44 protein-coding genes and 1 pseudogene are annotated in these 46,598 nt (G+C 67.3%); 22 read left to right on the top strand and 23 right to left on the bottom strand.

Translation table 11 applies throughout. From position 1 onward, the window contains the following. Together GS4_RS23675 and GS4_RS23670 are read left to right on the top strand one after the other, a co-directional pair. On the top strand, window positions 1-590 hold a 590-nt coding region (locus GS4_RS23675), incomplete at its 5' end, for an MspA family porin (RefSeq protein ID WP_007625389.1). Window positions 591-666: 76 nt separating this feature from the next. Then, entirely contained in the window at window positions 667-1,341 is a 675-nt protein-coding gene (locus tag GS4_RS23670; RefSeq protein WP_007625385.1) for an MspA family porin, read from the top strand. 151 nt (window positions 1,342-1,492) lie between these two features. Here GS4_RS23670 and GS4_RS23665 read toward each other — a convergent pair whose 3' ends face one another. Further along, window positions 1,493-2,512, bottom strand: a complete 1,020-nt coding sequence (locus GS4_RS23665) for a LysR family transcriptional regulator (RefSeq protein WP_007625377.1) — start codon at window positions 2,510-2,512, stop codon at window positions 1,493-1,495. A gap of 97 nt (window positions 2,513-2,609) precedes the next feature. Between GS4_RS23665 and GS4_RS23660 the strand changes: the two genes are divergently transcribed. After that, window positions 2,610-2,960, top strand: coding sequence for a CBU_0592 family membrane protein (locus GS4_RS23660; protein WP_007625375.1), 351 nt, complete (start codon window positions 2,610-2,612; stop codon window positions 2,958-2,960). Between the two features lie 183 nt (window positions 2,961-3,143). On the opposite strand, the pseudogene GS4_RS23655 reads toward GS4_RS23660, so the two are convergent. Together GS4_RS23655 and GS4_RS23650 are read right to left on the bottom strand one after the other, a co-directional pair. Next, window positions 3,144-3,686: pseudogene (locus GS4_RS23655) on the bottom strand (DUF8017 domain-containing protein); the annotation flags it as partial. Between the two features lie 498 nt (window positions 3,687-4,184). After that, window positions 4,185-4,799, bottom strand: a complete 615-nt coding sequence (locus GS4_RS23650; RefSeq protein ID WP_007625373.1) for a TetR/AcrR family transcriptional regulator — start codon at window positions 4,797-4,799, stop codon at window positions 4,185-4,187. 204 nt (window positions 4,800-5,003) lie between these two features. Here GS4_RS23650 and GS4_RS25745 point away from each other — a divergent pair, with 204 nt between their 5' ends. Continuing rightward, window positions 5,004-5,234, top strand: coding sequence for a hypothetical protein (locus GS4_RS25745; protein ID WP_157226749.1), 231 nt, complete (start codon window positions 5,004-5,006; stop codon window positions 5,232-5,234). A 134-nt stretch (window positions 5,235-5,368) separates the two neighbouring features. Next, the gene (locus GS4_RS23640) at window positions 5,369-5,983 is read left to right on the top strand and encodes an LGFP repeat-containing protein (RefSeq protein ID WP_007625371.1); all 615 of its coding nucleotides are present in this window, start codon (window positions 5,369-5,371) and stop codon (window positions 5,981-5,983) included. Between the two features lie 68 nt (window positions 5,984-6,051). Here the strand turns inward: GS4_RS23640 and GS4_RS23635 are convergent, their stop codons facing one another. Both GS4_RS23635 and GS4_RS24995 read right to left on the bottom strand, forming a co-directional pair. Beyond that, window positions 6,052-10,383, bottom strand: coding sequence for a non-ribosomal peptide synthetase (locus GS4_RS23635; RefSeq protein WP_281169238.1), 4,332 nt, complete (start codon window positions 10,381-10,383; stop codon window positions 6,052-6,054). Between the two features lie 189 nt (window positions 10,384-10,572). Next, window positions 10,573-10,932, bottom strand: coding sequence for an excalibur calcium-binding domain-containing protein (locus GS4_RS24995; RefSeq protein ID WP_007625369.1), 360 nt, complete (start codon window positions 10,930-10,932; stop codon window positions 10,573-10,575). Window positions 10,933-11,113: 181 nt separating this feature from the next. On the opposite strand from GS4_RS24995, the gene GS4_RS23625 reads away from it, so the two are divergent. The 3 genes from GS4_RS23625 (at window position 11,114) to GS4_RS23615 (ending at window position 12,666) form a co-directional block, all read left to right on the top strand. Next, window positions 11,114-11,875 (top strand): AzlC family ABC transporter permease, encoded by a 762-nt coding sequence (locus GS4_RS23625; RefSeq protein ID WP_007625368.1) that lies wholly within the window; start codon window positions 11,114-11,116, stop codon window positions 11,873-11,875. Then, a complete protein-coding gene (locus tag GS4_RS23620; RefSeq protein ID WP_007625367.1) occupies window positions 11,872-12,183 on the top strand; it encodes an AzlD domain-containing protein in 312 nt (103 codons plus the stop codon). Before GS4_RS23625 ends, GS4_RS23620 begins: the two co-directional genes overlap by 4 nt. 120 nt (window positions 12,184-12,303) lie before the next feature. Continuing rightward, a complete protein-coding gene (locus GS4_RS23615) occupies window positions 12,304-12,666 on the top strand; it encodes a cupin domain-containing protein (protein WP_007625366.1) in 363 nt (120 codons plus the stop codon). Here the strand turns inward: GS4_RS23615 and GS4_RS23610 are convergent. Both GS4_RS23610 and GS4_RS24990 read right to left on the bottom strand, forming a co-directional pair. Then, window positions 12,641-13,138, bottom strand: a complete 498-nt coding sequence (locus tag GS4_RS23610; protein WP_040511695.1) for a nuclear transport factor 2 family protein — start codon at window positions 13,136-13,138, stop codon at window positions 12,641-12,643. The genes GS4_RS23615 and GS4_RS23610 overlap by 26 nt on opposite strands. Continuing rightward, a complete protein-coding gene (locus tag GS4_RS24990; protein ID WP_007625363.1) occupies window positions 13,135-14,025 on the bottom strand; it encodes an SDR family oxidoreductase in 891 nt (296 codons plus the stop codon). Before GS4_RS24990 ends, GS4_RS23610 begins: the two co-directional genes overlap by 4 nt. A gap of 184 nt (window positions 14,026-14,209) precedes the next feature. Here GS4_RS24990 and GS4_RS23600 point away from each other — a divergent pair, with 184 nt between their 5' ends. Further along, complete coding sequence (locus tag GS4_RS23600; RefSeq protein ID WP_007625361.1) at window positions 14,210-14,884, top strand: winged helix-turn-helix transcriptional regulator; 675 nt, start codon at window positions 14,210-14,212, stop codon at window positions 14,882-14,884. An 11-nt stretch (window positions 14,885-14,895) separates the two neighbouring features. On the opposite strand, the gene GS4_RS23595 is transcribed toward GS4_RS23600, so the two are convergent. Beyond that, window positions 14,896-15,861 carry a helix-turn-helix domain-containing protein gene (locus GS4_RS23595; RefSeq protein ID WP_007625358.1) on the bottom strand — a complete coding sequence of 322 codons (966 nt, stop codon included), beginning with the start codon at window positions 15,859-15,861 and terminating at the stop codon, window positions 14,896-14,898. A gap of 593 nt (window positions 15,862-16,454) precedes the next feature. Between GS4_RS23595 and GS4_RS23590 the strand changes: the two genes are divergently transcribed. The 3 genes from GS4_RS23590 to GS4_RS23580 are packed head-to-tail and all read left to right on the top strand — an operon-like array spanning window position 16,455 to window position 18,034. Further along, a complete protein-coding gene (locus tag GS4_RS23590; RefSeq protein ID WP_007625357.1) occupies window positions 16,455-16,733 on the top strand; it encodes a DUF3072 domain-containing protein in 279 nt (92 codons plus the stop codon). Between the two features lie 18 nt (window positions 16,734-16,751). Continuing rightward, window positions 16,752-17,150 (top strand): hypothetical protein, encoded by a 399-nt coding sequence (locus tag GS4_RS23585; protein WP_007625348.1) that lies wholly within the window; start codon window positions 16,752-16,754, stop codon window positions 17,148-17,150. Window positions 17,151-17,191: 41 nt separating this feature from the next. After that, window positions 17,192-18,034 carry an alpha/beta hydrolase gene (locus GS4_RS23580; protein WP_007625346.1) on the top strand — a complete coding sequence of 281 codons (843 nt, stop codon included), beginning with the start codon at window positions 17,192-17,194 and terminating at the stop codon, window positions 18,032-18,034. Window positions 18,035-18,074: 40 nt separating this feature from the next. On the opposite strand, the gene GS4_RS23575 is transcribed toward GS4_RS23580, so the two are convergent. After that, window positions 18,075-19,622 (bottom strand): alpha/beta hydrolase, encoded by a 1,548-nt coding sequence (locus GS4_RS23575; RefSeq protein WP_007625344.1) that lies wholly within the window; start codon window positions 19,620-19,622, stop codon window positions 18,075-18,077. Between the two features lie 165 nt (window positions 19,623-19,787). Between GS4_RS23575 and GS4_RS23570 the strand changes: the two genes are divergently transcribed. Then, complete coding sequence (locus GS4_RS23570) at window positions 19,788-20,366, top strand: type 1 glutamine amidotransferase domain-containing protein (RefSeq protein ID WP_007625342.1); 579 nt, start codon at window positions 19,788-19,790, stop codon at window positions 20,364-20,366. Between the two features lie 39 nt (window positions 20,367-20,405). Here GS4_RS23570 and GS4_RS23565 read toward each other — a convergent pair whose 3' ends face one another. Beyond that, the gene (locus tag GS4_RS23565) at window positions 20,406-21,638 is read right to left on the bottom strand and encodes an SAM-dependent methyltransferase (RefSeq protein WP_007625340.1); all 1,233 of its coding nucleotides are present in this window, start codon (window positions 21,636-21,638) and stop codon (window positions 20,406-20,408) included. A 176-nt stretch (window positions 21,639-21,814) separates the two neighbouring features. Here GS4_RS23565 and GS4_RS23560 point away from each other — a divergent pair, with 176 nt between their 5' ends. Continuing rightward, window positions 21,815-23,104 carry a lipase family protein gene (locus tag GS4_RS23560; RefSeq protein WP_007625338.1) on the top strand — a complete coding sequence of 430 codons (1,290 nt, stop codon included), beginning with the start codon at window positions 21,815-21,817 and terminating at the stop codon, window positions 23,102-23,104. 13 nt (window positions 23,105-23,117) lie between these two features. Here the strand turns inward: GS4_RS23560 and GS4_RS23555 are convergent, their stop codons facing one another. The 7 genes from GS4_RS23555 to GS4_RS23525 all read right to left on the bottom strand — a co-directional run bounded on the left by GS4_RS23555 (window position 23,118) and on the right by GS4_RS23525 (window position 31,313). Then, a complete protein-coding gene (locus tag GS4_RS23555; RefSeq protein WP_007625336.1) occupies window positions 23,118-24,542 on the bottom strand; it encodes an aldehyde dehydrogenase family protein in 1,425 nt (474 codons plus the stop codon). A 422-nt stretch (window positions 24,543-24,964) separates the two neighbouring features. Further along, window positions 24,965-25,564, bottom strand: a complete 600-nt coding sequence (wrbA, locus tag GS4_RS23550; RefSeq protein WP_007625334.1) for an NAD(P)H:quinone oxidoreductase — start codon at window positions 25,562-25,564, stop codon at window positions 24,965-24,967. Between the two features lie 120 nt (window positions 25,565-25,684). Beyond that, window positions 25,685-28,024 (bottom strand): MMPL family transporter, encoded by a 2,340-nt coding sequence (locus GS4_RS23545; protein ID WP_007625332.1) that lies wholly within the window; start codon window positions 28,022-28,024, stop codon window positions 25,685-25,687. 94 nt (window positions 28,025-28,118) lie between these two features. After that, complete coding sequence (locus GS4_RS23540; protein ID WP_157226747.1) at window positions 28,119-28,736, bottom strand: TetR/AcrR family transcriptional regulator; 618 nt, start codon at window positions 28,734-28,736, stop codon at window positions 28,119-28,121. A gap of 183 nt (window positions 28,737-28,919) precedes the next feature. Further along, window positions 28,920-29,606, bottom strand: coding sequence for an MspA family porin (locus tag GS4_RS23535; protein ID WP_007625328.1), 687 nt, complete (start codon window positions 29,604-29,606; stop codon window positions 28,920-28,922). Window positions 29,607-29,647: 41 nt separating this feature from the next. Continuing rightward, complete coding sequence (locus GS4_RS23530) at window positions 29,648-30,334, bottom strand: MspA family porin (RefSeq protein ID WP_007625326.1); 687 nt, start codon at window positions 30,332-30,334, stop codon at window positions 29,648-29,650. A 205-nt stretch (window positions 30,335-30,539) separates the two neighbouring features. Then, window positions 30,540-31,313, bottom strand: coding sequence for a MerR family transcriptional regulator (locus GS4_RS23525; protein ID WP_007625324.1), 774 nt, complete (start codon window positions 31,311-31,313; stop codon window positions 30,540-30,542). Between the two features lie 61 nt (window positions 31,314-31,374). Between GS4_RS23525 and GS4_RS23520 the strand changes: the two genes are divergently transcribed. Further along, entirely contained in the window at window positions 31,375-31,857 is a 483-nt protein-coding gene (locus GS4_RS23520; RefSeq protein ID WP_007625322.1) for a DUF6194 family protein, read from the top strand. 184 nt (window positions 31,858-32,041) lie between these two features. Then, window positions 32,042-32,701 carry a hypothetical protein gene (locus GS4_RS23515; protein WP_169331500.1) on the top strand — a complete coding sequence of 220 codons (660 nt, stop codon included), beginning with the start codon at window positions 32,042-32,044 and terminating at the stop codon, window positions 32,699-32,701. Between the two features lie 19 nt (window positions 32,702-32,720). On the opposite strand, the gene GS4_RS23510 is transcribed toward GS4_RS23515, so the two are convergent. Further along, entirely contained in the window at window positions 32,721-34,655 is a 1,935-nt protein-coding gene (locus tag GS4_RS23510) for a sigma-70 family RNA polymerase sigma factor (protein WP_007625318.1), read from the bottom strand. A 296-nt stretch (window positions 34,656-34,951) separates the two neighbouring features. Here GS4_RS23510 and GS4_RS23505 point away from each other — a divergent pair, with 296 nt between their 5' ends. Then, entirely contained in the window at window positions 34,952-36,757 is a 1,806-nt protein-coding gene (locus GS4_RS23505; RefSeq protein ID WP_007625316.1) for an ABC transporter transmembrane domain-containing protein, read from the top strand. Next, window positions 36,754-38,625, top strand: coding sequence for an ABC transporter ATP-binding protein (locus tag GS4_RS23500; protein WP_007625314.1), 1,872 nt, complete (start codon window positions 36,754-36,756; stop codon window positions 38,623-38,625). The genes GS4_RS23505 and GS4_RS23500 overlap by 4 nt, the downstream gene beginning before the upstream one ends. Here GS4_RS23500 and GS4_RS23495 read toward each other — a convergent pair. Beyond that, window positions 38,591-39,217, bottom strand: a complete 627-nt coding sequence (locus tag GS4_RS23495) for a TetR/AcrR family transcriptional regulator (RefSeq protein ID WP_007625313.1) — start codon at window positions 39,215-39,217, stop codon at window positions 38,591-38,593. The genes GS4_RS23500 and GS4_RS23495 overlap by 35 nt on opposite strands. Before the next feature lie 126 nt (window positions 39,218-39,343). Here GS4_RS23495 and GS4_RS23490 point away from each other — a divergent pair, with 126 nt between their 5' ends. Further along, on the top strand, window positions 39,344-40,393 hold the full coding sequence (locus tag GS4_RS23490; protein ID WP_007625310.1) for a Rieske 2Fe-2S domain-containing protein: 1,050 nt from the start codon (window positions 39,344-39,346) through the stop codon (window positions 40,391-40,393). A 16-nt stretch (window positions 40,394-40,409) separates the two neighbouring features. Next, entirely contained in the window at window positions 40,410-41,495 is a 1,086-nt protein-coding gene (locus GS4_RS23485) for an NAD(P)H-dependent amine dehydrogenase family protein (RefSeq protein WP_007625308.1), read from the top strand. Here GS4_RS23485 and GS4_RS23480 read toward each other — a convergent pair whose 3' ends face one another. The 3 genes from GS4_RS23480 to GS4_RS23470 all read right to left on the bottom strand — a co-directional run bounded on the left by GS4_RS23480 (window position 41,496) and on the right by GS4_RS23470 (window position 44,356). Then, a complete protein-coding gene (locus GS4_RS23480) occupies window positions 41,496-42,743 on the bottom strand; it encodes an acid phosphatase (RefSeq protein ID WP_007625307.1) in 1,248 nt (415 codons plus the stop codon). It abuts the gene before it with no gap. Window positions 42,744-42,900: 157 nt separating this feature from the next. After that, a complete protein-coding gene (locus tag GS4_RS23475; RefSeq protein WP_157226745.1) occupies window positions 42,901-43,233 on the bottom strand; it encodes a TetR-like C-terminal domain-containing protein in 333 nt (110 codons plus the stop codon). Window positions 43,234-43,501: 268 nt separating this feature from the next. Then, a complete protein-coding gene (locus GS4_RS23470) occupies window positions 43,502-44,356 on the bottom strand; it encodes an alpha/beta fold hydrolase (RefSeq protein WP_007625303.1) in 855 nt (284 codons plus the stop codon). A gap of 130 nt (window positions 44,357-44,486) precedes the next feature. Here GS4_RS23470 and GS4_RS23465 point away from each other — a divergent pair, with 130 nt between their 5' ends. After that, on the top strand, window positions 44,487-45,077 hold the full coding sequence (locus GS4_RS23465; RefSeq protein ID WP_007625301.1) for a TetR/AcrR family transcriptional regulator: 591 nt from the start codon (window positions 44,487-44,489) through the stop codon (window positions 45,075-45,077). Here the strand turns inward: GS4_RS23465 and GS4_RS23460 are convergent. Then, a complete protein-coding gene (locus GS4_RS23460; protein WP_007625299.1) occupies window positions 45,067-45,264 on the bottom strand; it encodes a hypothetical protein in 198 nt (65 codons plus the stop codon). The genes GS4_RS23465 and GS4_RS23460 overlap by 11 nt on opposite strands. A gap of 56 nt (window positions 45,265-45,320) precedes the next feature. On the opposite strand from GS4_RS23460, the gene GS4_RS23455 reads away from it, so the two are divergent. Continuing rightward, complete coding sequence (locus tag GS4_RS23455; RefSeq protein WP_007625297.1) at window positions 45,321-46,574, top strand: MFS transporter; 1,254 nt, start codon at window positions 45,321-45,323, stop codon at window positions 46,572-46,574. The last annotated feature ends 24 nt before the right edge of the window (window positions 46,575-46,598 follow it).

The following is a 46,598-nucleotide window of genomic DNA, read 5'->3' as shown; positions in this document are numbered from 1 at the left end:
TCGCCGCGGTTGCTGTGGTGGGCCTGGCCAGCATGGGTGCGGGTGGAGCGGCGGCTGCCAAGCTGCCCAACGGTTACAAGAAGGCGGTCAGCATCGACGGTTTGGTCGCGCAGACCTGGCGCACTGGTGAGTCGGCGCTGCCGGCTCCGTCGGTTGCCGCTAATGGTGCGGGGCGTTCGGCTGTTGCCTCGGGTACCTGGACGTCGAAGCTGAGCAAGGGTACCGGCAACATCGAGGTCGGTTACTTGGTCGGTTGCCAGATCGATATCACCGGTTTCGAGGGCAGCTTTACCGGTGCGCTCGACTTCATCGCCGGTTCGGCCGATGGTTCGGCGTCGGTGAGCATCCCGCTGAAGCCGGGACAGGTTGCCTACGCGAAGCTGACTGACAAGGACATCAAGAAGGGCATCGCGAGCATCCAGTCGGAGCGCTTCGAGATCGATGTGCAGCAGTGTGGTGGATACGCCTCGGCTCGTTCGGTGGCCAAGGTCGTTGCTGCTGAGGGCTTCAACACCGATGACGGCACCGTCAATGGTGAGGGCGGCTATGTGCAGTCGACCCTGTATGGCAAGCCCTTCAGTCTGAACTGAGTGCAGAGCTCAGAAACTGATCCTTTCTCGACTCCATCTGCATTCAGCGCAGATTGATATTCCACTAAGGGGAATCATGAAGAAGATCTTCACGCGTCGCGTGGCAGCTGCGGCGGGTCTCGCCGGTGCCGCGGTGATGGGTTTGACCGCCCTCGGTGCCGGTGGCGCCGTGGCCGGCCCGCTGCCCGGCGGCTATGTCGTCAAGACGTTGGTCGACGGCACGCCGGTCCAGGTTCGCTTGTACGACGAGTTCGCCAACATCCAGAAGGCCGTCACCAACATCCAGACCAGCCGTGAGGTGTGGACCTCGGGCAAGATCCGCGTCACCGTCGGCGGCGAGGCCGAAGGTGCGGCGATCAAGGCCGGGTACCTGGTCGGTTGCCAGGTCGACTTCGGTGCCAGCGCCAAGGGGAGTGGCGGAGTCACCGGCCTTGCACCGGACCCCAACGGCGGCGTGTACGGCACTCCTGAGGCTGGTGCAGGGGGCGGGTTCACCCTGGCTCCGGGCCAGGCCAAGTACGTGCCGGTCATCCAGACCACCTCAGGTGACAGCACCGCCTACAAAAGCTACAAAGTGACCGGATACACCTTCAAGGGTCGCACCGGTGGCGTGACCTACAGCCAGGAGAAGTTCGGCGTCGACGGTTGCGCCGGCTACGCCCAGGCGAAGGCCAGAGTTCAGGTAGCGGTCAAGACAGACGCCGTGACGGGTGTCATCACGCTGTACGGCAAGCCCTTCAGCATCGGCTGATCAGTTCTGCCGGCACGTCGTCCACCGGGCGCGCTCGGCGGGAGTACGGCTGCGCTCCCCGGAATGCCAACACCGCGCTGATGCGACAGCCGAGAGGCTGGTCGGCGCATGTCGTCTCTTCCACGGTGCCCGACCAGTTGCCGGCCGACCATCAGCTCTTCGAATGTGATTCGGGCATTCTTCCGTCGGACTGGCCGACAGGAGAACGGTGCTCGTGAACTGATGCGCCTGGAGAGTGGGTCCCGCTGACGTTGGGCGTCTCCGCCAGCGCCCGGCGCGAGATGGCATCCCTGAGCATGCCGCCGACCACGCCGAGTACGCGTTCGGCCCGATCGTTCTTCGGAAGGCTGCGGAGAACGACTCTGCGCGTGCCCAATCCGGGAACGTCGAGTGTCTCGACCCCGGCGTGCGTGACCCAGCGGAGGGCGAGTTCGGGCATCACGGCCATGCCCTCGCCCGCTGCGATCAATGCCAACGCGGTCTGGATCGTGTAGTACGCATGCACGGTCATCTGGTCCGAACCGAGGACCGTGCGCAGACGTGCGGCGGCACGTGTTCCCGCGGCAACGGGTAGTTCGCCGAGCAGCGGGAGGTTCTGACGGACGAGGTCGGAGAGGTCGGAATACAGCGTCCCTGCCGGGATCACGAGCTTCCACGGATCGTCGAGCAAGGGTTGCTCGACCATTCCCCTCGGCATGGGTGAGCTCTCCTCGTCGGTGTCGAGTTCGAACACCGCGATGTCGAGCTCGCCGGATCGCAGCGCCCGCATCAGGTTGTCCTGGTAGGACTCGATGATCCGGAAGTCGACCTCGGGCAACGCCGTTCGCCATTCCGGCAGCATCGGTGCGACGATCACGGACAGGAAGCTCTGGAAGCCGCCGATGCGAACGGGGCCGGTGAGCTCGGCCTCGCCGTGCTCGAGCCTCGACTGGACGGCCGACAGTGTTCGTTCGATCTCCTGTGCCGCCTCGGCCAGCGCGAGTCCCTCCGGGGTCAGCACCGACCCCTCCGGAGTCCGGATCAGCAAGGTGTGACCGGTTTCTCGAGCGAGTCGACTCAGCTGCTGAGAAACCGCCGACGGTGTGACCCTGAGCTCGTCGGCCGCGGCCAGGACGCCACCGGCGCGTGCGACGGCCAGGAGATACCGCAGTCTGCTCGGATCCACTCGCATTCACGAATGCTAACTGCCGGGTGTAGCAGGTTTCAATTGTTCTAAAACGCGTCGACTGCCACGATGAGCGGGAACTCTTCGGAAGGAGGCGAGCGCCGTGCTCACCGCGATCATCGGATGGCTGGGAACCCTGGGCACATTCGTCTCGTATGCGTTGGTGTCACGTGGCCATCTGGCGGTGAGTTCGCTCCGATACGCGTCGCTGAACACCGCCGGCGGACTCCTCGGTGGATCGGCCGCCGCGCTGTACGGCGCGTGGCCGAGCGCAGCAGCGAACTTCGCCTGGGCCGCAGTCGGCATCCATGCCGTGTCGCTGTACTTCCAGCGGCAGCGGAACGCACGCATCGCTCCGGCTGTCGTGGAGCGTGCCGACACATCGTCGGTGTCGGGGCAGTGGGCTCCGCAACCGGACGACGGTGCGACCGCCCTCTGTGCCGTCCGCGCCTGAAGGCGAAACCTGGTCGTTGTCACCGAGGTCCCGGCGTTAACCCGGCCGGTCAACACCTCGTCGATCGAGTTGCACCGGCGGCTCGCGTTCAGCGTGGCCGGGCCGGTGACCGACCGACCTGAACCACGTCGAGTGGAGTTCGGAAGAACACTCGGTCGGACGCCGACTGCAACGCAGATCGCGTCAGTCGATCGGGCGCAGGCTGGTGACCATCTGGTTGATCAGGCGACGATTGCCGGCGTCGGGAACGCCCTGCGGCAGCGAGATCACGAACAGGGTCACCCCTGGCTGACCGGGCACCGTGGTGGCGACGATGCTGTGTAACGCCGACTCGCCCACACACTTCGACGCTTCGATGTCGCGCGCAGTCGCGACAACGTGAAGTGCGGCTCGTCCACCGATCGAGAGTTTCTGGGGTCGGCCGGACGAGACGGACGGCGAATGCCTTGATTCCGACGTGTAGATGGCGCCGACGAGGGCCAGTTCGTCCCGGAGCGCTTTGTTGATGTCACCTGTTTTCGTGTTACCTGGTGTGCCTGCAGTCCCCGCCCAGTCGTCCGGGCACTGAGTTGTCTCGTGTGTGGCCGCACCGCTCATCGTCCGGACGGGACAGCAGCCGAACGGGCCATCCTGGCACGGGGCCTCCCACCCGACCACAGTCGAACAGCTGGCCACGGTCCAGGATGGCGGCACGTCGTATGCGAGACCTCGTTTGCTTGCCACCGTCTGCCAACCTGTGGGGTTTCAGGGCCAGGTGTGGCGCGAGGGCACCCGTCTTCGGTAGCTGGGCTCGTAGTGGTCGAGGGCTCGGGCTGGGGAGATGCGAGTCCGACCTGGTCCGTGCGATCGGTCGTCCACATGTGGATGGCGATGACGCCGGCACCGACCAGCGTCGCAGAGATGACGACCGCGGTGATCGCCAGCATCGCGACCAGGGATGATCCGCTGCCCTGTCTACTGCGAGACGCCCTGCGTTCCGCGGGATGATTGGATCGCTGCCGGCCGGGTGGAATCTCGTTGACTCTTCGACCGAATCCGGAATCGATGATGCCCCCCAAACCACTGACTGCCGACGGTGGGAGAAAATATCACCGTTGATGGAGTCGGCGATCAAGCCACTCGCCCAATGTCATCCGAACAGATGAGGTGTGGGCCGCGCTCGTTCGGTCCTGCGGCGTTGCCGAGGTACTGGAGGGAGTATGCGCACCCGCCGAAGTGGATGCCTCAATCACGGTCGAGACGCAGGGTCCTCCGCCAGATGGTGGCAATCGCATCGACGATAGCGTCGACCTCAGCGTCGGAGCTGTCGGGGTGCAACGTCAGCAAGACGTGCACGTTCATCGTGACCAGTGCTGTCGCAACCGCATCGGGGTCGTCCAAATCAGGCGCCGTGTCACCGACGATCGCGGTGGCGACATCGGTCATCGGCTGGACGAATGCAGATCGCACCGAGTCGAGATCCGGTGAGGTGACGCTCGAGGCCAGGATCGCCCGCAGGATGGGGCTGTGCCTGCGATACATGTGCGCGGCGGCGGCGAGTGCGGCCAGGCCCGCGCCGACAGGATCGTCAGAACTCGACCATCGGGCGAGCGCGGCGTCGGCCTCGACGCGAATCGGTCGGACGAGCGCCTGTAGCAGCTCTGCTCGATCTGCGAAGTACACGTAGAACGATTTGCGGGAGAGTGTCGTGTGCTGCATCAGAGTGGCGACGGTGAGGTGCTCGATCGACCCGGTCGCGAGGAGAAGCCTGGCCGCAGTGAGTATCTCCTCCTGCGCTTCGGCCGGCGTGCGCCGGCGTCGCGGCTGCTTCCCGGCGGCGGCTCTGGCTATTTCTGCCACCGTGGCAGTATAGTTTGTCGTTAATGCCACGGTGGCAGTAACGAAGGGGTCACCATGACGGGGTGGACGTTCTCGCGAGTGTTCTGTGTGGTCTTGGCAGCCGTTCTCGGAGTGCGGTCTCTCTCGACCCTGATCGCGGGTGCCGACTTCGGTGTCCCCGGAGCCGGCTGGCGATCGGTGTGGCAGTTGATCATGCTGGCAATCTTGGCCATCGGAATCGTCAACGCGCGCTGGACCACCCGCGTCATGGTCGCGGTCGCGGCGGTGTATCTGATGGCGACCATCTCCGAGGTGGTTGACACGACGACCTTGGTCGGCATCGTTCCGGTCGACATGCGCGACCGATACCTTCACCCACTGTTCGCGGTAGTGGCGGCGGCCTGCGCGGTGATCGATCGGGTAAGGCGACATGTCGCCGCGCCGAGCGTGCGGTAGACGCCTCGCTGACTTCACGCCATCGAACAGAACGTTGCAAACGACACATCAGACGATTACGGTTCTTCCCGGGTAGGTGATTGATAGACACCCGCGTTCAGTGAGTGCCCAAGCGACACCGAAGGGGAATCTCCATGAATCAGAAGACCATCGCGCGTGCGGCCGGTATCGCCGCTGCGGCGTCCATCGCGCTGCTCGGCGTGGCCGGATGCAGCAGTGACGACAGCGACTCGGCGTCGGCGTCGTCGTCGGCAGCAGCGTCCACCGAGGCGGGCGCCTCTGCATCGTCCGGTGCCGCCGACAGTGGCCAGACCGTCGAGCTCACCGCCGCAGACGGCACCAAGGTGACGCTGACCGGCGCGATCGCGCAGAAGTTCGAGTCGGCCACCGACAAGCAGAAGACCGACCTCGGCGTGCCGAAGACCGGTGCCGACGCTTCGGGGACGGGTGAGAACGGAGTCTCGTTCCAGCAGTTCGACGGCGGCGTCATCACGTACAAGGAGGGGTCGCCCGCCTACATCACCTGGGGCAAGATCCGCGACGCCTGGAACGTGCCGCGCGACGAGTCGGGTAAGCCCGCCGCCGACGGCAAGGGCGGTTCGCAGGGGCCGCTCGGTACGGCCACCAGCGACGAGACCGACGAGGGCAACCTGAAGGTGTCGACGTTCGAGAACGGCAAGATCACCTGGGATTCCGCGACCGACAAGGTCGAGGTCACCGTCAAGGGCGAGGTCGTCCCGACCTCGTAGGCGCCGCCGATCTCAGAGAACGCCCCGTCTGCGAGACCATCGCGGGTGGGGCGTTCTCGCGTCCGTACTCACGCGTCCAGACTGCCCAGATCGTCGATCTGTGCCAGCAGATCGATCATGATCGCGCTGACCGTCGATCGGTCGAACACCGCAGTCGCGTAGAGGGACTCGAGGTATCCCGGACGTCCGGACTCCGGGGCGACGACGGACACATGCAGATCGGTCTTGGCGTGTGTCACCGGTAGTGGGGTCAGCTCGACGCCGAGTCGACTGGCGACCATATCCATCTGCCGGTCGACGGTGAGCATCACCTGGAACAGCGGGTCCGGGGGGCCTGTGGATGCTCGGAGTTCTCGCGCGAGGTCGCGCAAGGAAAGGTGGGCGTGCCCGAAGGCCCGCCCCTCGGCAGCAGCGATGTTCGCGATCGTCTCGCCGATGTCGGCGTCGACCTCACACACGACCGGGACCGTCTGCACGAACATACCGACGGTATCCGTGTGACCGCCGATGTCCCGACCGGACATCAGCGCACCGATGGGGATGCGGCGAGTGTCGGCTCTCGCCGACGCCACATGGGCCACCACGGCTCGAAGGACCGTCAGTTCCGAGACGCAGTGAGCGCGAGCGGCATCTTCGACCGCGGACCACCGGCGAGCCGACAAGCTCTCGCGGAGTCGGTCGGCCCGTGGCTCCCATGTCTTGGGGCGTGGCCGGTCACCGATCTCGATCATCGCTGCGGTGCCATCGAGTTCGGCGTGCCAGAACGCGACATCCACGTCCCGCAGGTCCGCGGACTGCGCTGAAGCCGGGTGTGCGTGATCGACGAAATGTCCACGGGACTCGTGTGATCGCGCCAACAGGGACCGGATGAGAATGTCGAGAGACGCGCCGTCGACGGCGACATGGTGAAACGCGATCGCGATGTGTGTCTGTTCTCCGGAGTACGCGACCCCGATCCGAAACGGGTAATGGAGAACGAGGTCGATCGGACGGTGCAGAAAGGAGACGGACCAATCGGGGGCGTCCGCGTCGAGTACCTCGACCGACCAGCGGCGTCCGTCGGGAGCGGGGTCCACCGTGAAGACGTCGCCGCCGAACGTCGAACGGAGGATCTCATGTTCTTCGAGCAATGTTCTCATCCGATCGCGGATCACGTCGGACGAGATCGGCGCGTCGATGGTCAGGACAAACGGAATGAGATTATCGATACCGGTGTCGGGCAAAGAGATCGATCGCTGCGACGGCGCAAGGGGATGCTGACCAGGTGCCTGATCGCACGGTGGCGCGGTCGTGGCTCCGCAGGACATGGGGTGGGCGTCGAGACGTCGAGCGATCTCACGAGGGGTGGCGGCGTCGAAGATGTCGCGCACCTGGAGTCGGTCGTCCCCGGTGGTGTTCAATTCTGCCGCAAGCTGCGTCGCCACCAGCGAGTCGCCGCCGAGGTCGAAGAAGTCCGCGTCGATGCCGATCGTCTGCTGGGTGTCGAGTGCCCGGCCGAGTGCGGAAACCACGAGCGACTGTGTCGGATTCTCCGGCGGCGTGGCATCCACGGGCGCGGGTGGCGGCGGAGCAGGAAGGCGCGCGTGATCGATCTTGTTGTTGACGGTCATCGGAAGCGAAGCAAGAACCGAGATGGTCGCCGGGATGAGGTGCGTCGGGGCAACGCCCTGCAGTGCCGTACGGATCGTGGCGACCGAGACATCCGCGTCGGTGGGCACCACGTACGCGTGTAACCGCACCGAGGTCTCCCATGTTTCGGCAGTCGATGTCGCGTCCGCGATCATGTTCAGACTCGTCAGGGCTGCGTCGAGGTCACCGAGCTCGATCCGGACCCCGCGCACCTTGACCTGTCGATCGTTGCGGCCGAGGAAGATCAGGGCGTCGTCCTCCGCGACCCGGATGCGGTCACCCGTGCGGTACAGCCGCTCACCGCGCCGCCCGAAAGGATCGGCGACGAAATGGGCCGCGGTGGCCGCGGTTGCATGGATGTAGCCGAGCCCGAGCGCCGGGCCGGCGATGTACAACTCGCCCTCACCGCCGAGCGGTACAGCGCGCAGCCGACGATCGAGGACATGGACCCGAACACCACTCATCGGCCGGCCGAGTGGAATCGACACCGTTGCACCGAAGGCATCTCCGTCAGCCGTGTCCGCCGAACCAGAGATCGGTTCGGTGAGCAAGACGCTGCACGTGGCCTCGGTCGGCCCGTACGCACAGCGAACCGTGCGCCCGGCGTCTGCCCACCGACGAATCAACGGAGCGGGACACCGGTCGCCGCCGATGATCAGATGGGTGAGTGTCGGCGCGGCAGCGATGGGGATCGTTGCCAGCACCGCGGGTGTCGTCAACAGGTGCGTCGTGCCCAGCGAGGTCAGGGTGGTCGCCAGCTCGTCGCCACTGCGGCAGTCGTCCGGTGTCACGGCCAACGGAACGCCTCGGTGCGCAGCCGCCACCATCTCGACGATCGCGGTGTCGAAACCGGGTGAGGCGGCATGGGCGATGACATCGCCTGTGTCGATGTCGTATTCGGAGTCGATGGTGCCGATCAGGTCCGCGAGGCCGCGGTGGGGAATCGTCACCCCCTTCGGCGTGCCGGTGGTTCCGGATGTGTAGATGAGGAACGCCGCCATGTCGGCGTCGACCGGCACCGGGCCGCGTGTGGTGAGAACCGACTCCGCGACACTCGGCTCGTCGATGGTCAGGTGAGCGGCGCCAGGTGTGTCGCCGCCGAACGCGGTCGTGGCATCGCAGATCACGACGGTGGGCTGACAATCGCGCAGGATCGTCTGCCGACGTCGGAGGGGGTGTGCCGGGTCGACCGGCACGACGCACCCACCGGCCCAGGCCACTGCCCACGTGGCGAGGACACTCTGGGATCCACGGCCCAGGACGACCGCGACGCGGTCGCCGGGACAGACCCCGAGATCGACCAGCCGGGAACCGATCCGGGCTGCACGGTCGGCGACCTCGGAGTACGTGATCGAGCCTGCCACGGTGCGAATCGCCTCGCGCCCACTGCCCGAGTCGAACAGGATCTGTCCCAGAGTCGTGGTGACGCCGACCGCCGGGCGGGAGATGGGTGGATGACTCCGGGTGTCGAGATCGCGGAGCACGGTCTCGGGCGTCGCGTCGGACAGCGCCTCGAATGTCGACCGGAGTCCCTCCAGCAGATCGAGACTCGATCGTCTCGAGTGGCCGTTGGGGTTGGTCTCCAGGTCCAGCCGGCGGCTCGCCCTGCTCTCGGGATAGAAGTTGATGTTGACATCGGAAACCGGTCCGGTCGATATCACGCGGTATGTGGTGCGTACCGACGACGACAGCTCCACCGGTGGAAACGGGGCGATGTTCACGACCGGACCTCTGTGCGACAACGGATTCGGCGACGACCTGCGGTCGTGCGGCATGTCCTCGTATCGGAAGCTCTGATGCCGGAGCGCCGCCGACGCGCGTGCGGCAACGGTGGCCAGCAGCTCACCCACGGTCCCGTCCCCGTCGACCGGGATGGTCACGGGCAAGAGGTTGGACATCGTTCCACCCGCGCGGCGAAGAGCGACCGTGGTGCGTGCGGACGTCGCGATGGTGAGTGGGATGTCGCTTCGATCTCGGAGGCGCGCAAGGTGGAGCGCGACGGCCGCGAGCACGATGGCTGTCGACGGGACGCCGACCGCCGCAGCCAGTGTCACCATTCGTTCGTGGAGCGCCGCGGGTATCGACGATCCCACCCGGTGAGCGCGGGCGGACGGCAGGCACGGTCCGGTACCGAAGTGCACTGGGGGAGCAGCGGCTTCGCTCTCGGACGTCCAGTGATCGCGGTCCCGATCGTGCCGCGGCGAGCTCCGATAGCGGCGCTCCGATTCCAGTATCGACTGCGCGAGACACCTCGGGTCGCCCGCAGTCTCGTTTCGTGGGCAGAGGGTGCCATGGGACGCGAGAGTCCGGTACCGGTGCACGATGTCGCCGATCATCGTCGATGCGGAGTAGCCGTCCAGCGCGATGTGATGGGCGCGGGAGTAGATGATCGATCGACGGTTGTCGAGCGCGATGAGTGTCGATCGTTGGAGGGGGTGATGCTCACCGAGGAGGAAGGGCGTAGCGGCGTCGGCATCCATCCAGTCCATCGCTGCGGCATACGGATCGGGATGTGCCCGGAGATCGAGGTGCGTGACCGGGTCGAGAGCGGGTCGGCAACTGAATTCCATCCTTGGTTCGCCGGTCGAGTCGACTCGGACCGTGGCGAAGCCGAGCCCGCTGCCGTGCACGACATCCCGGATCGACTGGGAGAGCGCGCCCACATCGATCTCACCGTCGAGCTCGATGAATTGCGCGATGGCCATCGGGATGTCGGTGCCCAGCGCTTGCTGGGCCGACCACAATGCCCGTTGTGCCCGATTCAACGGGATCGACTGCCGTGCAGGACCGTGCTCGCGAACGATGCCGATGGTCAGCGCGTGCCTGCCTTTCGCCGGCCCCCGCCTTCTACTGTCTTCCTACCCACCCCGCTTGTCCAGAGACCCGCGTGAAGAATCCGCGGTCGTGACGAGGGGATGCTCGGACATCCAGTGCTGAACGTCGGCGACTCGTGCCCCCGATCAGGGCAGCTGCACCGAGCCCCAGGTCTGAGGGCGCTTCTGCGGTGCAGGTGTGGCTTTCTTCTTCGGCGCGACATGCGCTTTGGGTGCTTTCTTGTGCGGCACCGCGGCCTCGGGCTCTGACCCGTTCTCGCAGGCGATGCCGTTGCCGTTGCGATCGAGCGCGGTCCGATACCCCTCCTGGCCGCGTTTGATCGGCGTCACGCCGGCGTATTTGGCTTCACCGCAGTTCCGGTAGTACGCGCCCGCCGGTGCGGCGGTGACCGCCGACGCCGACGGGACGGTCGCCGACAACCCCCCGAGCACGGCGCCGACGGCCAGAGCGCCTGCGGCCGCGATCGTCCTGTTTCTTCCGTTCATGCGGGCAAGTATCGCCTGCGGGGTAACCGGTCCTCCACACCGGGCGCCGTCACCATCTCGTTGCGTTTGATGTGGTTCACCGGACGTTTATCGATTGGAGGGGTGTCTGTCCCCGACCTACTATCAGCCGGTGAGAGGTGTTGCACGGCTGAGATCGGGATGGGCGAGGCTTCCCCGAGGTGTGGCCGAGTCCGTCCCGGTGTCCCTGGCGACCATCGCCATCGGCATCACCTTCGGGGTCGTGGCGGCCCCGGTGATCGGGACGGGGCAGGCGATCGTCATGTCGGCGATCGTGTGGGCCGGGGGTGCGCAGTTCGCGGCGATCGGCGTGGTCGCTGCGGGCGGTACCCCTGTCCTCGCGGCGATGGCGGGAGCCAGCGCGAATGCTCGCTTCCTACCGATGGGTTTCGCCATCGCGCCGTCTGCATCCCGATCCTTCTTCCGGCGACTGGGGACGGGTGCGGTGCTCACCGACGCGACTTTCATCCTCGCCCGACGCGACGGGGGTGCGCGGTTCGACCGGTCCACCCTCGTCTGGGGAGCGCCGTTGCAGTACGCCGCGTGGGTCGGCGCGACGGCGATCGGTGCGGTCGGGGCGTCGGCGCTCGACGGACCCGAACGGCTCGGTCTGGATGCGTTCATCCCGGTCTTCTTCCTCGGCTTGCTGGTGCCGGAGGTGTTCCGACGGGCCGCGAACGGGCGTCGGTACCGACTGACCAAGGTCTTTCCGCGCCCGGCGATCGCCGCGTCTCTGGCAGCGGCGGTCACGCTGGGTCTGACCCCCTTCGTGCCGCCGGGCATCCCGGTGCTCGGCGGAGCCATGGTCGCGTTGATCGGGCTGTGGCCACCGCGGCGGAGATCGGCCATCACGGACGAAGCGGCCGTCAGGCGCGACGGTGCGGCATCCGAGGACCCGCGACCGGACGAGGAGGTGAGCGCATGACCGTCTGGATCCTGATCGCGGTGCTCGCAGCGTCGACACTCGGCATGAAGATGATCGGTCCTGCGCTGGCGGGCAACTGGGAGCCTCCGCCCGCCGCGCTCCGAGTCATCAGCCTCCTCGGTCCTGCATTGATGGCTGCGCTGGTGGTCTCGAACACTTTTGTCGACGGACGCATGGTGGTCCTCGACGTCCGTGCAGCCGGCCTGCTGGTCGGTCTGGTCGCACTGCTGGTGCGGCTGCCGATGATCGTCGCGGCCCTGATGGCGGCTGTTGCGTGCGCCGGAGTTCGTCTGCTCATCGGCATCTGACGGGCATCTGACGGCGTCTGCCCCGGAGACCGTGTCGGGCGCAGGCTCGACCCACGGTACTGTACGTGTGTACGGTTGAGGTGACAGCTGACTGCCGGATGTGTCGACCATGGGGGAGCAATGACCGTCGACGTGATCGATCTCCGATCCAAACTCGCTCAGTTCGCCGACCATTGGGCACCGCGGCGCGTCGCACGACTCAACGATTACGACGTGAAGGTCGTCCGGATCCTCGGCGACTTCGTGTGGCACTCGCATGAGGACACCGACGAGCTGTTCCTCGTCGTGAGCGGTGATCTGACGATCGATTTCCGCGACCATCGGATCGTCGTCGGTCCCGGTCAGCTCTGCATCGTGCCGCGCGGCGTCGAGCACCGTCCGCGCGCCGACGCAGAGGTGACGGCCCTGTTGATCGAACCGTCGGGAGTGGTCAACACCGGCGACGCGGGCGGCGAGCTCACCTCGGTGACTCAGGACCTCTGATCGCACGTCGGATTCTTCTCCGCATCCGGTGGCGGGCGATGGCCGTTGCGATCCGAGGGGATGTGGCCGCCAGGCGCAGGCGAGCCGCGAGTTGATCGGACGCGCGGACGTCGAGATGTCCGTACATCCGGTGCCCGACGACCAGGCCGTCGGCGAGCGTCCAGATCTCCACGCCGATCTGGCTGTCACGCCCGCCGAAACCGCCGGTCCACGAGAGCACGATGGTGTCGGCGGTGGCGGACTCGACCTGTTTGTGGACCGTCAGAGCTCGGGATCGCCAGAGTGTCGCCAGTTCGTCCGCGGCAGCGCTGATCTCGGAGATGCCACGGTGTGTCTCGGCCATGCCGTCGAAGACCCACTCCGCCGTGGCGTCTGCATCGTAGAGTGCCACCCACTCGTCGATCAGCGCGTTGTTGGTGATGCGCTCCGCTGCTCGCGCGAACTCGGTCGCGAAGACGTGGGGATCACTCATGCCGCAACCGCTTCGGGCAGCGCGGCCTGCAACGCGGTGTCGAGATCGAGAGGCGTGACGTCGGCGAAGGGGGCGGCCAGCGACGGATCGACCAGATAGTCGAAGTTGTTGATGCTGGCCAGATGTCGACTGAAATGGAACGAGTCGTCGGTGAATCGTGAGGTGAGGAAGGCGTCCACCGTCACGCTGCTCACAGGTAGACCGATGATCGGCACACGCCTCCCGAGTACGCGCATGACTGCTCGGATCAGTTCTTCGTGAGTCGGTTCGGCTGATGCCGGCACGTCGGCGATTCGTCCCAGCGGTCGGTCGCCGACTCCGGCGCGGACAAGGCACGTGGTGGTCGTCTCCGAGTCGACCACCGCCATCCGGTGTCGACGCCAGGGCCCCATCGGGATGATCGGTGCGCGCTGGACCAGTTGGACGTACGGGCGCATCCCACGGGATCGATCGCCGAGGACCATGCCTGCACGGACAGCGGTCATCCCGGGAAGGCGTTCGGTGAGAACGTCTTCGACGACGCGACGGTTCCGCTGGTAGCGGGGCTCAGCGACGCCGTCGGGTGCGGGCAGAGTGGTGAAGAAGATCCCACGTCGCACTCCGGCCGTGGCTGCAGCCTCAGCGAAATTGCGTGCAGCCACCAGATCGTGGTCATCCTGTGCGGCCGAGTCGAGGGAGTGGACGAAGTAGTACGCGACGTCGATGTCGGCGGTGGCCTCGGCGAGTCCGGCGCCGGTGACGGCATCACCGACGACGACCTCGGCCAAGCAGTCCGGTGCGCGTCCTGGATCACGGACCAGACCGCGCACGTGATGGCCCGCGGCGCTCAGTCGCCGGGCGACAGCTGCCCCGTTGTGGCCGCTGGCGCCGACGATGAGGACTCTCATCGCGCGCGCCAGAAGTCGGCGAACGCTTCGATGAACGGATGTCGGGTGGTCATGTCGTCCCCCTGAGTGGTGTGCACGGGCGCATCGTTGCTGCGTGTCGATGGTTACATAAAATATAGAAGTGGGCAATGCAAAATAATGATCAGACGCTCTGGGTAGTTATCGGCGTGGGTAGCATCGGGGAATGACCCGGCGAAGCTACAACCAGTTCTGCGGACTCGCAGGAGCCCTCGACGTGGTCGGCGAGCGCTGGACCCTATTGATCGTCCGCGACTTGATCGCGGGGCCGAAGCGGTACTCGGACCTGGCCGCGTCACTCGACGGGATCGGGACGAGCCTCCTCGCCGCGCGACTGAAGCAACTGGAGTCCGATCACGTGATCGTCCGGCGCGACCTGCCGCCACCGGCGGCGTCGACGGTCTACGAACTCACCGATGCGGGTTGGGAACTGGCCGACGCCGTGGTGCCGCTGGCGATGTGGGGAGCCCGACATGGTCTGGACGAGAACCGCGTGCCCGGGCAAGGATTCCGGCCCGAGTGGAGTCTGGCCGTCCTCGCCAGGTCGCTGGGAAGCGCCGCGGGGGACGGTGATCCGGTGACCGCGATCGAGTTCACCATCGACGACGAGTCCGCCGTGGTCACGATCGACGGCCCTCGCTCGTCGGTGACACCTGGCCGTGCGGTCGGTGCCGTCGATGCATCGGTCGTGATCGATTCGGCGACACTGGCTTCGGTGGTGGCCGGCCGCGTCGATCTGGGGGATGCACTCACCCGGGGCGGGATCGAGGTCACCGGTGACGACGCCGTGCTCGGCAGGCTGGCATCGGTACTGTCGGCGAGTCGGGCGCCGGTTGATTGACTCCGCACGCCTCAGTCGGTGCGGAACGACGCGCGGTACTCCCGCGGTGTCGTGCGCATGATGCGCGTGAAGTGGTGTCGGTAGGTGATCACCGACGGGAACCCGACTTGCCGCCCCACCTCCTCGATCGACTCGCTGCCGTCCTCCAGTAGCGCCAGACTGGCGCCGATCCGTTGTGCGATCAACCATTTGATCGGTGTGGTGCCGGTGTGCGCAGTGAATCGGCGGAGGTAGCTGCGTCGGGACAGGTGGACGTGGTCGGCCATCTCGTCGAGGGTGAGCGGACGGTCGATGTTGGCCAGTGCCCAGGCCATGCTCGTTCCGATCGTGCCCTCGTCATCGGCAGGCCCGGATGGTGTCTCGACATACTGCGCCTGCCCGCCGGAGCGGTGCGGTGCGATGACGAGTCGGCGCGCGACGTCGTTGGCGACCTGCGGTCCGTGATCACGCCGGATGAGGTGGACGCAGAGGTCGAGCCCCGCGGCACAGCCGGCGCTGGTCAGGATCTGCCCTTCGTCGACGTACAGGGCCGATCGGTCGACCTCTACATCGGGGAACCGATCGACGAGGTCGTCGGCGTAGATCCAATGGGTGGTGGCGCGGCGACCGTCGAGCACGCCCGCGGCCGCCAGAACGAAAGCACCCGAACAGATCGAGACGAGTCGCGCACCGCGGATCGCCGCCGATCGAATCGACTCCACCACTGCTTCCGACGGTCGGGCGGTGACATCGTGCACGCTCGGCACGATGACCGTGTCGGCGGAGGCGATGGACTCGAGGCCGTGGGCGACGGTCAGGGTGGCGCCGCCGACGACCGGTACCGATGGCTGCTCGGCGCACATCTGGACCTCGTACCAGGGGCGTGGAACTCCTGCAGAGAAGCGATCGGAGAGTTCGGTCATGCCGAAGATCTCGGCGGCGATGCCCGCTTCGAATCCGGTCATGCCCTCGTACGCGAGAATGGCGACGCGATGCATGTCACTATCTTATCGATACGCGGCATTCGTGCCACTGTTGATCGTCATCGCGTCGACGGACCATCGATGCATGAACACGATCACCCGCTCGAGAATCACCGACGCTGTACGTGAGTCACCGATCGCGCGTCTCCTGGTGGACGTAATGTCCGGCGTCGACGCCGGACATGCGATCGCTCATGGGGCCTCGCCGTCGACGGTGGCGCAACGCCGACCGGCTCCGCCGTCGGCAGTGGCGCAACGCCGACCGGCCCCGCCGTCGACGGTGGGTAACGCCGACCGGCCCCGCCGGAAATCGATCCGGCAGGGCTGGTCTGGACGTCGCGGAGCTAGCTGCTCCCGAACACCGGGAACGGGAAGAAGCGCGCCTGCGGACGCGGTCGGGGACGCGCCTGCGGCTGCGGGCGACGGTTGTTGCGCGGCTGGGGATTGTGCGGCATCTGTTCCACCTTCGGTGTCGTCGTGATCGGGCCGGATGACCCGACCTCGTCGAAGGTAGGAGGGCGACCTTGCGGGTCGGCCCGGATCGACTGTCATCCCGCTGTGAACCGGGGTCGGGTGTGAAACCGGCGCGAGGTGGGTAAGAACCAACCATGACCACATCGAACACAGATTCGAACGACAGCGACCGTTCCGATGCAGATCAGAACGCGCCCGAGACCCAGGGTGAGGTCCTGGGCGCGGGAGCCGGGAACACGACCGAGAAGGACCCCGACGACTGGGTGACCGGCGACGAGCCGATGACCGGAGCGCAGCGTAGTTACCTCGACACGTTGGCACGCGAGGCCGGTGAGACGTTGGCGGCAGACATCACCAAGGCCGAGGCATCCGAGGAGATCGATCGACTGCAAGGCAAGACGGGCCGCGGCTGACCGTGCCATCCTCGGTGGATGGCCGACAAGGGGACCGACGCCGCTGATCGACCGCCGGAACGGCAACGTATCCGAAAGCTCGCGCAGGCGGCACTGAACGCCGACGTCACGGTCGAGCAGGTCGACACCATCCTGGCCGGGATGGGCGGTGCGCTGACCGATCTCGATCGCACCCTCGGCGATCTCGACTCCACCATCGACACCTTCGATGCGACCCTCACCCGGCTGTCGACGACCCTCGATCGGGTCGACGCCACCGCCGAGCGCATGGCCGGGGTGGTGGAGCGACTCGAGCGCGTCGTCGGCCGGGTCGAGCGGCTGGTCGGGATCGGGGAGACCGCGATGCGGCCGCTCGGGGCGATCGAGTCGGCCGGACGTGGGGTCGCCGGGCTCATCGGCTTCCGTTCAGGACGCTGATCCTGGACTCCCGGGCACCGGCTCGGTGGAGAATGTCGGTCATGGCAACGCAGGAGCGGGAGTTCATCGGCCGGCACGGTCAGCGGATCGTCTACGACGTCCACGAACCGCAAGGGAGTCCGCGGGGCGTCGTGATCGTGGCCCACGGCCTCGGCGAACACGGTGGGCGTTACGGTCACGTCGCCGACCGACTCGTCGGAGCCGGGTACCGGGTGGCGATCCCGGACCATCTCGGGCACGGCAGGTCGGGCGGAAAGCGATTACGGGTCAACGGATTCGACGACTTCACTGGCGACCTGGAGCAGGTGCGAGCCGCGGTCGTCGTGGACGGCACCCCGACGTTCCTCCTGGGCCACAGCATGGGTGGCGCCATCGCGCTCGACTACGCCCTCGATCACCAGGATGTGCTCGACGGATTGGTGCTCTCGGCGGCGGCGGTCGTGCCCGGCGACGATCTGTCGGCAGCCGCGATCCGGTTCGCGAAGATCGCGGGGAAGATCGCCCCCGGCCTGCCGACGACGGCGGTGAACGCGGCCAGCATCTCCCGCGATCCGGACGTGGTCGCCGCGTATGACGCCGACCCCCTCGTCAGTCGCGGTCGGATCCCGGCGGGACTCGGAGCCGCGATGTTGAATGCGATGGCCGGGTTTCCGGATCGGTTGCCGTCTCTGCGGATTCCGACGCTGGTACTGCACGGGAGCGCCGACCTGCTCACCGATCCGCGCGGCAGCGAACTCGTCGCCCGGCTGGCCGCGTCCGACGATCTCACCCACACCGTCTACGACGGTCTGTATCACGAGATCTTCAACGAGCCCGAAAAGGAGACAGTGCTCGATGAGCTCGTCGAGTGGCTGCAGACGCGGACGCCGGCCGCGACGGGATGAATCCGTCGGGCCGGCGTCGGCGGGCGAAGCGGTAGAACTGTCAGCGGCTGGACGGCGGGGCGAAGGACGGGAGTCCGGAGCCCGGGTTCGCCGGAGCGGCGGAGCTGGACGCGGGCGCCTCGCTCGTCGGTGTCGCGCTCTGCGGTGCGGCCGCTCCCGGGGCAGCCTCGGATGCCGGCGCGGCCGGGACGTCGGCCGCGACCGGAGCGGTCGGTGCCGGGGCGAAGCTCGGTGCCGTCGCGGACTGCGATGCGTCGGTCGACCCGATCACGCCCGAGCTCGGCGCACCTGACTCGGCCGAGCTCGAGGCGCTCGCCGATGTCGCGCCGGAGAAGTCCACCGGCAGCACCGGGGACGCTGCCGCGGCCTGGACCGCGGCCGCGGTGGCCTTCGCCGCACCGTCGGGCGATGCGGTGCCGTTGGCGGCGACCAACTGTGTCTTCGTGGTCACCGGCGGATTCTTGCGCAGCGCGTCCAGAACCTCCTGGCGACCGTCGCGGAGCCCGCGTCCCCAGTTCTCCCAGGTGTGGCCGCCGTAGTTGGGGAGCACCACCACGTTGGCGCCGCTCTGCTTGGCCTGCAACTGCATCAGCACGGTCGACACCGCCGACAGGACCTCCAGCGCGATCGCGCTGATCTGGTCCCGCGGTGCCAGCTTGGCCATCTCGCTCGGCGTCAGGAATCCGTTGCCGGACGAGATGATCAGGACCTGACCGTTCTGCTTCAGCTTGTCGACGTTCTTCGACGGATCGTTCTCGGTCCACCGGGCACTGCCGGGCGCACCCCACATGTTGACGATGCCGTTGGTGTAGTTGGACACCAGCGTCTGCGACGCGAACACACCGAGCGCGCCGATCGGGTTGTCGGTCTGGTAGTAGCCCGACATCGCCTGTACGACCTTGAACTGCTCGGGATGCCGCTCGGCCAGGGTGACCGCGGGACCCGCCGACATCGACAATCCGACGATCGCGTTGTTCGACGGACTGACGCCGAAGTTCTTCGCGAGGTAGGCGGGGAGCTCGTCGGTCAGGAACGTCTCCTGCTTGATGGTCGTGTTCTTGGCGCCGGCACCGCCATCCCAGTCGGTGTAGAACGACGACGATCCGCCGACCGGCATCACCAACGTGGTGTCGGTGCTGCCGTCGTACACCTGGGCGGCCTTGACGTCGGTGGTCCACGCCGAGCGGTCGTCGCGCGCCCGCATGCCGTCGAGCAGATACACGCCCTTGTCACTGCCGTTCGACGCGCGGATCTGGACGATGACGAACTTCTGCTGGGACGCCGACCACACCTTGCAGTTCTGGACGTAGTACTTGGATGCGTCCCACGAGCACCCGTCGCGGAGGACCTCCGGGTGACCGGCGAGTGCGGACGCGGTGTTGCTCGTCGAGAACAGCGCGTTGGCACCGAAGAGCACCAGGCTGAGGACGGCGACCACGGCACCGATCAGAATCATGCGCGGACGTCGGCGGGCCGCGCGCGGTGCACGATCGGTCACCGCCTCGGACGCCTCGTCATGGATGGTCCACTCCGACGTGGGGTCGTCGGAGGATGCGGCCGAGCCGCCGGGATGAGCTGAGGTGGACATAACGCGGGCGTTCTCCTGATCTGCGTGCCCCGACCGCGCGCAGAAGAGCGCGCTATCAGTGATGTCGTCCACCGTGCGCCGCGCGTTACCGACCGCCGGCGCAGTTTGTCCGACGCCGTCACGGGTACTCGTGAGACGCAGCCGATCGAAAGGATTCTGAGTCTCATGGCTGAAGAACTTCGCAACGTCAGTGTCGCCTTCCTGGTCGCACCCGAAGGCATCGAACAGGTCGAGTTGACCGAGCCGTGGAAGTCGGTGGAAGCGGTCGGCGGCACGCCGTCGCTGGTCTCGACCGACAGTGGAACCGTGCAGGCGTTCAACCACCTCGACAAGGCCGACACCTTCCCGGTTGACGCCACGGTCGACAGCGTCAGTGCCGACGACTTCGATGCACTCGTCCTACCCGGCGGCGTCGCCAACCCCGACTTCCTGCGCACCGTCGACGACGCAGTCGGATTCGTGCGCGGTTTCTTCGACCAGGGCAAGCCGGTGGCCGCGATCTGCCACGCTCCGTGGACGCTGATCGAGGCGGATGTGGTCCGCGGCCGGGCCATCACGTCGTGGCCGAGCCTGCAGACCGACCTGAACAACGCTGGTGCGTCGTGGACGGATCAGGCCGTCGTCGAATGCGACCACGGACCCAACACACTGATCACCAGCCGTAAGCCCGACGATCTGTCGGCGTTCAACGCGGCGATCGTCGGCGTGTTCGCCAGAGAGGCCCAGAAGTCCGCAGCCGGCTGAGCCGAGGAGCCCGCGAACGCCCCCGGAGACGTGTGAGCGTCACCAGGGGCGCGTCGCGGTGATCTGGTCGACCCCCATCCGGCCGTCGCGGAACGCCATCCGGCCACCGACGAGATAGATCCGCCACACCCGCGCGACCTCGTCGCCGACCATGGCCACTGCCTCGGCCCAGTTCTTCTCGAAGGTGTCGTACCAGGCGTCGACGGTGCGGACGTAGTGCTCGCGCATCGCCTGGACGCCCTGCACCTCGAGCCCGGCACCCTCGAGCAAGCCCATCGTGTCGCCGACCGGCCGCATGTACATGTCCGGTGCGATGTAGGCCTCGATGAACGGTCCGCCGCCGGGGTGGTTGGCCGCCGGACGCGACATCTGCTGGATGCAGACCCGGCCACCGGGGACCACCTTGTCGTGCAACACCCGGGCATAGGTCGGGTAGTTGCGCTGGCCGACGTGTTCGCCCATCTCCAGCGATGCGACGGCATCGAACGGACGGTCGGGGATCTCGCGGTAGTCCTGCACGCGGATCTCGACCAGGTCGCCGAGGTCGCGCTCGGCGATGCGGGCGTCGATGAACTTCTTCTGCTCCTGCGCGATCGTCACGCCGACGACCTTCGCGCCGTAATGCTCTGCCGCATACAGGCTCAACGAGCCCCAACCGCAGCCGATGTCGAGGAATCGGAGTCCCTTCGCACGATCGAGGCCGACCTTGCGGCACACCAGGTCGAGTTTGGCCGCCTGGGCGTCCTCGATGGACTGGTGTGGATCGGAATCGTCCCAGAGCGCGCTCGAGTAGGCCATGTGGTCGTCGAGGATCAGTCGGTAGAAGTCATTGGACAGGTCGTAGTGATGGCTGATCACTGCGCGGTCGCGTCCCAGCGAGTGGAGTCGTCCCCGGATCACGGCCTGCGACGCCGGATTCGGCTTCGGGAGGCCGAGCACGCCGTACCGGCGTGCGAGGCGGACGGTGTCCCACAGGAGTCGGGGACCGGGACGCACACCGGAGAGCCCGCGGCGGGCCGCGACCTCCCAGACGTGGGTCAGTGCATCGTCCAGATCGCCGATCACATCGAGTTCGCCGGTGACGAAGGCCTGCGCGGCGCCCAGCTCGCCCGGATGCCAGAGCAGGCGGCGCAACGCATCTGGGCTGTACAGGACGACATGCGGAGCGTCGTCGGGGCCGGCCGTGCTGCCGTCCCATGCGGTCAGATGCACCGGGAGTGTGCCCCCGGTGTATCGCGCGGCGACGTCGGCCAACTCGTCGGCGACTGCCATGTTCGGTCCTCTCGCAGAGTTCACTTGCTCTGTTCACATCCGGATCGCGCCGGACGTGAGATCATTTCGCAACGGTAGATGTGCGCCCGCTCGGGTCGCACGCTTCGTGTGGTGTTCGCTACCGCGCCCGTGCCGGATGGGGTCCGCGGCATCGCAGTGGAGAGAGGCTGACCACAGTGCGCATCGGGTCGGGCAGTTCGGCAGCGGGGCAGGGACGGTTCGGTCGCGTCGTCCGACGCGCGACGGTGGCGATCGGTGGCGTCGTCATGGTTGTCGCGGCCACGGCGATACCGGCAGGAGCCGCACCGTCGGTCGGGAGCCGGCCGGCCGCCGTGCCGGCGCCGGTTCCGTCGGCCGACCCGTTCTATCAGGCCCCACCCGGTCTGGCCTCCGCCCGACCCGGTCAGGTGCTGCGTACCCGTCCGGTCCGGTTCGTGGCACAGGGCGTGACGACGCCGATCGTCGCCACCCAGGCCGCCTACCGCAGCACGGGTGAACAAGGTCAACCGATCCTCGGCGTGACCACCGTGCTCCGCCCGCTCGCCGGACCGACGACGCGCATCGTCTCGTTCCACATGGCCTACGACGGTTTGGGTTCGCAATGCGACCCGTCTTACACCCTGCAGGGGTTCGCGCCCAGCAAGACGGCGCAGATCGAGCAGACCGTCATCGCCGGCTATCTCGCGTCCGGTCACACGGTGCTGGTGCCCGACTACGAGGGCACGCGCTCGGAATGGACCATCGGACGTCAGTCCGGGACTCTCGCGCTCGACGGGATCCGGGCCGGCGAGAAGGTGTTGCGTGCGCCCACGTCGACGCCCGTGGGGCTGATCGGTTACTCGGGCGGATCGGTGCCCACCAACTCGGCGGCCGAGCTCGCACCGAGCTACGCGCCCGAACTGGCCATCGTGGGTGCGGCGGGTGGTGGCCTACCGGTGAACCTCGCCCACAACCTGCCGTACGTCAGCGGTAGCAAGGACTGGGCCGGGGTGATGCCGGCGATCGTCGTCGCCTATCAGCGCGCCTACGGCATCGCACCGGCGAGCACCCTGTCTCCGCGGGGCGCCGGCATCGTGAACACCGTGCAGAGCCAGTGCATCGCGGCTTTCGCGTCGAAGTACCCCGGTCTCACCAACGGCGCGCTCGTCCGTTCGCCCTACCGCGGCCTGCTCGACGTGCCCGGTGTCTCGTCGGCCATCGCCCGCAACGTGATGGGCACCTTCGGCACGCCGCGGATCCCGATGCTGCTCGGCGTCGGTCAGAAGGATGCCGTCGGTGACGGCGTGATGGTGGCGGCCGATGTCGCCGACCTCGCCAAGCGGTACTGCGCACGCGGGGTGCGGGCACAGTTCAACCGCTACGTCGGAGACAGCCACGGCGACGCGTTCATCCCGTTCCAGCGCGACGCGGCGGTGTTCCTCGCGGCGAGTTTCGCCGGTCGGAGCACCGCCACGTGCGCGAGCTGAGTGCGGTCGCTGCTCAGGCGTCGTAGCCGAGCAGCGACTTCACCTCGAGGAACTCGTCGAAGGCGTAGTCGCCCCATTCACGACCGTTGCCGCTCTGCTTGTATCCGCCGAACGGTGCAACCGGGTCGAGCTGCGCGCCGTTCAGCGAGATCGATCCGGCCCGGATCCGGGACCCGACCTTGCGGACGGCGTCGGTGTCCCGACCCGAGACGTAGCCTGCCAGACCGTATTCGGTGTCGTTCGCGATCGTGATGGCGTCGTCGAGCGAGTCGTAGCCGATGACGACCAGCACCGGGCCGAAGACCTCGGTTCGGGCGATCTCCATGTCGTTGGTGACGTCGGAGAACACGGTCGGACGGACGTAGTAGCCGGTGGGCAGGTCGTCGGGACGACCCGGCCCGCCGAACACGACCGTTGCGCCGTCGTCGACGGCCCGGCTGATCAGGCCCTGGATCTTGTCGAACTGTGCTTCGGAGACGACCGGGCCGAGTCGGACCTCGCCGGTCGGGTCGCCGACGGTGAGCGACGGCTCCACCGAACGGGCGGCCTCGGCTGCCTCGGCGAGGCGTGCGGTCGGCACCAGCATCCGGGTGGGGGCGTTACACGACTGACCCGAGTTGACCATCACATTCGCGACCCCGGCCGCGACGTTGGCGGCGAGATCTTCGTCGTCGAGGATGATGTTGGGGCTCTTGCCACCCAGTTCCTGGGCGACCCGCTTGACCGACGGTGCCGCGTTCTTGGCGACCTCGATACCGGCGCGGGTGCTGCCCGTGAACGACACCATGTCGACGTCGGGGTGTGCGGCGAGTGCGGTCCCCACACCGGGGCCGTCGCCGTTGACGAGGTTGAACACACCTGCGGGAACGCCTGCGGTGTCGAAGATCTCGGCGACGATCGCAGCGCTGAACGGTGCCACCTCGGAGGGCTTGAGCACCATCGTGCATCCGGTGGCCAAGGCCGGAGCGACCTTGCACATCACCTGGTTGAGCGGCCAGTTCCACGGCGTGATGAACCCGCAGACGCCGATCGGCTCCTTGACGATGCGTGAGGTGCCGCGGTCCTCTTCGAACGAGAACGTCGGGAGTTGCGCGGCAGCGGTCATCAAGTGGGCCAGACCGATCGGTACCTGCACGCTGTTGGCCAGGCCGTCCGGCGCGCCCATCTCCTCGGTGACCGCGGCGGCGAGGTCGCCCATACGCTTCTGGTATTCGGCCACAACGGCATTGAGGACTTCGACCCGCTCGTCGACGCTGGTCAGCGACCACGTCACGAAGGCCTTGCGGGCGGCCTCGACCGCCGCGTCGACATCGGCGGCCGAACCCAGCGCGACATGTCCGGCGGCCTTCTCGGTCGCTGGGTTGATGACGTCGATGAGGTTCAGTTCGGCGGGTTCCACCCATCGCCCGTCGATGTAGAACTTCGTGATCTCGCGCATGCTCGGCCTCCTGCGTCGGCGCGGTAAATGTGTGACGCACACAACACTAGACCGCGGGGCCGGATGGCTGCCACCGTATCAGGAAACGATCGTGTTCAGAATGGGCTCGGTCTTCCGGATGAGGCCCCGACTACGACGATGGCCGCCACCCGAGTGGGCGGCGGCGATCGTTGTCACGTCGGCTCAGTGTGCGCCGACGACCTGTGCTGGTGGACGGTGGTCGTGGATACGGTCATCGGAGTCGCTCCCTTCGTTCGTCGTGATTCGTTCGCGGTGCGATCGTGCATGGTGCGGATCGTGCTGCGTACAGCTCTGCCCAGCGGACCATCTCCGGAAACGTCACACCCGCAACCGGGTGGCGCCATGACAGTGGAAACCTCCGTTGCGCAGCGGTTTCCGCGAGGGTTGTGAACCCGGTCATGTCATGCGGTGAGCTTGTCGGCGAAACGCACCACGCGGCGTGCCAGATGATCGAGTGCGGCGATGGTGTCGTCGGAGAGTTCGTCGCTGTTCTGAGGGCCGGTCACGTGGCCGACCCCGTACGGATTGCCGTCGGCGAACTTCACCGGGTCGGTGTAGCCCGGCGGGACGATGATGCCGCCGAAGTGCATGAGTGTGGTGTAGAGCGCCAGCAACGTCGACTCCTGGCCTCCGTGCAGGGTGTTGCTCGAGGTGTAGGCGGCGTAGATCTTGTCGGCGAGTTTCCCGTCGGCCCACAGCCCGCCGAGGCTGTCGATGAAGGTCTGGAACGACGCGGTGGTCGCGCCGAAGCGGGTGGGAGAACCGAAGATCACTGCATCCGCCCACACGATGTCGTCGCCCGACGCGGCCGGAAGGTCTTTCGTCGCCTCGTAGTTCGCCGACCATGCGGGGTTCTCGGCGAAATCCTCCGGGGCCCGGGTCTCCGCGATGTGCCGCACCCTGACCTCGGCGCCCGCCTCGGTGGCGGCACGTTCGAGCTCGCGGGCGATGGACGTGCCGTGCCCGGTCGCGGAGTAGTAGATGATGGCCAGCTTCGACATCGGTTCCCTTCCGTCAGCGTGCAGTGGAGGCAGGTGTACCCCATTGTCGAGGGACTCGAAACGGACCGCGGCCCGCGAGTCGGAGGACTCGCGGGCCGCGGGGTTGTCGGACGGCGGGGGTCAGACCCGTACCGTGCGATCGGAGTCGTCGTCGGACGGCGTCTCCGACTGCTCGGTCCCGAGCAGCTTCTCGCCCTCGATGTCGATGCGCGGCAGGATCTTGTCCAGCCACTTCGGCAGCGCCCACGCCCGATCGCCGAGGAGTGCGAGCACCGCGGGGATCAGGGTCATACGCACCAGGAAGGCGTCGAAGAAGACCGCGGCGGCCAATGCGAATCCCATCGCCCGGATGAAGGCGAGGTCCTGCAGCATGAACGCGGCGAACACCGAGATCATGATGGCCGCGGCTGCGGCGACGACCCGTCCGCTGTGGGTGAAGCCGGTGAGGATCGCCGTCCGTGCATCGCTGCCGTGCACGTACGCCTCACGCATTCGACTCACCAGGAACACCTGATAGTCCATCGCCAGTCCGAAGACGATGCCCACCAACATGATCGGGAAGAAGCTGACCAGCGGCTGCGGGTCGAACAGGCCGAACAGGCCGTCGGAGAACAGTGCAACCGTCACGCCGAAGGTCGCACCGACACTCAGCAGGAAGCCGAGCGCTGCCGTCAGCGGCACCCAGATCGAGCGGAACACGATGGTCAGCAAGATGAATGCCAAGCCGACCACGATGATCACGTAGGGCAGCAGTGACGAACTCAATCGATCGGAGATGTCGATCTCGATCGCCGTCTGACCGGTGACCCCGATGGAGAGACCTCGCTCGGAGACCGCGGGCGAGAGGTCACGCAGCGCGGTGACGAGGTCGTGCGTCGACTGTTCGGTCGAGGCCGCGTCGGGGATCACCGAGATGATCGCGGTGTCGCGGGCCTGGTTCAGACCGTCGGCGCCGATGGTCGCACCGGCGACATGGTCGAGTCCCCGGACCTGTCCGGCCAACTGATCGAAGGCGGCGAGTCGGTCGGCCTGGTCGGCGATGCCCCGACCGTCGACCACGACGACCAGTGGTCCGTTGTAGCCCGGACCGAAGCCCTCGGCGATCTGCTCGTACGCCTGTCGCTGTGGGGTACCCGGGTCGGAGGTGCCGTCGTTGGGCAGCGCGAGCTTGAGCCCGACCAAAGGCACTGCGAGCACGGCCAACAGCACGAAGACGCCGATCGCGAAGATCGCGGGCCGACGGGTCACGGTCTCGATCCACCGGCGGCCGTTGCTGCGACGCTCCGTCTCGTGCGGCTCCGTGTCCGGCGCGTTGAGGAACGTCAGGCGCCCGGCGAAAGCCTTGCGGCCGAACAGACCGAGGATCGCGGGCAGCAACGTGAGCGCGACCAGGACCGCGACGAGGACCGTCCCGGCCGCCGAGATGCCCATCGCGGTGAGGAACGGGATGTTGACCACCGACAGCGCGGCCAGGGCGATGAACACGGTCAGACCCGCGAACACCACAGCCGAACCGGCGGTGCCGACGGCACGTCCGGCCGCCTCGGCCCTATCCGTGGTGCGCAAGAGTTCGTGCCGGTATCGAGAGAGGATGAAGAGCGCGTAGTCGATGCCGACCGCCAGGCCGATCATCGTCGCCAGGATGGGTGTCTCCTGACTGAGGTCGAAGAAGTACGACGCCGCGCTGACGCCCAGCAGTCCGACGCCGACGCCGACGACCGCGGTGATCAGCGGCATGCCCCACGCGATGAGAGACGCGAATGTCAGGATCAGTACCAGCGCACCGAAGATGAGGCCGATGACCTCCGAGGTGCCCTCGATCGACGGCTGCGGCAGCGCTGTTCCCGTCATTGACACCTTCAGACCGGCGGCACGCGCATCCTCGGCGGCCCTGTCGATCTGGTCGTGGGTACTGGCCGGGACGTCGGCGTAACTCTTCAGGTCGAAGGCGGCGCCAAGCTGGGCGACGGTGGCGTCGCCGTTGATCGGCGACGTCAGCTGCGCATCACGTTCGGCCTCCTCGGCGGCGGTGCCGAAGGCCTGCTCGTGGAATGCGACTGTCTGCTGACGTGCGGGGCCGGGGCGACTCTCGGTGCCGTACACCGTGAACGGGTTGACCACCGCGTCGGCCTGGACGCCGTCGAACTTCTTGATGTCGTCGACGAGTCCGTCGATGGCCCGTTGGTTGCGCGACTCGGTGAGCGGCGATCCGTCGGCGGCGCTGACCACGTAGGTGACGCTGACACCCTCGCCGAACTTCGGCTTGTCGGGGAAGCGTTCGACCATCGTGTTCTGGGCCTTCTCCGACGGGATGCCCGGGATCGAGAAGGTGGTGCTGGCCGGCTGGGCCATGGTGCTCGCCGCGGCGGCGAAGCCGACGAGCACCAGAACCCAGACGGCGATGGTGGCGAACCGGTGCTGGTAGCACCAGTGTCCGATCCGATAGAGGCGTTCGGCCATGGGGTGTGCTCCTCGTCGGTTGTGAGGGTCGTGCCGGGGTGATCGTTCGGTGCGGGGGGATCGTGTGCGGGTGATCGGTGTGTGGGAGGGGATGTCAGGAGTCGAGGACGGACTCGCCCATGCCGACAGCCGCCTGGCGGAAGGCCTCGGACAGGATCGGGCCCACCGCGGGACGGGGTTCGGGAAGGTCGCTCCAGTACTCGAGCGCGACGCGGGCGATGGTCAGCGAGGTGTCGACGGCCAGGCGGGCATAGAGACCGCGGCCGTCGTGGCCGTGTTTGGCACACAGATCCACGAACATCTGCTCGAAGGACTCGTGCGCCTCGAGGGTGCTGTGGTGGGAGACGAACGTCGGTTCGGTCATCGTCAGCCGGAAGAGGGCCACGAGTTCTGCCGGGTCGGCGGTCTGATCGGAGTCCGCGGTCGCGCAGATCCCGTATTCGAGTACCTGCCAGAGGCTCTCGTCGTCACCACGGCTGTCGGCGTTGTCGATCACCCGCGAGATCGTGTCGTTGATCAGGTGGATGATCGCCTCGACCTTGTCGGCGAAGTAATTGTGGAAGGTGCGCGGGGAGACGCCGACCTCGGCGCACACGGCGTCGATGGTCACGCGGTCGAGGCCGTCGTGGGCGGCGAGCCGTAGGACCGCACGCGCGAGCTCCCGACGCGTGTGCGCCTTCTTCGACTCGCGGAGTCCCACGGATGTGGTCATGCAGTCCAGCGTGCCCTTTTTTCGCATGGGTGCAAAGTTTCAGGCGAGTGCAATTTCGAGACCTTGGTCACCCAGTATTCGTCAGTGTGACCTGCGCAACTGTGATTACCAGGGGCGTTGTCGACGACGAACGCCGGGGCCCGATCGGATCGGTGCCCCGGCGTCGATGGTGGTCGGTGATCGTCAGCCGATGCTGAAGGGTTTTCCGTAGACGTCGACGATCTGGCTCGCCGACTCAGTGGTGACCTGGACCTTTGCGTAGGAGCGTGCCTGCGCGAAGCCGGCGCACCCGTTGATCATCATCGTCTCGTTGGTGTACGCCAGCCGCCCCTTGCTCCCGGGGAAGCTGACGCTGGTGGTGTTGGCCTTGCCGCCGAACGCATCCTTGTACTCGACGTCGGTGATGTAGTAGTTCGCCGCCTGACCCGGGCCGAGGGTGACGCCTGCACCGGTCTTGGCGGTCACGGTCGCCGTCTCCGGACTGATGTCCTGGTAGCTCTTGGCGGTCGCGGTGCCGTCGGTGGTGGAGTTGGCACCCAGCGTCAACTGGCATCCGACGATGTAACCGGCCGAGATGCCGACCTTGGCCTTCGGATCGGAGGCCGACAGCGTGTAGCGCCCGGAGACCCACGCGTTGCGGTGCAACGGCGTCCCGCCCATCGACGGGTTGATCCGCGCCGACTCGTTGGTGCGGGCGATGGTGATCGACGAGCCGTCGGCCAGCTTCTTGGTGACGGTCTGCGCCGGGAGTCGCGTCGAGGTGTCGGCGGATGCGACGCCGTGGGTGACGAGGGGGAGTGTGGCCGCGATCGCGACCGCGGTGACCGCCGATCGGGTGACGGCGCGTCGGGACAGGAAGTGATTCTTCATGGAGACCTCTGCTGCGAGTGGGGTTTCGGTGGACGGAGGCGTCAGCCGATGGAGAACGGCTTGCCGTAGAGGTTCACCTTCTGGTGGAACTCCCCGGTCGTCTCCACCGTGGTGAAGGCGCGTGCCTGTGCGTATCCGCCGCAGTTCTGGATCTCCAGACCCGCGTTCTGGTAACCGAGGTGGTAGGTGCCCGGCTTCTCGATGTCGCGGCTGGTGACCACCACGAACTTCACCTGCCCCGCGGAGAGCGGGACGGTCAGGTTCGCGCTGGCGGACGGTGCCGTCAGGCTGAGGGCCCCCGACAGTCCGCCGGAGAGGCCCTCGATGTTGACCTGGCAGCCCACGATGTACCCCGACGACACCTTGGCGGCCGCTCCGTTGGTGTAGACGCCCTGCGTTCCGGGGTACTTGTCCTCGCCACCCGCGCCGACCGTCGGTCCGGCCTTCTTGGGCTTGAGGTGGGGGGCCTTCAGGGTCACCTGTCCGCTGACCCATGCGGTTCGCGAGGCGCCGTTGGCCGCCAGGGACGGCGACACGCGAGCACTCTCCGCCGACCGGGTGATGCTCAGGCCGTCGCCGTGTGCAGTTCCTCCGGGAAGTCGGATCACGCTGTCCGCAAACGCCGTTCCCGGCGTGGCGAGGGCGGCAAGGGTGCCGGCGCCGACGAGTGCGGCGGTGAGGCCCGCGGCGCGTCGCAGGCTCGGTCGATGGCGGTGGTGTCGGGTCAAGTCGATCCTCCTCGGTTCGCTGCGTCGAGCGACTTCAGTCGCACGGATGGTCCGTCGACTCGCGAGGTGGAACCCCACGTCTGTCGTCCACACTGAGAGCAGATGTACCGTAACTGTCGGATCAGTGAAAGTCTAATGTGACTTTGATCCCTTTGGTGTCGGCGAGACCCGTTGTGGGACCGCTTCACTCACCGCAATCGAGCATTCATGGGAGGTTGCTCGGTGCGGCTGCAGGGGATCGATCCCGCTCCGGTGCGGCGTTTCGACCAGCGATGATCGCGGCGAGTCCGGCGCTCGCTCGAAGTAGTGCCAGCGCCCGGTTGTCGAGTTCGGCGAGCCGGCCGTCGAGCGCGCCGAGTGAGGCATCGGCCCCCTGCATGTCCCGGAGGGCGGTGATCGCGGCCCTGGTCGTGGGGATGCCGTGGCCGGCAGCCCGCAGTGCCGCCGTGATCCGGGCCTCGCGAATCGCCGTCGTGGCGTAACGCCGGGTGCTCCCGGCGGCCCCGGGGATGCGATCCGGCCGTACCAGTCCCTCGCTTTCCCAGAACCGCAGCGTCGACGCCCGGACGTCGAGACCGGCGGCGAGTTCGGTGATGGTCATCGAGTCCGTCGCCGTGGGGTCGGGATCAGTGGGATCGGGGTCGGTGTCGGTGTCCTCGTCAACGATCAGGCTCACCGCCGCGCGCGCGGTCAGGGTGCGCTCCCGGTCGCGCTGAAGTCCTGCGTGCAGTCGAGCTACCAGGGTGATCGCCGAACCGACTGGCAGCGTGCGGATCTCGCGAAGCGCGTGCCGCGCCGCGACCGGCCCGACCGCGATGGTGAACTCACGGTAGACGGCCAACTCCTCGACATGGGCCGGGGTGAAGTCGCGGTACCCGTTGGGTGATCGGGATGCCGGAGAGACCACCCCGATCCGCTCGAGGTCGCGGATCTGCTGCACGGAATAGCCGCTCGCGATGGCGACCTGCGTCGTCCTCATCGCGGATGCCGGTCCGCGGCTCGGCAACCCTCCGGAAGCACTTCAACCACATACTTCAAGTATGAACCTGTATGAGCTGATGGAGACGGTGCGTTCCTTCGACGGTGTGCTGGAATTGGCGCCCGACGAGGGCAGCGGATTCCCGGAGATCGCCTGGGGCGATCACTTCTTCTACTACGCGCCCGATGGGCAGATACCCGCTGGTCAGCCGTATGCGACCGTGGTCACCAAGGACTATCCGGACGAGCCGTCGTCGGGTCTCGACCGGCCGGATCGCTGGCGGGTGAACATCCACGTCGGCGGAGCGCGGTCAGCGGAACTGCTCGGCGGCGAGCCGGGGGACCTCGCGGCGACAACGGATTTCACCCGATCCGACGTCGTGCATCCGCATCCGGTCTACCACCGGCAAGGCTGGATCGCGGTCGTGTGTCCCGGGCCGGCCACCTCGGACACCGTGGTGGCGCTGCTGAGGGATGCTCATCGAGCCGCTGAGCGACGGGCGTCGAAGCGCAGGGTGGAGTCGGCTGGAGAGGGGGAGGGTTGACATTGTGAGCTTAGGTAAAGTTACCCTTACCCGATAGCGCACGACGCCCGGCCGCGACGCCGGGTGCACACGAACGACGAGCGGCGTGAGCGCTCGCCAACGCGACGGGAATGTAGTGACGCACGTGGTGACACCGTGCTCTCTGCTGTCCGCAGCGCAGGATGGGTTCGGCGTCATACCTGCGGTGCAGATCGGTGACGAGAGTGTCGACTTCGAGAGATTTGCCGAGTCGGTGGCGTGGTTGAGCGCCGATCTCCGCTCCTGTGGACTCGAGCCGGGGCAGCGGATCGGACTGGGCGTACGCACCGGGTGGTCGTTCGTGCTGACCCTGCACGCGTTGCTCGCGCTCGAGGTGGTCATCGCCCCGCTCGATCTGTGCGACGACGACGCGGTCGCCCGCGCGGGTGAACTCGACCTCGACTTCTTGCTCGCACACGACGACCACGACGACGTGCTCGAAGACGTGGTCGAGGAAGTCGCCGACGGCGCGGCCGTGCCCATCTATCGGATCGCCGACACCTTCTCGCTGGTGGATGTAGGACCAGGCGTCGAGGATGGGGCGTCCGGCGGAGGGCTGATCAACGATCTGCGCAGTGGTCGGGTCGAGGCGGTCGAGGAGATCATCGACGAGGCGGCTCGGCTCGGCCGTCGGCTCGGCCTGTGGCCGGGTACCCGTGTGGAACTGACCGGCCCGTTGAACGAGCGCCCCGCGGTCCTGATGGTCCTCGCATGTGCGCTGACCGGTGCCTGCGCATGCGTCGACGGCACCCGGGCGACGATCACCACGCGTATCCCCGACGAACTCGACCTGCCCAGACACCAACGCCTGCTGTCGGTCTCGTGACCCTGGGTGACGCGTCGGATCAGCCGACGGTCTGTTGCACCAGGTCGGCGAGGTCGTTCTCTCGGCGCCGACGCAGCGTCGCGACGGTGAGCTCCGACGCCGAATCGGGCGGGAGCCAGAGGGCGTCGGTCAGGATCGCGCGCAGCGCCTCGGGGGCCGGTCGTCGGCGACCGGGGGAGCGGCCGATCGACTCGACGATCCGGGCTGCCGGCGTGGTGGCGCGGGCCGAGGTGTCGCGCCGGACGCCGAATCCCTGAGGGCTGAAGTCCAGGAAGACCGGATCCCCTTCGGCGAGACCGAGGTCGGTGACGAACCGTTTGATCGTGCCCGACCGCGCCTGCACCGACACCCACATGAACGACTGTGGCCCATGGTCGGATGGGATGCGGACCGGTGAGCCGGGAGCGACGCCGATGATGCTCGCCAGCGCCGACGGGATGTTGAATGCCGAACCCTTGATGTGCGCCGCGGTGATCGTGGTCGCCCAGTGCGTCGACTCCCCGTCGCGATAGAGGCCGCGGGTCCGCGTCGGGGTCTTGCGCGGTGCGTAAGGCCGTTCTCTCCGTGACACCATCTCATCGCGCGTGATGAACTCGCCCGCACTCGCGTACGCCCGGATACTCGACTCGGTGACGTCGTAGTCGCCCCGGATCGTGGCGATCATGTCGGCGATGGGAACCGGGCCGTCCGCTGCCGCGAGGATGCGATCGATCTGGCGGTGGACGGGCACGTACCGCTGGAGGCCCCATCGGCGGAGGCCGTAGGTGTGGCGATCCGTCTTGACGATCCGTTCATCGGTGACGAGTGCATTGCGGACACTCGACGGCGCACGCGGGAACTCCAGTAGTGCACCGAGGATCTCGTCGAATGTACGCGGCTCGCCGGCGATCGCCAGGACGCCTGCGACCAGATCCCCGGTTGACGCGGACGAGGGTACTGCGTGGTCGGCCACGACAGCGTATCCGCTGCGCTGCAGCCATCGCCGCGCGGCGTCGGTGGTGAGGTTCAGGGAGTCGGCGACCACCGGAACCGGGGCCACACCTTCCGGGGTCGCGGCCTCGTCGACCGACGAACGGGTTTGTGTGGTCACCTCTTTCATCGACCCGCGCACGATCCAATCGTCGACCGCGTGCAATCCCACGGAGCCGGCGGCCACCAGGCGCCACGTCGGCACATCGAGCGACGCGACCGTCTTTCCCAGGTCCGGATCATCCGCGACGAGGTCGTCGGCGTCGACGACCGGGTGGGCATGTCCGTCGATGTCGGCACGGAGGGCGCGCAGATGGGGCGAACCGTCGATCAACTCGACGAGCCGACGGCGGATGCCGCGATCCATCTGGGTCACCCGCTCCCGGGACGTCCCGATCATCCCGGCCAGTTCGGTCTGGGTCCGTGGTCGCGAGGACAGGATTCGCTCGCGGAGCACGAGCCGGTCGCGATCGGTCAGTGCGGCAGCGAAGCTCTCGACATCGCCGTGATCGCCGGTGGTGGTTGCCGCCTCGGCAGTGCTCGCGGTCGCGGTGTGGGCCGCGACCCCGACCAGCGCTGCGGCGACCTCCACCGCAGCGGCGGTGCCGATGCGGGGACGCGCCAGCAGATCACCGACCGATCCGGCGATGAGGTCTTGCAGGATGTGGATGCCGTTACCCGACAGCCGTCTGCGGACCGACGCGCTCACCGGGAGTCCGTCCAGCGGCACCGCGGGGTCGATCCCCGGGAAGTCGTCGGCGAGCGGGCATCCGGGGCGATCGGCGACGTACCGCTCGGCGAGCAACGAACAGAAGTCGGCGATGTTCGTGTCGGTGAGGGTGTCGGCGGGCGATCGGTGGATCCACGAGTTGACGATGACCTCGTCGGGCGCGAGTATCGGCGGTCCGTCGCGATAGTCGCCCAGCCACGGGAGCACGTCGAGCCACGGACGCACGCCCAGTTCCCGGGCGGGATTCGAAGTCATCGTGACGGGCTGTCCTCAGGCGAACTCGGTTACGGAAGTCGAAAATCGCGTCCAGGATAGCCTATTTCCGCCATCGGCCCAGGGCTTGAGGACCTGGCTGTCGCATGTGAACGACCTGTCGATGGACAGGTCGTTGACAGTGGGTCGGACACCGTCGGTCCATGGCGTGGTCGGCGGGCAGAAGGTCGTGATGCCCTCGACCCCACGCCCGCGCTCCAGAGCGCACTACCGAACTGGGTCATCATGGAATAGGCTAATTTGATTCGCTCGTCTGTGGAGTTCGAGAGAGGAACCCGATGACCGAAACGGATCCGTCGCCGACGACCGCCTGGCGGGGAAGGCTCCCGGTGTGGTTCGAGGCGCCACCGGAACCACACGGACGCATCGCGATGAAGATCGACGAACACACGACACCGCGGCAGTTGGTGCTGCGGACGATGTTCGCCGATCCGCGTCGCACCGTGCCGGCCAGCTTCTTGGTCATCGGACACCAGGTGGGTGAGGCCTTGGTGCCGATCGTGATGGGCCTGGCGATCGACCGGGGTGTGGCCACGGGCGATGCGACGGCGACGATCGGCTGGATCGCAGTGCTCGGCCTCGTGTTCGGTATGTTGTCGTTCTGCTTCCGCTTCGGTTCGCGCATCGGCTTTCTCGGAATGCAGAGCATCCAGCACGAGCTCCGGACACGCGTCACCGAACGCATCCTGGCACCGCGCGGGATGAGTGGACTCGGGCACACACCCGGGATGGCGCTGAACATCGCCACCGCCGACGTGACGCGACTCGCCACCGGGGTCGCCGCGGCCATCTACCCGCTGGGCCAGATCGCGGCCGTGATCCTCTGCGGCGTCGTCCTGTTGTGGATCTCGTGGCCGCTGGGAGTGGTCGTACTGCTCGGGGCTCCCGCCATCCTGTGGGTGCTGGACCGTGCGGGTGGACCACTCCGAGCCCGCAGCGAGAACGAGCAACAACTCGCGGGTGAGGCGGCAGGCTCTGCTGCCGATCTCGTCGCCGGGTTCCGAGTCATCAAGGGAATCGGCGCAGAAGCCGAGGCCGCCCGTCGGTATCGCGATGCCAGTGGTCGGGCGCTGACCGCGGTGGTCGCGGCCCGCCGGTCCCAGGGGACGTACCTGGGTGCGATGGAAGCCATCACGGCACTGTTCGTCGTGTGCGTCGGTGTCGCGGCCGGCGTGCAGACGGTGCGCGGCGCTCTCACCGTCGGTGAGCTCATCACCGTGGTCGGCTTGACGCAGTTCATCATGGCGCCGATGAGCGCCCTCGCCACCAACTTCGGTCAGATCTGGGTGACCGCACTCGCCTCCTCCAAGCGGGTGCTGTCGATCTTGCAGGCACCGCCGGCCGTCCGGGCTCCGGCCGAGGTGCCCGCTCCCTTCGCCGCCGGACCTGTCGTCGTCGACGGTGTGCCCGTCGGCTCGGGCAGGGTCTCCATCGATCTGCCGGAATCCGGTGTGACGGTGTTGGTCACCGACGCGGAGACGCGTACCGACCTGGTGTCGATCCTCTCGCGATCGCACGAACCCGAGAACGGATCGTTGCGAGTCGGCGGCACCGACCTCTTCGATCTCGACGAGGCATCGGCGCTGCGGACGATCCGCGTCGCACCCCATGACGGCGCACTGTTCGAGGGGTCGGTGGAGGACAACGTCGCCGCGGCGATCCCCGATGATGCCGACGACCGCGAGGATCGCCTCACACGAGCGCTGTTCGCCTCGGTGTGCGAGGACGTCATCGACGTGTTGCCCGACGGTCTGGACACGTCGGTCGGTGAGGCGGGAAAGCTGTTGTCCGGCGGTCAACGTCAGCGGGTGGCACTTGCCCGCGCCCTTGCCGCCGAGACGTCGACCCTGGTGCTGGTCGATCCGACGAATGCGGTCGACTCGGTGACCGAGACCGTGATCGCCGAGCGGCTGGCGACGGCTCGTTCGGGCCGGTCGACGGTGGTCTTCACACACTCGCCGTCGTTGATGGCGGTGGCCGACACGATCGTGTCGATCTCGGTCGACGGAGAGGTGCGGACGCGCAACGGTGCGGCGGTGTCGCAGTACTCGTCCGTCGGCGCAGCCGCGGAGGTGGACCGATGACTCGCGGATCCGTGGCCCCTACAGAGAGATCCGGCTCTGCGCGGCTCCCCGTCGCCGACGGCCCGACGGTCGTCGCCCGACTGGGCACCCTCATGCGTGGTCGCCGACGTGATCTGGTCGTGGTGGCGATCGTGTTGGCGGTCGGGGCTGCGTTGGGTCTGGTCGCACCCTGGGGCTTCGGCCGCATCGTCGACCTACCGGCCCGGGAGGGCGGCGATGTCGGCGACGTTCTCGCGCTCGGGACCGTGATGTGCGTGGCAGCGATCGGCGGCGCCGCCCTCACCGGACTCGGGGTGGCGCTCTCGGCCAAGTTCTTCGAGACCTTGCTGGCGCGGATCCGCGAGGCGATGGTGACCGCATCCCTTCGACTCCCGCAGTCGCGGGTCGAAGAAGCCGGTGCGGGAGACCTCGTCTCCCGCGCGACCGACGACGTGAGTGTGGTCAGCGCGGCGATCGCCCGCGCGGTTCCGGCACTCTCGCGATCGGTGTTCGCCGTGGTGCTCACCGCGGTCGGGATGCTGGCGCTGGACTGGCGGTTCGGCGTGGTGATCCTGGTGGTGCTCCCGGTACACATCGCCGCGGTGCGGATGTACATGCGGACCGCGCCGCCGGTCTACACCGCGGAGCGGGCAGCCATGGCCGACCGTGCACACCATGTCCTGGGGGCCATCCGCGGCCTGCCTTCCGTCCGCGCCTTCGGCCTCGCCGACGTCCTCGGCCAACGCATCGCGCTCGGGTCGTGGGGCGTGGTGCGGTGGACCATGCGCGCCCGGATCGTGCAGAACCGGTTCTTCGGCAGGATCAACCTGGCCGAATTCCTCGGTATGGCAACGATCGTCGTGGTCGGCTTCCTCCTCGTGGGTGCCGACCTGACCACGGTCGGTGCGACGACGACCGCGATGTTGCTGTTCTTGCGTCTGTTCGACCCGATCGGTGCGCTGCTGATGGTGATCGACGACGTCCAGTCGGCGATCGCGTCACTGGGACGCATCGTCGGCGTGATCGATCTCGCCGACGGGGCCGAGACGGATACGGACGCACCGTCGACCGTCGACATCCCGACGGTAGATGCCCAGATCGCCGGACTGGGGGAACTGACGGTGTCTGGGCTGAGCTTCGGATACGACCGCGGTGGCCGGGTACTGCACGACATCTCGCTGCGTGTAGCGGCCGGTGAGCATGTAGCCGTCGTCGGGAGCTCCGGTGCGGGCAAGACGACCCTGGCGTCCCTGGTCGCCGGCATCCTCTCACCGGCCGCCGGCGATGTGCGGCTGGACGGCCGTCCGATCCCCGACACCCCCGACGGAGGCTCCGGCGAGCGACCTGCGCTCATCACCCAGGACGTACACGTCTTCGCCGGTCGGATCGCCGACGACCTGCGGATGGCCGCACCCGACGCCGACGATGCCCGGCTGCGCGAAGCCCTCAGGGCTGTCGGGGCGTCGGAATGGGTGAACACCCTGTCCGATGGTGTCGACACAGTCGTCGGCGCGGGCGGGATGGTGTTGACACCCATGCGTTCCCAGCAACTGGCGCTGGCCCGGTTGATCCTGCTCGATCCGTCGATGGTGGTGTTGGACGAGGCGACCGCGGACGCCGACAGTGCCGATGCCGACGTGCTCGAGGCGGCTGCAGATGCAGCGCTGGCGGGCCGCTCGGCGCTCATCGTCGCGCACCGACTCTCGCAAGCCGCTCGGGCCGACCGGGTCCTGGTGCTCGAGCGTGGGGCCATCGTCGAGCAAGGCACGCATGCCGAGCTCGTCGCCGCCGGTGGGCGGTACGCCCGACTCTGGCAGGCGTGGACGCGTCACCGTGGTGGTGACGAGCCGGGGGTCACGGCTGTTCCAGGAACGCCACGATCGAGTTGATCAGGCCGGTGCGTGCATCGTCGAGGTTGCCGTAGGTGCCCAATGTGCGTTCCGAGGTGATGCCGCGCATCGCGGCCGGCAACAGCGCGGCGATCTGCCGGATTCGCCCCGGATCGATCCCGAGGTCGGCGAACTCGCGCTCGCACGCGTGATCCCAGTTCGGCTTCCAGGATGCGAGTTCGGCTGCGGTGAGCGGGAAGTCGCGTTCCAGCTCGGCGGTGTCGCGGGGGAGGGCGGCTCGCAGCGTCTCGATCGCCAAGGCCTCCGGGGTGCGCAGCCCGAGATACATCGCATCCACCAGCCCGGTGACCCGCTCGCGGATGCTGCCGCGTGGGGTCGCCGTGGCGGGGAGATCGCCACGCCGATCGGCGGTGTGGCGTAAGACCGCCGCCCAGAGCCCGTCGATGTCGCCGAACTGGTATTTCACCACGCCCCAGGTCGCGCCGATGTCGCGTGCGATCCGATTCCCCGACACCGACGCCGGGTCACCGGACGCCAGCGAGGTGATGGCCGCGGTGATCATGCTCTCGCGCGTCGCGAGCCCTCGGCGATTGGCGCGCCGGGTGGGCGTGGTGGTCACCTGCTCGCTCATGGCGTCAGTGTAGATCGCCGGTCGGACCGCAGGTCGAGAAGTTTCACAGTGGGCTCTTGCAATCTTTCACAGAGCCTTCTACCGTCATGACACATCAGCCCCGGCATCCGTCTCGAGGAGTCCCACATGGCGCGTACGCCGCTGTCGATGGAACCCACCGGTTGGTTCCAGGTCGCGTGGTCGGCCGAGATCGCGATCGGCGACGTCCATCGGATGACCTACTTCGGACGTGAGATGGTGGCGTGGCGTTCGACGGCAGGTGTGCTCAGCGTCTTCGACGCGTACTGCGAACACCTCGGAGCCCATCTGGGTTACGGGGGCCGCGTGGATGGCGAGAATCTCGTCTGTCCTTTCCACGGCTGGGAGTGGAACCAGGAGGGACGTAACGTCTGCATCCCCTACGAGAAACGCCCGAACCGAGGGCGTCGGATCGGCACCTACCCGACCGTCGAGCGCAATGAGGCGGTGTGGATCTGGTTCGACGTCGACGGCAAACCGCCACACTTCGAGGTGCCGGACGTGTTCGCGGACTTCGGTGACGACAAGACCGCAGCGGACTACTACCCGCCCGTGCCGGGGGCGACCCTGTTCCGGCGTGGCCTGGAGATCCATCCGCAGTACATCATGGAGAACGGCGTCGACTTCGCCCACTTCAAGTTCGTCCACAAGACCCCGTTCATGCCGGAGTTCACGCGGCACGACTTCGCCGGCCCGGTGTCGTATGTCGACTTCACGATCGCCTTCGACGAGGGCGCGACCCTCGAAGATGCCACCAGCGGAGTCGAATCCATCAACGCCGGACTCGGCTGCTCGATCACCAAGAGCTGGGGCATGGTCGACAACCGGACCATGCCGGCCGTGACGCCGGTCGACGAACACACCTCCGACGTCCGCTTCACGGTCTGGATCGGACGGAAGCCCGGCGAGCACGACGCCGAGCTCACCCGCTACGGGAAGACCATGGCAGACCTGGTGATCGAGCAGTTCGCGGCCGACATCGCCATCTGGGAGCACCAGCGCTATTCCGACCCACCGGCGCTGTCACAGAAGGAATTCGAGGGTTTCACCGCCCTGCGGAACTGGGCGCGGCAGTTCTATCCGGACGGCGGCCCGGCCGGGCCGGATCCCGCGCGGCAACCCGAGAGCGGTGCCATCCTGCCCGCTTCGCCGCGGTGACACGAAAGGCTCGATCATGACGAGATCTGCACCCATCCGCGTCTTCCAGGTGGCCACCGGCAACCTCGGCACCGAGATGATCGGTCGCATCCAGGCGCACCCCGACCTGGAACTGGTCGGGCTGCACTGCTATTCGCCCGACAAGATCGGCCGGGATGCCGGGGAGATCGTCGGTGTCGACCCGGTCGGTGTGATCGCGACCGCGACCGTCGACGAGATCCTGGCGGCACATCCGGACGTGCTGACGTTTCACGGGGTGTTCCCCGACGAGGCGTTGTACGAGAAGGTTCTCGAGGCGGGAATCGACGTCGTGACGACGGCCGACTGGATCACCGGACACCATCGGGACGCCAATCATCCGCACCCGTCGGGACGTCGGGTCAGCGAGGTGATCGCCGACGCATGTGCGCGCGGCGGCTCGACCTTCTACGGTACGGGGATGAACCCTGGTCTGAACCAGATCCTCGGCATCGTGTCCTCGGCCGATGTCGCGGAGATCGAGAACATCACCGTCATCGAGTCGGTGGATGTCTCGTGTCACCATTCGGTCGACACCTGGGAGGCAGTCGGATACGGACGACCGGTTGACGATCCGGGCATCCCCGACTCACTGCACAAGTACACGGCCGTCTTCGCCGACTCCGTTCACCTGATGGCGGACGCCTTCGGTCTGGAACTCGACGAGGTCGTCTTCACCTACGAGCTCGGCGCGTGTACCAAGGACATCGACCTCGGCTGGTACCAGCTGCCCAAAGGATCACTCGGCGGCAACTACATCAAGTACCAAGGAGTGGTCGACGGCGTGCCGAGGATCGAGTCACATCTGGAATGGCAGATGACGCCGCACACCGATCCGGCGTGGGACATCAAGGGCTGCTACATCACCCAGGTCACCGGGGACCCGAACATCTACAACAAGCACATGATCTTCCCGCGTAAGGGATTCGATCTCTCCGATCCCGCCAACTTCGCATCCATCGGGATGACCGTCACGGGTCTGCCCGCCCTCAACGCGATCCGCTCCGTGGTCGATGCGCCGCCCGGCATCATCACCAGCGCGGATCTGCCGCTGCGAGCCTTCGCCGGTCGCTTCGCGGTGTGACTAGCGCGTCACCCACGCGCGGGCGATGTCCAGACGCTCCCAGCCGCCACCGGGGCCGGTGAGATCGAGCGGGTGTCCGGACGGAAGCGCGGTGCGGGCGAGAATGTTCCGCAACGCCGCGGTCGACAGGCCCGGATGTGCAGCGCGGATCAGGTTCTCGGCACCGGCCGGGATCTGAGGTGCTCGATCGGTGGCGCCGGTGGTCGGGAAGGCGTAGGTGGCCCGCTCTCGGTAGGACGTTAGTGCGGCCGCGGTCGGCGACCAGGGCTGCTGGCAGGCGACGATCCTCGCGATCGGCCCACCGGCGCGGGCGGCGAGCACCGTGCGGAGCTCGGTCCGTGCCTCGCCGAAAAGTCCCTGGAATCGGCTGTCACCCAGCAGTTCCGAGGAGACCGCCTGCGCAAAGATACGACCGCCGACCACGTCCAGCGGGTAGTGCACGCCGAGAACGACGCGATGGAAACCGTACTCGGCGCCGCGGGCCAGGACCTGCGGGCCGATCTCGGGAAGCAGCGCGGCGATCAGAAAGGCCTGGGTGTATCCCCACGTGGTGTGGCCCGACGGGTAGGAGCCGCTTCCGCGTACCTCTTCGTACAGGTCGGGGCGCGAGTCGGAGTAGCGATGGATCAGTTGCGGTGCGACCTCGAACGGCCGCGGATTGGCGAAGTGCTTCTTCTCCTTCGAGGTGCCCACCCGCTTGCCGATGATCGCGTCGTCGCCGAAGAGCAGGGCCGAGGTCTTGGGCAGCTGGCCTGCCCGCAGCGCGGCGGAGAAGGCCGGCGCGAGTCGGGAACCCAGACCATCGAAGATGGCCGGGCCTTCGATGCCGTAGTTGTCGTCGACCGCCTTGCGGGCATCTGCTGTCGAAGCGGTCTGATTGATGCCCACGGTCTCGGCCAGATTGAGCTGTTTCACGACTGGTGATGCACTGCTGAACGCGCGCAGGATGCCGATGTGGTCGGCGGGCGCGGGTGTGCTGAACGGTGAGGTGGTCTCCGCGGTACCGAATCCCGACTGTGCCGGGACCGTTGTCGGTGCGAATGTGCACGCGGCAACCGTGGGTGGAGCCGTGGTGAGAGGCGCAGCAGCCACCGGCGACGAGCCGAGGAGGGTGCCTGCGAGCACCGCGCCGACAAGCGCCATCGCTGCCGCGCTCCGAAGCGCGGAGTCGGCGAATCCCACTGTGCGCCCTCTCGCGGCGACCGATCCGTTGTGCGTGGTGCGCTGTGGTGCTGACCGTCCGAACACGACCCCTCCTACCCGGGCGACACGGCGCCGCCAGACCGGAACTCAGCACACGCGAACTGCCGGCGTGATCGGCGAACTCGAGGGGTCGGGAAGGTGAACACTGGCCGACGGTTGTGTCGGGAAACGACATTCGGCCCAAACCGGTCGGGCCGGAGGGTCAGCGTTCCGGCGCTGCTGCTCGGGTGTCGAGGGTGTCGACGAGGATGGCCCATCCGGCGTCGAGGTCGGCGTCGTCGGGAAAGCGTCCGGCGAGTTCGAGGCTCACCAGTCCATGCGCCCATGCCCACCCGGTGCGAGCGAGGTCGATGTCACCAATCGTCGCGACATAGTCGGCCATCGCAGCGGCCTCCACGCCGTCGGGCAGTCGGTCGCGGGGGAGCGGCCGATCGTTCATCAGTCGATACAGATGGGGCGCGGCCGCCGCAGTGCGTCGGTAGGTCTCGACGAAGGCTTCGAGCCGTGCCCTGCGGTCGGGCCCGGCCTGTGCCACCGCTGCATGCATCTGGGTCGCGAAGTCGACGAGCCCGAGGTGGACCAGCGCGAGTTCGAGGTCGCTCTCGTCGGCGAAGTGCTTGTACAGACTGGGGGGGGTTCGGATTCCGTCCCGGCGGGCGACCTCGCCGAGACTCAGTCCTTCGACACCGACAGCACCAGCACCGCGAGTGCCACCGTGCAGAGTTCGGCTCTCCGGTTCCCGGGTGGACGTCCCGGGCCGCGAGTGGCGGCAGTATTAGCGGGAATGTGCGAGGAGAGGGCGATCAGGCCTCGGTGGCCGGCCGCCGCGTCGTGGCCGCGACGAATTCCAGCAGGATGCGGGCGAGTTCCTCGGGCTGATCCTCGGGGATCAGCGTTCCCGAGTCGGCGACCTCGACGAGTCGTCCCTGCGGCAGGATCTCGGCCAGTCGGCGACCGTGCTCGCGCGGCATCATCACGTCGTCGAGAGCCCAGACCACGAGTGCTGGACGGTCGAAGGTCCGCAGCGACTCGCTGTACGCGAGCAGCACCGCCCTGTTGGGCGTGCCGAGAGCGAACGACTTCAAGTCACGCCGGATGGCGGAGTCCTGTCGTGCCGGGGTGAACCACTCATCGAGAACGTCGTCGGGAATGCGACTGTTGCACACCGCGCCCCAGGCCTGTCGGCTGTGGCGGAAGAACCGGGTTCGGAGCAGTTGCATCAGCAGCCACGGGCCGCCCGGCGTGCGAAGCAGTAGTTGCGCGGGTGTGGTCTGCGGCGGTGGGAAGTTGTCGAAGGCCTCGCAGGCGATCATGACCATCGCCCCGAGGCGTTCGGTGCGATCGATCGCGACGATCACCTGCGCTCCGCCCCAGTCGTTCATCACGAGTGTCACGTCGTGGAGGTCGAGCGCTTCGAGCAGATCCGCGATGATCGCCGCCTGGCCCTTGTGGGTGAGGTCGGTCCCGGGCTTCATCGGTGTGCGGTGGGCGCCCATCGGGAGGGTCGGCAGGATGCAGCGGACGCCGCCCAACAGCGGCACCACCTTGCGCCATTGGAGGTGATTCATCGGGAACCCGTGGGTGAACACGAGAACCGGTCCGTCGCCTCCGGTGTCGACGTACTCGATGGGTCCGGCGGGTAGGTCGATCGTGGGCATCGCGTTCCTCCTCGGAAACTCGGCGAGGGATCGTCCGGCGGGCAATCGCTCATTTGAGTGATCGTTCAAATCAGGTCTACCATGGCATCCGACGCGATGGAAGAGGTCGCCGAATGGCAGAGGAGCGGTGATGGTCGGTTCGAACAGTCGGGGCGCCGAGACACGTACCCGGATCATGGCGACGGCCGAAACCCTGTTCCGGAGACAGGGTTACGCCGGGACCGGCCTGGCGCAGATCGCGGGGGAGTCGGACGTCCGGGTGGGGTCGATCTATCATTTCTTCGCCGACAAGCGGGCGCTGGCCGAGGAGTCGGTGCGGGTCGGAGGCGCCGCGTACGGCGCAATGGTGCTCACCCTGCTGGAGCATGGCGCCGAGGATCCGGTGGAATCACTGGGTGCCGCATTCGTTGCTGCCGCGGAAGATCTCGCGTCCACCGATTACGCGGACGCCTGTCCGATCGCGACACTGGCACTGGAGGTCGCCAGCACCGACGAGGTGTTACGGGGCGCCACTGCAGACGTCTTCATCGCCTGGATCGACGGCTTGTCGGTGTGGTGTCGCCGGATCGTCGACGATCCCGAACTCGCTCGGGAGCTTGCGATCGCCGTCCTGACCTCGCTGGAAGGGGCGTTCATTCTCGCGCGGGCGTTGCGTGATCCGGAGCCGTTGCTCGCGGCCGGGCGATCGTTGGTGGCGAGGGCGGAGGCGCTCAGGAGATAGCGTGGGTGCTGGACAGGATCGCGACGACCACGCCGGCGATCACCAGCACGGTTACGACCACCGCGAGTGTGATCGCCAGACGTCGACGCTTCCGGACCGCGGCGTTGACCCCCACGAGGATGCTGATCAGGATCGCAGCCGAATAGAGCGCGATGCCCAGCGTCATGAGTGCCGCCGACGAGTTCATGTGGTCAGTAGACCACGGGCGCGGGGCGCGCCCCGCAGCCGTGCGATCATGGCGGCATGACCCGTCCGGCCGCGCTGTCCGCGGGCACGGTTGTGGTCTTGTCGGCGCTCTATTTCGCGCAGGGCCTCCCGTTCGGGTTCTTCACCCAGGCCTTGCCCGTCGTGCTACGGGAGTCGGGCTTCTCGCTCGTCACGATCAGCGCATCGGGCGTGCTCTTCTTGCCGTGGGCGCTGAAGTTCCTGTGGGCGCCGTACGTCGACCGGTACGGCACCCGACGACGCTGGCTGCTGAGTGCCCAACTCGCCACTGCGGCGGTGGCGCTCGTGCTGGCGACACTCGACCTGTCCGGCACCCTGCGGTGGCTCTTCATCGGCATCGCGGTGATCAACCTCTTCGCCGCGACCCAGGACGTCGCCACCGACGGACTCGCGGTCACCATGTTGGGGCCTCGACAACGTGGACTGGGCAACGGGATTCAGGTCGGCGCGTATCGCGTCGGGATGATCGTCGGTGGCGGGGCGCTGCTGTGGCTGTTCTCGATCGCGGGATGGCGGCTGTTGTTCGTCGCGATGGCCGTTCTCGTGCTGCTGACCACCGTGCCGGTCTGGTGGCTACGAGAGCCTGATCCCGGTCCGCGGCGGCCGCGGCGCGGTGCGGTCCGGATGCTGACCACGTGGTGGAGTCGCCTGCGCCGCCCCGGGGTGCTCCTGTTCATCCTGTTGATCGGCGGATTCAAATTCGGTGATTCGATGGGCTCGGCGCTCGTCGGTCCGTACATGTCGGACGCCGGGCTGACGCTCGGGCAGATCGCGTTGATCAAAGGTGCGCTGTCATCGGCGGGAGCGTTGGTCGGTGCGGCGCTGGGCGGGTGGATGGCGTTCCGGTACGGGCGACGTCGTGCCCTGCTGATCGGAGGGATCACGCAGACAACCGGTCTCGCGCTCTACCTCCTGTCGGCGATGGGTGTCGGTGGCTTCCCGCTCATCGTCACCGCGAGCCTCGCGGAGCACGTGCTCGGGGGTGCGGCCACCGTCGTCGTGTTCGCGTTGATGATGGATGCGTCCGAGAAGGAGTTCGCGGGAAGCGATTACACGTTGATGGCGTGCGCGATCGTCGTGGTGCAGGGCGCCGCGGGGATGGTGGGTGGCGTGATCGGCGACTTCCTCGGCTGGCCGGCAGTGTTCGGCACGAGCCTGGTGTTGTCGGGCATCGGCTGCGCGGTGCTGATCATCGCGCTCGATCGCGGCGTCGGGCCGGTCGGGTTGCGCGAGGTGTTGGCGTCGCCTGCGGCGGTTTCTGCTCGGGCGTGAGAACGGGTCCTTCGCGGTCAGTGT

Source organism: Gordonia soli NBRC 108243 (genome assembly GCF_000334455.1).
Classification (GTDB): domain Bacteria; phylum Actinomycetota; class Actinomycetes; order Mycobacteriales; family Mycobacteriaceae; genus Gordonia; species Gordonia soli.
This window is presented reverse-complemented; position numbering and strand designations above follow the sequence as displayed.

Bases quoted from the DNA above. Each gene is read 5' to 3' on its own strand.
- GS4_RS23670 (WP_007625385.1), top strand. From the start codon at position 667: ATGAAGAAGATCTTCACGCGTCGCGTGGCAGCTGCGGCGGGTCTCGCC.
- GS4_RS23665 (WP_007625377.1), bottom strand. From the start codon at position 2,512: ATGCGAGTGGATCCGAGCAGACTGCGGTATCTCCTGGCCGTCGCACGC.
- GS4_RS23640 (WP_007625371.1), top strand. From the start codon at position 5,369: ATGAATCAGAAGACCATCGCGCGTGCGGCCGGTATCGCCGCTGCGGCG.
- GS4_RS24995 (WP_007625369.1), bottom strand. From the start codon at position 10,932: ATGAACGGAAGAAACAGGACGATCGCGGCCGCAGGCGCTCTGGCCGTC.
- GS4_RS23620 (WP_007625367.1), top strand. From the start codon at position 11,872: ATGACCGTCTGGATCCTGATCGCGGTGCTCGCAGCGTCGACACTCGGC.
- GS4_RS23615 (WP_007625366.1), top strand. From the start codon at position 12,304: ATGACCGTCGACGTGATCGATCTCCGATCCAAACTCGCTCAGTTCGCC.
- GS4_RS23610 (WP_040511695.1), bottom strand. From the start codon at position 13,138: ATGAGTGATCCCCACGTCTTCGCGACCGAGTTCGCGCGAGCAGCGGAG.
- GS4_RS24990 (WP_007625363.1), bottom strand. From the start codon at position 14,025: ATGAGAGTCCTCATCGTCGGCGCCAGCGGCCACAACGGGGCAGCTGTC.
- GS4_RS23600 (WP_007625361.1), top strand. From the start codon at position 14,210: ATGACCCGGCGAAGCTACAACCAGTTCTGCGGACTCGCAGGAGCCCTC.
- GS4_RS23595 (WP_007625358.1), bottom strand. From the start codon at position 15,861: ATGCATCGCGTCGCCATTCTCGCGTACGAGGGCATGACCGGATTCGAA.
- GS4_RS23590 (WP_007625357.1), top strand. From the start codon at position 16,455: ATGACCACATCGAACACAGATTCGAACGACAGCGACCGTTCCGATGCA.
- GS4_RS23585 (WP_007625348.1), top strand. From the start codon at position 16,752: ATGGCCGACAAGGGGACCGACGCCGCTGATCGACCGCCGGAACGGCAA.
- GS4_RS23580 (WP_007625346.1), top strand. From the start codon at position 17,192: ATGGCAACGCAGGAGCGGGAGTTCATCGGCCGGCACGGTCAGCGGATC.
- GS4_RS23575 (WP_007625344.1), bottom strand. From the start codon at position 19,622: ATGTCCACCTCAGCTCATCCCGGCGGCTCGGCCGCATCCTCCGACGAC.
- GS4_RS23570 (WP_007625342.1), top strand. From the start codon at position 19,788: ATGGCTGAAGAACTTCGCAACGTCAGTGTCGCCTTCCTGGTCGCACCC.
- GS4_RS23565 (WP_007625340.1), bottom strand. From the start codon at position 21,638: ATGGCAGTCGCCGACGAGTTGGCCGACGTCGCCGCGCGATACACCGGG.
- GS4_RS23555 (WP_007625336.1), bottom strand. From the start codon at position 24,542: ATGCGCGAGATCACGAAGTTCTACATCGACGGGCGATGGGTGGAACCC.
- wrbA (WP_007625334.1), bottom strand. From the start codon at position 25,564: ATGTCGAAGCTGGCCATCATCTACTACTCCGCGACCGGGCACGGCACG.
- GS4_RS23545 (WP_007625332.1), bottom strand. From the start codon at position 28,024: ATGGCCGAACGCCTCTATCGGATCGGACACTGGTGCTACCAGCACCGG.
- GS4_RS23540 (WP_157226747.1), bottom strand. From the start codon at position 28,736: ATGACCACATCCGTGGGACTCCGCGAGTCGAAGAAGGCGCACACGCGT.
- GS4_RS23535 (WP_007625328.1), bottom strand. From the start codon at position 29,606: ATGAAGAATCACTTCCTGTCCCGACGCGCCGTCACCCGATCGGCGGTC.
- GS4_RS23525 (WP_007625324.1), bottom strand. From the start codon at position 31,313: ATGAGGACGACGCAGGTCGCCATCGCGAGCGGCTATTCCGTGCAGCAG.
- GS4_RS23520 (WP_007625322.1), top strand. From the start codon at position 31,375: ATGAACCTGTATGAGCTGATGGAGACGGTGCGTTCCTTCGACGGTGTG.
- GS4_RS23510 (WP_007625318.1), bottom strand. From the start codon at position 34,655: ATGACTTCGAATCCCGCCCGGGAACTGGGCGTGCGTCCGTGGCTCGAC.
- GS4_RS23505 (WP_007625316.1), top strand. From the start codon at position 34,952: ATGACCGAAACGGATCCGTCGCCGACGACCGCCTGGCGGGGAAGGCTC.
- GS4_RS23500 (WP_007625314.1), top strand. From the start codon at position 36,754: ATGACTCGCGGATCCGTGGCCCCTACAGAGAGATCCGGCTCTGCGCGG.
- GS4_RS23495 (WP_007625313.1), bottom strand. From the start codon at position 39,217: ATGAGCGAGCAGGTGACCACCACGCCCACCCGGCGCGCCAATCGCCGA.
- GS4_RS23490 (WP_007625310.1), top strand. From the start codon at position 39,344: ATGGCGCGTACGCCGCTGTCGATGGAACCCACCGGTTGGTTCCAGGTC.
- GS4_RS23485 (WP_007625308.1), top strand. From the start codon at position 40,410: ATGACGAGATCTGCACCCATCCGCGTCTTCCAGGTGGCCACCGGCAAC.
- GS4_RS23470 (WP_007625303.1), bottom strand. From the start codon at position 44,356: ATGCCCACGATCGACCTACCCGCCGGACCCATCGAGTACGTCGACACC.
- GS4_RS23465 (WP_007625301.1), top strand. From the start codon at position 44,487: ATGGTCGGTTCGAACAGTCGGGGCGCCGAGACACGTACCCGGATCATG.
- GS4_RS23460 (WP_007625299.1), bottom strand. From the start codon at position 45,264: ATGAACTCGTCGGCGGCACTCATGACGCTGGGCATCGCGCTCTATTCG.
- GS4_RS23455 (WP_007625297.1), top strand. From the start codon at position 45,321: ATGACCCGTCCGGCCGCGCTGTCCGCGGGCACGGTTGTGGTCTTGTCG.